This is a genomic window from Streptomyces sp. CNT360 (genome assembly GCF_000424785.1).
Map to the genome: position 1 here is coordinate 229056 of NZ_AUKO01000002.1, position 57059 is coordinate 286114.

Sequence of the window (57059 nt, forward strand, 5' to 3'; positions counted from 1 at the left end):
GATATCGCCAACACGGCTCTGTCACCGGCATCTTACGCACTCGTCCGGTCCTGGTGCCCTAACCGCGACCCCCTCTTGGCATCGATAACATCCTCTGCCATAGTTTCGGCCAGCAGCGGCCGACCGTGCACGGGCCCGGCCGGCGCTCGTGTCGAGCGTTCTTCCCGCGGAGGTTCCTTCTCCGCTCTGCCCTGGCGCCCAGGAGGATCCGTGAAGCGGCCCACTGCCCGATACGCCGTTCTGGCGGGGGCTCTCGCCCTGGTACTCGCCGGCGCCGGATGCTCCGGTTCCGGCACTGGTAAGGCATCGATAACATTCTGGGGCTGGGCACCCGGCTACGCGGACGCCGTGAAGACGTACAACAAGAGCCATCCGAACGCCCGGGTCGCGTACCAGGCGGTGCAGCCGGGCGCCAAGGGCGGGTATCAGAAGATGCTGAACGCCGTGAAGGCCGGTAACGCACCCTGTCTGGCCCAGGTCGGTTACGAGACGATACCCAGCTTCGCGACGCAGGGCGCCCTGGAGAACGTGGCCGAGTACGCCTCCGCCGACAAGGGCGACTATGTCGAAGCGGCCTGGAAGTCGGTGACGTTGGCCGACAACGTCTACGGCGCCCCCGTCGACACCGGTCCCATGGCCCTGTTCTACAACAAGAAGGTCTTCGACTCGCTCGGCCTGGAAGCCCCCACGACCTGGTCCGCGTACGCAGCCGCGGCCGAGAAGATCCACGCCTCGGACCCGAAGCGGTACATCTCCGCCCCCTACATGGACTACGACTACGCGGGACTCGCCTGGCAGGCCGGCGCCCGGTGGTTCGGCACCGCGCACGACTCCTGGCAGACGACCATGGACTCGGCCGCGAACAAGAAGGTCGCCGACTACTGGCAGTCCCTCGCCGACGACGGCCTGATCAGCAGCGCCCCGATGTACGACCAGGCCTGGTACACGGGGCTGGGCAACGGCGACATCGCCACCGTCGTGGGCGCCGTCTGGCAGGCCGGCACCATCAAGGGCGGGGCGCAGCAGGCGTCCGGTGACTGGGCCGTGGCACCGATGCCGCAGTGGACCAAGGGCGAGCAGCGGACCGGGAACTCGGGCGGGTCCGCAACCGCCGTCCTCAAGGGCTGTGCGGATCCCGAGGCGGCGTGGGAGTTCGCGCACTGGTTGAGCACAGACGAGAAGGCGTTCGGCGACCTCGTCGAGAAGGCGTCGCTGTACCCGGCCGCACCCGGGCTGCTCGACCTGCCGCAGCTTCGGGCGGACCCGTACTTCGGCGGTCAGGACATCTACCAGGTGTTCGCCGACGCGACCCCGCACCTCGACCCGGACTGGACGTGGGGCCCGCTGATGACCAAGACCTCGGCCGACCTCGACGACGGTCTCGGCAAGGCGTGGGCGGGCAAGGGCACCCTCGCCGGGGCGCTGCGCACCGCCCAGGACAAGACCCGCACGGAGATGAAGAAACAGGGCCTCTCCGTCTCGGACTAGTCGCCCTCCCCCGCCGGCTCCCGGGCACTCCGCCCCGTTCTTGGCCGCCGGCAGCCCCGCGTCCTCCAGGTAAGGAAGGCCGACGTGACCCACCTCGCCGACCCGGTCCGGGCCAGCGTCCACCAGCACACCGGCAGCGCCCCGCCGCCCGGCCGCAACCGCACGGCACGGGCCCGGCCCTCGGTCTCACGTGCGCGCCGCCTCGGACCGCTGCTGTTCTGCGCCCCGTTCCTCGTGCTGTTCGCCGGCATGTACCTCGCGCCCATCGGTTACGCGGCCGTCAGCAGCCTGTTCGCCCTCCACCGCACCGGCCTCGGACTCACCGCGCCCACCGCGAGGTTCGATCCACTGAGCAACTACACGCAGGCCCTTCGAGACGACGCGTTCACCTCCTCGCTGGGCCGGGTCGCGCTGTTCGGAGTGGTCCAGGTGCCGGTGATGCTGGGCCTCGCCCTGGTGCTGGCTCTGCTGTTCGACGCCAAGTCGGCACGCGGCAAGAGCCTCTTCCGGCTCTCCAGCTTCCTCCCGTACGCCCTCCCCGGGGTGAGCGCCGCACTCGTGTGGTCGTTCATGTACGCGTCGCAGTCGAGCCCCATCAACCGGCTGCTGGAGCCTCTCGGCGCTGCCGTCCCGTTCTTCGACGACGACCTGGCCCTGTGGTCGGTGGCCAACATCGTCACCTGGAGCTGGGCCGGCTACAACGCCCTGATCATCTACTCCTCGTTGCAGGCGATCCCGGCCGAGGTGCTGGAGGCCGCCCGCATGGACGGGGCGTCGGCCGCCCGTATCGCCTGGCACATCAAGATCCCCGCCGTCCGCGGAGCGCTGGTGCTCACCACCGTGTTCTCCATCATCGGTTCGGCCCAGCTCTTCAACGAGCCGACGGTGCTGCAACCGGTCTCCGGAGGCTCCATCTCCTCGGTCTTCACTCCCCTGATGTCCGCGCAGAGCGCCGTCGCGGCGGGCAACCAGCACTACGCGGCAGCCCAGTCGGTGCTGCTCGCGGTGCTGGTGGGCGTGGTGTCCCTCGTGTTCTTCAAGGTGACCGACCGGAAGGGAACGGCATGAGCACGGTGACCGGAACCCGGAAGCCGATCGCACCACGGCGGGAGAGCACCCTTGCCGGCCGCGGCGTCACCATGGGTCTGCTCGGACTGTCCGCCCTCTACTTCCTCTTTCCGCTGTGGTGGCTGCTGGTGTCGGTCACCAAGCCGTTCGGCGAGCAGTTCAGCGGAACCGGCCTGTGGTTCGACGGATTCGGCCTGTTCGACAACCTCGCGCGGCTCAGCAGCCAGAACGACGGCATCTTCTGGCGCTGGATGCTCAACAGCGTGCTGTACTGCGGTGTCGGAGCCCTGGTGGGAACCGGGCTGTCGGCGCTGACCGGATACGCACTGGCCAAGTACGACTTCCCCGGACGCGGCGCGCTGTTCGGCACGATCCTGGCGGCCGTGCTGGTGCCCAAGGTGCTGTTCACGCTGCCGCTGTACCTGATGTTCTCGGGCGTCCACCTGATCGACAACCCGCTCGCCGTGCTGCTGCCCAGCGTGGTCAGCCCGTTCGGGGTCTACCTGGCGCGGGTGTTCGCCGCGCAGACCGTGCCGGACGAGGTGCTGGAATCAGGGCGGCTGGACGGTGCGGGCGAGTTCCGTATCTTCCGTAGCATCGGTCTGCGGATGATGCTGCCCGCGCTCGTGACGATCTTCCTGTTCCAGCTCGTGGAGATCTGGAACAACTACCTCCTGCCCTCGATGGTGCTCGGCGACGACCGGCTGCAGCCGGTCACGGTCGGCCTGGTCGGCTGGAACGCCAGCCATGTCGCAGTGCCCCAGTCCCTGGTGGTCATCGGGTCGCTGGTGTCCGTCGTCCCCCTTGTGATCGCCTTCCTCGCGCTCCAGCGGTTCTGGCGCGCGGGCATGACCGCCGGAGCCCTCAAGTGACCCACCCGACCACCACGTCCGACCCCGCACCCGGCAGGCGGGCCGCCGCGACTCTGACCCACGCCGACGGCGCCTTCCTGCGCGACGGCCGACCGCACCGTGTGCTGTCGGGCTCGCTGCACTACTTCCGCGTCCACCCCGAGCAGTGGGCGGACCGCCTCGACCGGGTGGCGGCCCTCGGGCTCAACACGGTGGACACCTACGTCCCGTGGAACTTCCACGAGCGCCGCCCCGGAGACATCCGCCTCGACGGCTGGCGCGACCTGCCCCGCTTCGTCCAACTGGCCCAGCAGGCCGGGCTGGACGTGATCGTCCGGCCCGGACCCTACATCTGCGCCGAGTGGGACAACGGCGGACTGCCCGCGTGGCTCACCGGCACTCCGGGGATGCGGTTGCGCACCGGGCATCAGCCGTTCCTGGACGCGGTCGCCCGCTGGTTCGACACGCTCGTCCCCGAAGTGGCCGCGCTCCAGGCCGCGCACGGCGGCCCGGTCGTGGCCGTACAGGTCGAGAACGAGTACGGCAGCTACGGGGACGACCACGCCTATGTCCGCTGGGTCCGCGACGCCCTCGTCGAGCGGGGCATCACCGAACTGCTCTACACCGCCGACGGGCCGACCCCGCTGATGCTCGACGGCGGCACCGTGCCCGGCGAGCTGGCCGCCTCGACCCTCGGCTCACGTCCCGCCGCAGCCGCGGCGCTGCTGCACTCGCGCCGTCCCGGGGAGCCCTTCTTCTGCGCGGAGTTCTGGAACGGCTGGTTCGACCACTGGGGCGAGAAGCACCATGTCCGCTCTCCCGACAGCGCTGCCCGCACCGTGCGCGACATCCTGGACGCGGGCGGCTCGGTCAGCCTCTACATGGCGCACGGCGGCAGCAACTTCGGGCTGTGGTCCGGCGCCAACCACGACGGGCACAGGCTCCAGCCGACCGTCACAAGCTACGACTCGGACGCGCCGGTGGCCGAACACGGCGCGCTCACCGCGAAGTTCCACGCGCTGCGCGCGGTCTTGAGTCCGGTGACCGGTGACGGACCGGCACAGCGGCCGCTCCCCGGGGATCCGCCTGTGCTGCCGCCGCGCACCGTGCCGGTGACCCGGCAGGGAGCGCTGCTGGACACCTTGCGGGCCGCCGCGGCACCGGTGCGAGCACCGATGCCGCTCAGCTTCGAGGAACTGGGGCAGTCCGCCGGCCTGGTGCTCTACGCGGCCCGGCCCCTGCTGCCGCCCGGCGCGCAGGAGGTGACCGTGACGGGCCTGCACGACCGTGCCCAGGTCTTCCTCGACGGGGAACCCCTGTGCGTGCTCGACCGGGAGACCTCCGCCTTCACGGTGCACGGCACCGGAACGCGGGTCCGGCTGGAGCTGCTGGTGGAGAACCAGGGGCGGATCAACTACGGGCCACTGCTGGGGCAGGGCAAAGGCATCCTCGGCGGCGTACGCGTCGAGCGCCGGCTGGTGCACGGGTGGACCATGCGCCGACTGCCGCTGGACGAGTGGACGCCGCAGGAGATCGCCGGCGCCGCCACGTCTGCCGCGCCCGGCGGCACGGCGGGCTTCGCCACCGCCCGTCTGCCCCTGTCCGAGCCCGCGGACTCCTTCCTCGCGCTGCCGGGTTTCGCCAAGGGCTTCGTCTGGGTCAACGACGCACTGCTCGGACGCTACTGGGAGGTGGGCCCGCAAACGACGCTCTACCTCCCTCGGCCCCTGCTCCGTGCCGGCGCCAACACCCTCACCGTGCTGGAGCTCGAACGCTTCGGCGACCACCTCGCCCTCCTCGGCCGGCCCGGCCTCGGGCCGGCCGAGGAGTACATCGAAACCTTCGACTGACGACGTCCGGCGGCCTCGTCCGCAACCGGCTTCCAGCAGCTGACCGCCCGGTGTTCAGGCCGACTCGACGAGGCGTTGCAGTGCGGCGTGGGCGGGCGGTCCCCAGGTGGCCTTGCCGCCGGGGCGGCCGTGGACACCGGCGTCTCCGATGTGCATACCGGCAAGGGCGCGCAGCACTGCCCAGCCGCGGGCGCGGCGCAGAGTCGCGGCGTCCGGGCTCGGCCGGTAGCTCTCGTGGAAGCGGTCGCGCGCGCCGTCCGGCAGCAGGATCCACGCGGCGGCAAGGTCGCAGGCCGGGTCGCCGGCGAAGAGATCACCGAAGTCGACCACTCCGCAGAAGGTGCCGTTCCGGGTCAGGATGTTGGCGGGGTGCAGGTCGCCGTGCAGCCACAGGCGTGCGCCCTCCCACTCGGGCGCGGCGGCGGCGTCCTGCCAGACCGCGCGGACGGCGTCCGGATCGCGCACCAGCCCCCGTTCGGTGGCCGAGGCGAGCCCTTGGGCGAAGCCTTCGGCCGTGTCGGCCAGCGGGCCGCCGCGGCCCCGGCCCGTCGGCGCCCCGTCGGGGGCGGGACGGTGCAGGGCGGTCAGGAAGCCGGCCAGGGTGACGGCCGCTTCCGCGGGGCGCGTGGCGGGAGCGCGATCGGCGGGCTCACCCGGCACCCAGGTGGTCACGAGCCAGAGGCGCGGGAACCGTTCGGAGGGCTCGCCGAGGCGCTGCGGGACGGGAACCCGCAGCGGAAGGTGCGGAGCGAGGAGAGGCAGCCAGGCGTACTCCTTGCGCAGCAGCGCATCCGCGCTCTCCGTCGCCCAGGGCAGCCGGACGGCGAGGTCGTCGCCGAGCCGCCACACCTGGTTGTCCCAGCCGAGCGCTCCCAGCTTCACAGGCCGATCCGCGAGGTCGGGGTGCTGCTCGCGCAGCAGGGCCCGGATCAGGTCCTCGGAGATGTCCGTCCCGGTGGCTGCCATCCGAGCAACGGTAGCCGGGCAGCGGCCTGCCCGGCCTCCGAACCCCCCGTCGGGTCCGGGCGTCGACACGTCCCGGACCCGCTCCGTTTCAGGACGGCACCTTGGTGGCGGTCGTCACCTGGCAGGAGAAGGCCATGCGCTGATTGGTGCTGTGCGTCACCTGGAGGGTGACGGTGCGGTCGCTGCCTGGGCCGACCGTCACCGTCTTGAAGTCCGAGCCGATGACATCGGTCGCGACGGACGAGTCGGGCGAGCTGCCGATCTTGAACTGGACCGAGAGGCTGTAGCTGAACGACGTCTCGGTGGAGGAGTTCTGCACGTCCACGTCGAACTTGATCTGCGAAGTGGGGCGGTCGTAGCGGCAGTTCTTCCCCACTGCCTCACCGATTGCGCTCGGGTTGTACGTGGGCGCCGCCGGGCTCGTCGGCGAGGACGGGAGGGAGGGGCTCCCACCGGAGCCGCCGCCGGACGTACCCGGGTCGAGGCTCGGCGATGTGGACGGAACCCCGGAGGGCGGCGAGCCCCCGCCGTCGAGATCCCCCAGCCCGCCGAACGCCTTGTCCCGTGGATCGTCGGCACACCCCGAGAGAGCGCCGGTCACGGCCAGGACGAGAACGGCAGCGCCGATGGCACGGCGTGCATGCATGTGATCCCCCGTTGTTGTGCTGAGCTGCGTTCGGGATGGTCCCGGACAGCGGTCCGCGAAGGAAGCGCCCGGTCCGAGGTATCGAACGCTGGTACGTGTCACAGAGCAGTGGCAGAGTACCGGATACGCGCGACGCACTTGGTACCTTGATTTTTCGTCGCGCAGTTTCACCTCGGGGGACACACATGACTCAGCCCTGGCCGCCGCCGCAGCAGCCCATGCAGCCGCCTCAGCCGATGCAGCCTTTCCAGCCGATGCAGCAGATGCAGCAGATGCAGCCGCCGGGCTACTCACCGTACGGACAGGGTTTCCCGCCGGTCCGCCGCGGCAGCGGGGCCAAGGCCTTCCTCTTCGGATGGCTCATCTCCGGCTTCGGGGCCAGTGTGTTCGCCGGGCTTCTCCTTGCCAGCTACGAGGACCTGTCGAAGGTCGGCCTGCGGGTGATGTACGTCGTCTTCGCACTGGTGCTCGCGCTGGCCGTCGGCTCGGTGGCGGGCAAGGTGGGCGGGCCCAGCCCCGGCGCCTACGTCGCGCCCGCGCTCCTGGCCATGCTCGCCGTCTTCCTGGGCACGACCAACGGCTACGTGCTCGTGCTGCTCAACGCGGGCGGAAGCGACCTTCTGGAGGCCATGTTCGAGCACGAGCCGGGTGCCCCCGCCGAGTTCTGGTGGAAGGTGCTGAAGGGCGGCTTCGCGCTGCTGGGTCTCGCCGTGGCCGGGGGCGGCGTCTTCGGCATGGCCGCCCTCGTCGGCAAGCGACGGGTATAGCGCGCACATCGGCCGCCGCTGTCCGTGCCGATCCGGCCGCGGGCTTTCGGGAAGCCCGCAGCGACGCCTACCGCGAGGCCGGGTTCGTCGAGGACGCGGAAGGCAGCGGCATCGGGCTCCGTCGGTATCCGTGACCTGAGCACGCACGGTCTGCGGCCTGCTTGTGCGCGCAGGCCGCAGACCGGTGCGTGCCGGTCGGCATCACGACGGAGCAGCAGAACACTCAGGCCACTCGCACCTCTCCCGCCCCTTGGCTCACCCCACTGCCGCCCCAACACTGGATCGAAGCGGTCGGGCAACACCAGGGCAGGAGGACAGCAGCATGACATCGTCGGCTCGGGCCGAGGATCCCGTCGGCAACCGCGGTTTCTTCGGCCATCCTCGCGGGCTGGCAACGCTCTTCTTCACGGAAGCGTGGGAGCGCTTCTCCTATTACGGCATGAAGGCCATCCTCCTGTTCTACATGTACGACAAGGTGCAGGAGGGCGGCCTCGGGATGGACGCGGGAACGGCCAGTTCCCTGCTCGCGGTGTACGGAGCGGCCATCTACATGACGGCCATCGCCGGCGGGTGGCTGAGCGACCGCCTGCTGGGCGCCCGGCGCGCCACCGTCTGGGGCGGTGCACTCATCATGTGCGGGCATATGGCCCTCGCGCTGCCTGCGGGGAAGGCGGCGCTCTACGCCTCGATGCTTCTCATCGTCGCCGGAACCGGGCTGCTCAAGCCGAACGTGTCGATCTCCGTCGGAAGGCTGTACTCTCCGGGCGACACCCGCCGCGATGCCGGTTTCTCGCTCTACTACATGGGCATCAGCGTCGGGGCCGTGCTGGCTCCCGTCGTGGTGGGTTCACTCGGCCAGAAGTACAACTACCATCTCGGCTTCGCACTCGCTGCCGTGGGAATGGCCGCCGGTCTGTTCGTCTACGTACGTGGCCGAGGGCGCCTCAGCGAGGCCGACCTGGTTCCGCCGCACCCCCTGCGGAAGCGCGACGGGGGGCGGACGTCGCGTGCCGTGCAGGTCGCGGCCGGCTCGCTCGCAGTCCTTCTCGTACTGATCGTCGTGGCGGCGGTGACCGGGACACTCACCGTCGAGCGGGTCGTCGATGCTTTCAGCGTGCTGGCCGTGGCGCTGCCGGTCGGCTACTTCACGACGATGCTCGCCGGCAGGCGCACCACCCCCGCGGAAAGGCGCCGCGTACGCGGCTACATACCCCTGTTCGTCGGAGCGGTCTTCTTCTGGCTGATCCAGGAGCAGGGGGCCACCGTGCTCGCCCAGTACGCCGACCGCAGCACCGACCTCGACGCTCTCGGTGTCGGCATACCGTCGTCCTGGTTCCAGTCCACCGGTTCGCTCGTCCTCATCGCCCTCACCCCGCTCTTCGCCCTCCTGTGGGTCCGGCTGGGACCGCGAGCCCCTTCGGCGCCGGTCAAGTTCGGCCTCGGACTGGTGCTGGCCGGCATGTCCTACGTGCTTCTTGTCCTGCCGGCCCTGCAGTCCTCGAAGAGCAATCCACTGTGGCTGCTCGCCAGTTTCACGGTGATCACGGTGGGAGAGATCCTGCTCTCCCCCATCGGCATGTCGGTGACGACACAGATCGCCCCCGCCGCGTGCGCCACCCAGATGGTGGGACTGTGGCTGGCCTCCAACGCCGCCGCGCAGGGCATTTCGGCCCAAGTCGTCCAGCTCTACGACCGTGAGCACGCTGCCGGTTACTTCTCGGTGGTGGGCGGAGCCGGGGTACTGGCGGGCCTGTTGCTGCTTGCCGCCGCGCCGCTTGTCCGACGGAAACTGGCCTGAGCAGGGCAGCATTCGGAGCGTTGCTTCCCGTCGGGACGGGGCAGGCGTCGCCCCCTGGGGACACGGCGGCACCGCGGCCCGCACCGTGCGGCCTCGCCGGGACGGGACGGGAGCGGGCGGTGTGCGCCACCTGCCCGCCCCCTGACACGCTGCTCAGTGGGCCCGTCGTCCGGTGAGAAGGCGGTAGACCAACAGCACGATCACCGAGCCCACGATCGCGGCGATCCAGGTCGACAGATGGAAGAAGCCGTTGATCGAGTCGACTCCGAAGATCACCTTGCCGAGCCAGCCGCCCAGCAGCCCGCCCACGATGCCGATCAGCATGGTCACGAGGCAGCCGCCGGGGTCTTTCCCCGGCATGATTGCCTTCGCGATGGCCCCAGCGAGCAGTCCGATCAGGATCCAGGCGATGATGCCCACGTGAATTACCCTTTCTTCGCCTCGAGAAGCGGCACCGCGCCAACACGGTGCCGGAATGTCCGGTGTATCCACTGACGCACTCTGTAAACCGGATCTCAACCACAACGACCGTCAGCGCCGGTGCCTTCTTCTGCCCGTACCCACCGGGACGGAAACGGTGCTCCGCAGGCGGTCGCGTATCGGCGCGAGCGAGGCCGTGGATGCCTCGCATCCGGGGGCGGCGCCTTGACGGCCCCTCGGCGCCCAGTTGCCCTAGGCTCGCCACATGAGCGCGGCGTGGCGGTGGGCAGTGGGCGGGGCCGCCGTCCTGGCCTGGGGCGAGTGGATGAACCGACGCTGGTCGCGCACGCTCGTCGGTGACCGGGGCGGCGCTTTCGAGGCCGTGGTCGTGCCGGGCTACCGCAACCCGCACGCGGCGATCAACGTCGTCAACCGGTGGCGCGTCCGCGCCGGCCTCCGGTCCGTCGACCCCGGCAGCGGGCGCGACACCCGCGTGATCTTCAGCGGCGGTGGGACCGGCGGCGCCCCCGCGGAGGCCCGGCTGATGGCCGACTACGCACGAACAGCCCTGGGCTTCGAGGGCCGCGTGCTCGTCGAGGACCGGTCCACGACGACGTGGGAGAACGTCGCCAACGTGATCCCGCTGCTGGAGGATGTGGACCGCATCAAGGTCGTCTCCCAGCCGGCGCACGCCCTCAAGGCCCGGGCGTACCTGCGCCGACAGCGCCCCGACCTCGCTGCGAAGCTCGTCCCCGCAGCCGATTACCGCCCCGGCGAAGGGACGGTCCACAAACCGCTGCTGGCCCTGTACGGGCTCTGGACGCTTCGCGGGCTGACCGCGGAGGAGCGCAGGCCCTCGCGTCGGAGGCCGCCACACCGGACTTGAAAGGCAAGTAGACAGTTGCCTATCGTGTGGCCGTGGCCGACGACCTGTTCAAAGCCCTCGCCGACCCCACCCGCCGCCTCATCATCGACGAGCTCACGGAGAAGTCCGGACAGACGCTGTTCGAGATCTGTGCACGGCTGAGCACGAAGCACCAGCTCGGCCTCTCACGCCAGGGGATCTCCCAGCACCTCGCCGTGCTGGAGGCCGCCGGGCTCGTGGAGACCAGGCGCGAGGGCCGCTGCAAATTCCATGACCTGAACACGGCGCCGCTGCGGCAGATCACCGAGCGCTGGCTCGCACCCGCCCCACCCGAACCGCCCGGACCTCCCGCAGCAGAGGAGCACGCACCATGAGGATCCATCTGACCAGCGTCTTCGTCGACGACCAGGCGAAGGCTCTGCACTTCTACACGGAGATCCTCGGCTTCGTGACGAAGCACGACGTGCCGGTGGGCGGGACGGCCCGGTGGCTGACGGTCGTCTCGCCCGAGGAGCCCGGCGGTGCCGAACTCCTCCTGGAGCCACTCGGCCATCCCGCCGCCAGGACCTACCGCGACGCGCTCGTCGGGGACGGCATCCCCCTCGCGCAGTTCGCCGTCGAGGACGTGCAGGCCGAGTACGAGCGGCTGAGCGGCCTCGGCGTCCGCTTCACCCAGGAGCCCCTGGAGACGGGCCCGGTCACCACGGCCGTCCTCGACGACACCTGCGGCAACCTGATCCAGATCGCGACGGCGCCGCGGTAGACGACGCCGAACGCCGCCCGGACACCCTCCCTCCCCGCGCCGGGAGGGACGGTCACCGGTGCACGCCTCACACCACGGAAGCGAGACAGATGTGACCGACGCATGGCAGACCGTCAGCCGGCTTGTCGAGCACCTGGAGGGCCACTCCACTCTCCCTGCCCGGCAACGCGTCCTTCTCCAGCTCCTCAAGATCCAGGAGGAGGCGGGCGAGGTGGCCGAAGCAGCGATCGGGGCCCTGGGGCAGAACCCGCGCAAGGGCCACTCCCACACCTGGCAGGACGTGGAGTCCGAGGTCTGCGACGTCATCGTCACCGGCATGGTCGCGCTCGCCCGGATGAACCCCGACGCCCCCGAGGTGTTCGCCCGGCATCTGGAGCGGATCGCCGCCCGGGACCTCGGCTCCGGCGACGTAGCTGCCTCCTGAGTCCCCGTACCGCACCGCGGAACCGCCCGCAACCGGAGGTCGCCCGGTGCGCGGATGCGGGGCGGGTCGATCCGTGCTGTTCTGGGTCGTATGTCCGAACCGCGGGTGCAGGCGAGTGACAGCAGGGCGCGCGATGTCGCGGACCCGCACCGGTGGTGGGCGCTGGTCGTCATCGCGCTCGCACAGCTCATGGTGGTACTCGACGCGACGATCGTGAACGTCGCGCTGCCCTCGGCGCAACACGCGTTGGGGATGTCCGACAACAACCGCCAGTGGGTCATCACGGCCTACACCCTCGCCTTCGGCGGGCTGCTGCTCCTCGGCGGGCGGGTGGCGGACCTGGTGGGGCGCAAACGCACCTTCGTCCTCGGGCTGATCGGCTTCGCAGTCGCCTCCGGCATCGGCGGCGCCGCGGGCAGTTCGGGGATGCTCTTCGGTGCCCGTGCGCTGCAGGGCGCCTTCGCCGCGCTGCTGGCGCCGTCCGCGCTCTCCCTGCTCTCGACGACGTTCACGGTCCCCGAGGAGCGGAGCAAGGCGTTCGGTGTGTACGGCGCCATCGCGGGCGCGGGCGCGGCCATCGGACTGCTGCTGGGCGGAGTTCTCACCGAGTATCTGGACTGGCGCTGGTGCCTGTACGTCAACATCTTCTTCGCGGGCCTCGCCGTCCTCGGCGCGCTGACACTGCTGCACGACAGGCCGGGGCACGAGGAGGCGCGGCTCGACATCCCCGGGGTGGTCCTGGGCTGCGGAGGACTGATCGCCCTGGTCTACGGGGTCAGCGAGGCCGAACCGCGGGGCTGGAGCGACTCGTTCGTACTGGGACTGCTGGGTGGCAGCGTGGCGCTGCTGGCGCTTTTCGTGCTGTGGCAGCGCCGGGCCGGCGGTCCGCTGCTGCCGCTGCACATCGTCAAGGACCGCAACCGTGCGGGCAGCTTCCTCACAATGGGGCTGGCCACTCTCGGCATGTTCGGGGTCTTCCTGTTCCTGACGTACTACATGCAGGGCATTCTGGGGTACTCACCGCTGCGCACCGGACTGGCCTACCTGCCGATCAGCGGCGCCATCATCCTCGGCTCCACCCAGATCGCTGCGCGCCTGCTGCCGCTGGTACCGCCCCGGCTGCTGATGGCACCCGGCATGCTGACGGCGGCGGGCGGCATGGCGGTGCTGACCCAGCTCGGAACCGACTCCTCGTATGTGAGTCACCTGCTCCCGGCGGAGTTGCTGTTGGGCCTCGGGCTCGGTTGCGCCTTCATGCCGGTCATCTCGACGGCCACCCAGGGAGTGGCCGCCCACGACTCCGGTGTCACCTCGGCGACTGTCAACACCGCGCAGCAGGTGGGCGGGTCCATCGGCACCGCCCTGCTCAACACGGTGGCGACGAGCATCACCAACACCTACGTCCACGACCATCTGAAGAATCCGCGGATGCGCCGGACGGTGGTCCGTGAGGGTGTGGTGCACGGTTTCACCTCCGCGACATGGGTGGCGGTGGCCGTGATGGTGCTGGGCGCGGTGCTGGCCGCGGTGCTCGTCACCATGAAGCCCATCCGGTCAGGCCCGGCCGGCACCCCCGTCCCCGACCCCGGCAACGCCGCGAGCTGAGGACACACCTCGGCCCGCGCCTGACCCCCGGCCCGCACCAGGCCGGGGGCCGGGCCGGAGCCAGGCAGGCCGGATCAGGGCAGGATCGAGTCCACGTATCCTCCGTCGACACGCAGCGCTCCGCCGGTCGTGGCCGCGGCCTGCTCGGAGCTCAGGTAGACGGCCATGTTGGCGATCTCCTCCGGCTCGATGAGCCGTTGCAGCAGTGACTGCGGCCGGTGCTCCTTCATGAACCGGCGCTGCGCCTCGTCCCAGGGCAGGTCGCGGTCGACCAGTTCGTAGACGAAGTCCTCCACGCCGCCCGTGTGCGTGGGCCCGGCGATGACCGAGTTGACCGTGACGCCGCTGCCCGCGGCCTGCTTGGCGAATCCCCGGCTCACCGAGAGCAGCGCTGTCTTGGACATGCCGTAGTGAATCATCTCGGCGGGCACCACGACCGCGGAGTCGCTGGCGATGTACTGGATCCGCCCCCAGCCGCGGTCGGTCATCCCGGGGAGGAACAGCCGGGTCAGCCGCACCGCGGCCAGTACGTTCACCTCGAAGTAGCGCCGCCATTCGTCGTCGGTGATCTCCAACGGGTCCTGCGCCCCGAAGATGCCGAGGTTGTTGATGAGGACGTCCACCTCCGGCAGGGCCTCCACAGCCTGGCGGGCGCCCTCCTCGGTGGTCACGTCGGCTGCCACCGGCACCACGTCGGCCTCGGGCACCTGCGCCCGCAGCGCCTCGATGCTCTGTTGCACCCGGCCCACCGAGCGGCCGTTGACACCCACCCGGGCACCGGAGCGGGCCAGTCCCGCGGCGATGGCGGCGCCGATTCCCTGGGTGGAGCCGGTGACCAGTGCCGTACGGCCCCGAAGATCGATCTGCATGATGCGCCAGTCCTCTCATGTGCCTGTGCTGCCCTGCATGCCCTGCATGCCCTGCATGCCCTGCTGAGACAGGTGCCTCAGCGGGCCCGCGCCGTGCCGGAATCAGCCCTGAAAGGCCCGGACGGCCGCCTGGGCGAAGGAGTGGTCCTGCTCCGGGGCGCCGCCGCCCACGCCGGCGGCGCCGACCACGCGCCCCTCCCGGTGGAGCGGCACTCCCCCGGCGGTGAACAGCAGTGGCCGGTCAACCACCCCGTCAGGACTTGCAGTCCGGGGTCGCCTGCGTACCGCACACGGAGTCGGCGACCTCAAACTAATTGCACGCGCATGTAATTGCAAACGCCCTATAGCGGCCTACGCGCCACACCTCTCGGCCTTCGAGTGAGCGCATACGGCCGCTGCAGCGGCGACGCACACGCGGGCCCCACGCGCATCGCTGCCGTCCCGCTCCTCTCCCTCCCCCTCGGAACGCATCCGCCCGTGCCCGCGACAGGGCGGGCACGGGCGGATGCGGGAACGGCGAGGGCCTACCGCGTCACGGCAGCCGCGGTGTCGGCCTCCTGTGGCGTCTCCTCGCTCATGTCCTCCAGCTCCCGGCGCGTGGTCTCGGGCAGCCGCCCCCGGACGAAGAAGAACGACAGCAGCGCAAAGAGGGCGAAGGCACCGTACAGCCAGGTCAGTCCGACCTTCCGGGTCATCGGCTCGAAGGAGAAGGTGACGATGAAGTTGAAGATCCAGTTGGAGGCGGTGCCGATGGCCAGCGCCATGGACCGCATCCGGTTGGGGAACATCTCCGCCAGCATGATCCACAGGATCGGGCCCCAGGACAGGGCGAAGAAAACCACGAAGGCGTTGGCGCCGACCAGCGCCAGCGGCCCGTACGGGTCGGGCAGCTTGACGTCGGTGCCGCTGCCCTTCTGCTGGGAGAACGCGACCGCGGTCAGCAGCAGGGACAGGAACATGCCGATGGAACCGATCGACAGCAGCCGGCGGCGGCCGACGCGGTCCACGAACAGCATCGCGACCACGGTCATGACCACGTTGATGCCCGCGGTGATGACGGAGGTCGTGAACGACTGGGACTCACTGAAGCCGACCGACTTCCACAGCGTCGTCGAGTAGTAGAAGATCGCGTTGATGCCGACCAGTTGCTGGAAGGCGGCCATGATGATGCCCGCCCACACCAGGGGGTGCAGCCCGAACCGCGGCCCGCGGATGTCCTTGAAGCTGCTCTTGTGCTCCTTGCGCAGGGTCTTCTTGATCTCCTCGACCTTCGCCCGCGGGTCACTTTCTCCGGTGACCCGGCCGAGCACGCCGGCCGCCCGCTCGTACTCCCCCTGGAGCACGAGGTACCGAGGGGACTCGGGGATCATCAGCGCCAGCGCCCCGTAGACCACGGCTGGCACCACCCCGACGAGGAACATCCACCGCCAGGCCTGCATACCCAGCCACAGGTCCTGCGAGGCGCCGCCGGCCGCGCCGGCCAGGCCCTTGTTGGAGCTGAGGACGACGAGCTGGCCGATGGTGATGGCAAGTTGCTGGAGGGAGCCGAGGGCGCCGCGGCCGGAGGCGGGGGCGACCTCGGAGATGTAGGCGGGTGCGATCACCGAGGCGATGCCGATGCCCAGTCCGCCGATGACGCGCCACAGCAGCAGGTCCGGGACGGAGAAGGCGAAGGCCGAGCCCGCGGAGCTGATGACGAACATGCCCGAGCCCAGCAGCATCACGTTGCGGCGGCCCCAGCCGTCGGCCAGCCGGCCGGCGTACCAGGCGCCGACCGCACAGCCCAGCAGAGCGATCGAGACGACGAACCCGGACAGGAACGAGCCGAGCTGGAAGTGGGATCCCAGCGCGTCGACCGCACCGTTGATCACCGAGGAGTCGAAGCCGAAGAGAAAGCCGCCCACTGCGGCGGCGATGGATATGCCCACGGCTTTGCCGTGGTGGCCGGAGGGCTGCGAAGTCGTAGCCGTCTCGGTCATGGGGGTGTCACCTGACCAGGTCGTTCGTTGTGTGTCAGTTGTCTTCGGCGCGGCAGGGAGGGTACGCAGCGTCACCCGGGCAGGCGTCGGGACTGTCCGGCACCGGCGGTGTGGGTGTTGTCGACGCTCGGACTCCGGGCGCAGAAGACGCACGCGACTGACATCGTTATCTGCGCACCATTTGACAACGATGTCGGCTCCGCTGTCGAGGGTTTCCGGACAGGCAGTCACCGTGTCACCGTCCGTGATCGGCGGAACGGTCACGACGGGTGCGAAGGCGCGTCGCTTCGGTGGGCACCGAAGCGTCCACGCCCTACCGTCGCCCCATGAGCGCACACTCCTACGCCGCCCGCCTCCACTGGGACGGCTCCACCGCCACGGGCCCACGTTCCTACTCCCGCGATCATCTCGCCGTCGCGCCCCCCGCTGCCGCGGAGGTCCCGCTGAGTGCGGATCCGGCCTTCCGGGGCAGCCCCGAGCGGCTCAACCCTGAGCAGCTCGTCGTCATGGCCGCCTCCTCCTGCCAGATGCTGTCCTTCCTCGGCGCCGCGGCCCGCGCGGGCGTCGACGTACTGGCCTACGACGACGAAGCGACCAGCCATCTCGACCTGACGGCCGCACCGGCCCGGCTCGGCACCATTCGCCTGGCCGTCACGGTGCGGGTCGCGGCGGGCACCGACGAGGAGCGGGTCCTCGGGCTGGCCGAAGCGGCGCACCGCGAGTGCTACGTCGCCAACTCGCTGTCCGTCCCCGTCGATGTGACCACCACGGTGGTGCAGGGGTGACCGATCCCGGCGGCCGGGAGTCCGCCGGTCCGCCACCGAGCCCACGTTCGGCCCGGCCCGGCAGGTGTCACCGTAGCCGTCCGGGACGTGCACCCCGGTGGCACGGAGGCGGCATCGTTGCCGCGCCGAGGGAGGGGCCGCGTGCCAAGACCGCGTGGTCGGCGGAACCGGCGCCGCAACCGTGGGTGTCAGTCCGGTGAGGTGGTCGGCCGGGCGAAGAAGCGGACCGCGCTGTCGGCCTCGAACCGGGACAGTTCCGTGCGCTTGCCCGCGTTGGCGTGCAGGGTCTTCTCCTTCGGGGCGAAGGCGTCGAACAGCGCCAGACCGGCCCCACGCGGGATGTGCTCGTCGTGCCACTGCATGCCGTACTCGATCGGCACGGTGATCTGCTGTGCCTTCACCGCCAGCACTTCGGGCCAGTGCCGGCCGAAGACGGCCGCCGTGACCCGGGGCTCGACGGCCGCGAACCGTACGCCGATCGCGGTGCCCATGTTGATGCCCCGGAAGCCGACCGGCCCGTCGCTGCCGATCTCGGGAAGCTCCTGGAGGGCGTCCAGGGTCGCCCGGTACTCGGGCACGGCGCTCCGCCAGGTGGGCGTTGTAGCGCACGACGACGGGGCCTTCCGGCTCACCCGCCGCCCGCACCCGAAGCGGCTGGGCGCTCACCGCCTTGTCGTGTGCCGTGCGCGGACGGTCGCCGTGGCCCGGGGCGTCGATCACGGCGACCCGCAGCGCTGGCACGGCAAGGGCGTCGACCGGGCGGTGGCCCACGTGACGGGTGAGATCGCGGATGCCGTCACGGGGTGCGACGCCGCCGACCAAGCCGGTCTCGACGCAGCGCCCGTCGCCCTCGACGGGACTCCCACCAGGGCGCGGCTCGGCGCCGACGTCCTGCTCGGGGTCTCTCTCGCCGCCGCGAAGGCCGCCGCTCTCTCGCACCGGCAGCCGCTGTACCGCTGCCTCGGCGGGGCCGACGCGCGCGTGCCGCCGGTGCCGATGATGAACATCGTCAACGGCGGGGCTCATGCCGACAATCCGCTGGACTTCCAAAAGTTCATGATCGCGCCGGTGGGCGCCGAGTCCTTCGCGGAGGCCGTCCGGATGGGCTCGGAGGTCTTCCACACCCTGCGCCGCGGCCTGCTGCACGTCGGCCACTCCACGGGCGTCGGCGACGAGGGCAGTTTCGCGCCCGCCCTGCGTACGGCCGAGGAGGCGCTCGGCTTCGTCATGGCCGCGATCGAGTGCGCCGGGTACCGCCCGGGCGCGGACATCGGCCTCGTCACGGATCCGGCGTCGTCGGAGTTCCACCGGGACGGCGTGTACGAGTACGCCGGGGAGGGCGTCCGGCGGACATCCGCCGAACAGGCCGACCATCTGGCCGCGTTGATCGACGCGTACCCGGTCGTCTCGGTGGAGGAGCCGATGGCCGAGGACGACCACGACGGGTGGCGCGAGTTGACGGCACGGGTCGGCGACAGGTGCCAGCTGACCGGGGACGACGTGTTCTGCACGGGCGAGACGCTGGTACGGGAAGGCATCCGTACGGGCGTGGGGAACGCGGTCCTCGTCAAGGTCGACCAGGTCGGGACGCTGACCGAGGCGCTCGGCACCGTAAGCGCTGCGCGGCGGGCCGGATGGGCGGCGGTCGTCTCGCACCGGTCCGGCGAGACGGAGGACACGACCATCGCGGACCTGGTCGTGGCCACGGGGTGCGGACAGATCAAGACCGGGTCCTTGTCCCGGTCGGACCGCACCGCCAAGTACAACCGACTCATCCGGATCGAGGAGGAGTTGGGGGCTTCCGCCGGGTACGGATGCGCTGCCGCGCCCACCCCGTGAGGGCTTCGGCGGGCGCGGCTCCGTCCCGGGCGGCCCGCGAGGACCGCGAGGACCGCGAGGACCGCGAGGACCGCGAGGACCGCGAGGACCGCACGAGCTCCATGGGGCCCGGTTCAGGGACCGGTCAGACGACGGGGCTGCTCATCCGAACTGGCCGGGCTGGTAGTCACCGGCCGGCATCCGCAGCGCGACGTTGCCGCGGTTGAAGGCGTTGATGACGGTGATGACGCCCACCAGAGCACCGAGCTGTTCCTCGTCGTAGTGCTGGGCGGCGTTCGCCCACACCTCGTCGGAGACGCCCCCGTCCGCGTCGGCGATGCGGGTCGCCTCCTCCGTCAGTTCCAGCGCCGCACGCTCGGCCTCGCTGAACACCGTGGCCTCCCGCCAGGCCGCGACCAGGTTGAGGCGCTCCGCGGCCTCGCCGGCGTGCACGGCGTCCTTGAAGTGCATGTCGGTGCAGAAACCGCAGCCGTTGATCTGGCTGGCGCGGAGCTTCACCAGTTCCTGCGTCGCGGCGGGCAGGGTCGAGTCCTCCAGCGCCTTGCCCGCCGCGATGATGTGCTTGAAGACCTTGCCCAATACCGGGTTGGTGAAGGGGTTCAGCCGTGCTTCCATGATGCGCTCCCTGGCTGGTGTGACGGTTGCGCATGTACGACGGAGCGGCCCGGCCGTTCGTGACACGCCCTCCTGTGACGTACGTCTCCCCGCTGCGCCCCGCGTCACCCCACGCGCCGGCTCCAGGACCCTTCGTTGTCCCAGTAGCCACGGATCTCCTCCAGGGAACGGCCCCTGGTCTCCGGCGCCATCCGGTACAGGAAGAACAGGGCGACCGCGGAGAGCACGGCGAAGGCACCGAACGCGGTCGACCCGCCGAAGGCGTCCAGGACGTTGGGGAAGGCGAAGGTGGCGATCAGGTTGGCGACGAAGTCGGACAGCAGGAGCGCGCCGGCTCCGACGCTGCGCAGGCGGGCCGGGAACGCCTCACCTGTGTAGACCCAGATCAGGGAGCCGATTCCGAAGTAGAAGCCGAGGTAGAACAGGCCGATGGCGGCGGTGGCGACGTACCCGGTGCCGGTGGAGATGCGGTCCTGGCCGAAGACGAACGCCATCACGGTGTGCCCCACCACCATGGCGGCCGTCCCCAGGATCAGCGGCGGGCGCCTGCCCCACCGGTCCACCACCGCCATCGAGAGCACCACACCTACGGCGGCGACGACCTGCACCAGCGTGGAGGCGAGGATGCTGTCCGCGGCATCGCCGAAGCCGGCCTTGGCGAAGATGGTCGGGCTGAAGTAGAGGATGGTGTTGTTGCCGGTGATCTGCACGGCGAAGCCGAAGGCGATGACGAAGAAGGTGGGGCGCGCGTAGCGCCTGGTGAAGATCTCCCGGTAGCGGCCGTGTTCGCTCTCCGCCAGGTCCGCCTCGATGGCGGTGAGCCGGCTCGCGGCGTCCGCGTCGGGGTCGAGCCGCCGCAGCGTCTCCAAGGCACGCTCCCGCATGCCCCGCATGGCGTACCACCGGGGGCTGTCGGGGAAGCGCAGCAGGGCGAGGAAGACCACTCCGGCCGGGGCGGCGGCGAGGCCGAGTACCGCCTCCCAGGACTCCGTTCCCGAGAGCATCCAGGCGGTGAGCAGGGAGATGATCACCCCCGCGCAGGTGAAGAACTGGAAGGCGGTGCCCAACTTGCCGCGGTTCTCCTCGGAGGCGAACTCGGAGATGAAGACGGGCGCCACCACGGTGGCCAGTCCCACGGTGACACCGAGCAGCAGTCGCACCACCGTCAGCCACCACACGCCCAGCGGCACCGCGCTCAACCCCGCGAAGGCCATGAAGCCGAAGGCCACGGCGAGCATCGCCCGGCGCCGGCCCAGTTCGTTGGCGATCCGGGGGCCGACCGCCGCGCCCACCAGGCTGCCGACCACGACGACGGAGGTGATGATCGACGTCCACAGCGTCGTCAGGTGGTAGTCGTTCTCCAGGAAGACCAGCGCGCCCGAGATGGATCCGGTGTCGTAGCCGTAGATGAGGCCGACGGCCGAGGCGACGACGGCGACCTTGGTGCCGAGGCTGCGCCGCGCCGGTGCCGGCGCGGGCCCCCCTGCTGCGGACGCGTGCTGTTCCGGCAGGCGCGGCGACCGCGGTCGTTGCGTCGCCCTCTCCTCCTCGCCCTCGTGCCCGTCGCCGGTGTTCTGGCCGTGCCGCCCCGGGGAGCCGCCCGCCGCTGTGGTGCCCGCCATGTCCGCTTCTCCCTGTGCCGCGTAGGTGCTGTGCTGTTCAGGCGGGGTCCGGGGCCGGCCGCACGGTACGGCCGGTCTCCAGCGACTCGTGCACCGCCAGGACGACGTCGGTGACCGCCCGTCCCGTCCGCGGACCCGGGCCGACGGGGCGCCCCTCGTTCAGGCAGGTGACGAAGTGCTGCACCATCCAGGTGGGTGGCCCCTGGAGCCGTCCGTCGATCTCGTCCCCGAGCAGTCCGGGGAAGCGCAGGCCCTCGGGCGCCGCGTGCCGGACGCTCTGCTCGTGGAGGTCGACCTGGACGGCGGAGCGGTCGCCGACGGCCTGCAACTGGAAGTCGACGATGGAGGGCATGCTGTCGGGCAGCACCCAGGTGGACGTCAGATTGGCCGTGGTGCCGTCGTCGAAGGTGAGGAGCGCGTGGACGACGTCCCAGGTGTCGACACCCCGGGCTGCGAGCTGCCCGCGGGAGCCGCGCGCGTCCACCGAGGCGACCGTGCGGCCGTTCACCCACGTCGCCACGTCCACGGTGTGGCTCATCAGGAACCAGGCCGGTGAGGAGCGTGCAGCCCAGGAGAGCATCCGGGTCGGGACGTACCAGGTGTTGCTGAGCAGGATGTTCTGGGTGAGGACCTGGCCCAGCTCCCCGGCGGCTGCCACTTCGCGGATCCGGCGGACGGCCGGGTTCCAGCGGTTCTCGAAGCCCACCATGCACTCCACCCCCGCCTGCCGGACGGCAGCCTCGATGGCGGCGGCGTCCTCGGCGGTGGTGGCGAGCGGCTTCTCGATCAGCAGGTGGAGGCCCCGCTCGGCCGCGTCCACCGCCGGGCCCCGGTGGGCGAAGTCGGGTGTCGCGACGACGACGGCGTCCAGGTCGGTCTCTTCCAGCATCCGCCGGTGGTCGGTGTAGGCGGCGAGGCCGAAGGTGTCGGCCGTCTTCCGGGCCGTCGCCTCCGACAGGTCGCTGACCGCGCGGACGTCGGCGCCGGGAAAGCCCTGGAGCGACTTCGCGTACATGTGGCCGCGTATGCCGCCGCCGATGATGCCGATCTTCTGCATGGGGTCCTCGCCGTCAACGTGGGCCCGCGGCCGACTCTCCGAGAGGTGTCGGTGGCCGTGCGCCCGGCCGATCAAGTTAGTTCACCTTGCGTACTAACCTGGGAAACCGTCAAGGGGTGTGGAAGAACGAATTCCACGAGGGCGTGCACGCCCTCTTCGAGAGATGGACGTCCGGGCCTCCCGGCACACCGGGCATCTGTGGCACAGTAGGCGAGCTGGCCACGAGCAGTTAGTACGCAAGCCGTCGTAACCCGACGTAGAGGATGAGCGCTTCGCACGCGTTCCGGTCCTCGGGAAAGGCAGACCGTGAACCGGGTCCGGATACTCCAGTCGCTCTACGACTTCGGCCCGCTCTCCCGCGCCGAACTGGCCCGCGTCACCGGTCTGTCCCGCAGCGCCCTGACCGTCATCGTCGAGGACCTCGTCCGTCAGGGGCTGCTGCGGGAGGAGGCGGCGCGGCCCAGCAGCCCGGCCGGCGGCAAGCCCGCCCGCCCCCTGTGGTTCGCACCCGACTCGCCCCCGCTGGTGGGGGCGCATCTGCTGCCCGGCCGCGTGGAGGCGGCTCTGGTCAGCGCCGGCGGGACGGTGCTCGCCAGGACCGAGCGCCTCGTCGAGTCGGAGCCGGACGGGCAGCCGACTGTCGAGGCGCTCGTGGCGGCGACGGCGGAGGTCGTCGAGGCCGCGTCGACCACGCCCTTGGGCGTCGGTGTCGCGGTGGGCGGCATGGTCGACTCGGACACGGGCACGGTGGTCAAGGTCGCCCTCGCGCCCCGGCTCGACGGCCTGCCGGTCGGACAGACGCTACGGGACCGACTGGACCTGCCCATGGTCTGCGTCGACATGCACCCGCGCGCCCAGGCGTTGGGCGACCGGTGGTTCGGCCAGGGGCGCGGGCGCAGCCATTTCGCATCCGTCTACACCGGAGAGGCCCTGGGCGTCGGCCTCGTGGTGGGCGGCGACGTGCACCGTGGGCCGGCCGGCGCGGGCGGCGAGATCGGGCACAGCATCGTCCAGGTGGACGGGGCGCGCTGCCACTGCGGACAGCGGGGCTGTTGGGAGACGCTTGCCAGCCTCGCCTGGCTCCGCGCCCGGGCAACACGCCGGGGACTGCCCGGGGCCACCACGCTCGGAGCCGGTGCACTCTCCCGCCTCGCCGCCGCGGGTGTACCGCATGCGGCGGAACTTCTGGACGAGTGGGCGGACAACCTCGCCGTGGGGCTGGTCAACCTTCACCAGATCTTCGCGCCCGGGCTGTTCATTCTGCACGGGGACACCGTCGCCGGCGGCGAGGCGCTGCGCAGTCGCATCGAGCGCGCCCTGCACGCACGCATCCCGCCCCACCCCGGCGGACCACCCCAGGTGGCCTTCACCGCGCTGGAGGACAACGCCACGCTGCTGGGAGCGGCCGGGCTCGTCCTCTCCCGCCACTTCAACCCCGCCCCTGGGCCGCCTCCGCCGCGGCGCACCACGTCCACGGAGCACGCACCGGCCTGACCCGCCGCGACAACGTCCCCTGCGCGGATCCGGTCGCCGCGGAGGGCGTCACCCCCGAACGTGTGGTGCTGCAACGGGGTCTCGCGGTTCGTCGGCGGCCCGGCGTCCCCACGCGTCAGACTGGCAGCGCCCGACGTCCACTCCTCACCGGAGCTCGCACATGTCGCGTCCTACGTCCGGTCCCGAGCGCCTGTTCCCCGCCGTGTGTGCCCACACACATCTGTTCCCGGGAGGCCGTTTGCGGATCCAGGAGCTGCCGGACCCCGAGGGCTTCGTCTCTGCTCCGCTGCCACTCGGCCTCGGCCTCGGGTTCGCCGACGGGGTGGTCACCGACGCCGAGCTCCTCGTCGACGACGCGGGGAGCGCCGTGCTCGACGTCTCGGCCCACACCACACGCGCCGGCACCCACACCGCCGAACGCGTCTGGCTCGTACGGGGGTTCACGCAGGAGGGCGACGAGGTGGAGGTGACGGTCGGCAACCGCACCGGCCCGAACACCCGTCCCCCGGACTGACGGACACGCGGCGAACCCGACGCCGGAACCGAGGAGTTCATCGCCGCCCACCGTCAGGCCCAGGACCGTGCCGCCCGCTGCGGGCACGAACTGATCTACAGCGCGGCCCGGGGTCGGCACCCTGACCAACCACTTGGGGCCCTAGTCCTCTGAGTCAGGAATTCTGTTCAAATGTTTGGACTTGGTTCGTGGCACGTACTGGACGGCCGAAGGTCGAGTTGGTTCTCTCGGACGAGGAATGGTCTGCGCTTGAGGGGTGGGTGCGGCGCCGTTCCACGCCGCAGGCGTGGGCCTTACGCTGGCGGATCATCCTGGCCTGCGCGGAGGGTGCGTCCAACAAGGGCGTCGCTGCCCGGCTCGGCTCGACACCGCATGCGGTGGGCCGCTGGCGGGCAAGGTTTGTCGAGCATCGGATCGCCGGTCTGGGAGACATGCCGCGCTCGGGCGGCCCCCGGACGGTGACCGACGAGCAGGTGGCCGCGCTGGTCACCAGGACGCTGGAGTCGGCTTTCGAAGAACGCGACGCACTGGTCGACGCGCTCGATGGCGAGGCAGACGGGCCTGTCGCAGTCGACGGTCTCGCGGGTCTGGCGGGCGTTCGGTCTGCAGCCGCACCGGTCGCAGACGTTCACGCTGTCGAGGGACCCGTACTTCGTCGACAGGGTCCACGATGTCGTCGGCCTCTATCTGGACCCACCTGAGCGGGCTCTGGTCTTCTGCGTGGACGAGAAATCGCAGATCCGGGCCCTCGACCGCTCGCAGCCGGTGCTGCCGATGATGCCCGGGGTGCCGCGACGTGTCACGCACGACTAGGTCCGCGTCGGCACCCTGTTCGCCGCCCTGGAGGTCGCCACAGGCAAGGTCATCGGTTCCTTGCACCGCCGCCACCGCGCCGAGGAGTTCGAGAAGTTCCTCATCCAACTCGACCGGGAAGTACCCGACGGCCTCGACATCCACCTCGTGCTGGACAACTACGCCACCCACAAGACCCCGGCCATCAAGACCTGCCTACTGGTCCACCCGCGGTTCCATCTGCACTTCACACCGACTGGATCGTCCTGGCTCAACCTCGTCGAGCGATGGTTCGCCGAGTTGACGAACAAACAGAGACGGCGAGGCGTCCACAAGACCGTCCAGACCCTGGAGCAGGACATCCGGACATGGATCGCAGCCTGGAACACCGACCCCAGGTCCTACATCTGGACCAAGACTGCGGACGAGATCCTCGAACGCCTCGCCTCATATCTGAACAGAACTCCTGACTCAGAAGACCAGGCCGTGAGTTGTTTCCAACCTGGCTCCGCAGGTGGGTAGTTGGGATGGAGGGCGTTGTCTGTGCGTGGAGAAGCTCCTGGTAGACGGGTTCACGACCAAGATCGCCTGGCCCACCAGGAGCTTCTGCGTGCTTGTCCACCCATCCGGTGCCGATCTGTCCAGCTCGGCCCTGCGCTTCCTCGCTCGTGAACTGGCCGCACACCGCCGTAGCCAGGGCACGCGATGGCATGGGCTGACTGCCGGACGTCAGGCGCTGCTGGTTGTGGCCCACCTTCGGTGCGGCCACAGCTACGTCCAGCTCGCCGCCGGGTTCGGCATCGGCACCACCACCGCCTACCGCCACGTCACCGAGGCAGTCGACCTTCTGGCCACCCTCGCGCCGACCCTCGCCGATGCGAGGAAGACCGCCTCCACCAAGGCGTTCGTCCTCCTCGACGGCACCCTGCTGCCCATCGACCGCATCGCCGCCGGCCGGCCCTTCCACTCCGGCAAGCACAAGAAGCACGGCATGAACGTGCAGGTCATCGCGGGCCCTCATGGCCGACTGTTGTGGGCATCGCCTGCACTGCCGGGCCCCGTCCACGACATCAGGGCCGCCCCCACCCACGGCATCATCGATGCCCTCACGAAGGCGGGCGTGCAGTGCTGGGCCGACAAGGACTACCAGGGCGCCAGCGACACCGTCCGCGCCCCCTTCCGCGGACAGTGGGAGAACCTCTTTGCAGGTCAGCAAGCCGTCAACCGCTCTTACGCGAAGATCCGCGCACGCGTCGAGCAGGCCACGGCCACCCTCAAGACCTGGCGACTCCTGCGCACGCTGCGATGCTCCACCACCCGCATCACCCACCCCGTCCAGGCCGTCCTCACCCTCCACCTGACCCGCTCAAACCGAGGTTGAAAACAGCTCACTGTGCGGACCAGATGAAGTGGCCCGTGAGGTGTGGTTCCGCCAAGTAGAGGTGGCGACTTCTTCGTAGTAGGTAGCCGGTCCGAGCTACCGGTTGAGCTTGTTGATGCACCACTCGGCGGTATTGCGCTGTTGGTAGGGCAATACCGCGGTCCCTCACATCGAGTGTGAACCACAGCATGTCTCTGACCCGTGGCAGGCTCCCCACCCCGGAACCTGCCACCGCACCAACCTCCGGCTTAGTCAGCTGGCCTTGTCAGGCTGCTCGGCCTTCGCCCGGGTCGAAGCTCGGCGGAGACGGCCTCGGTGTTCCCGGCGTCTTCTGGTGGCGCGGCGGTGATGAGGGAGTCGAGGATCGCGCGCGACGCCAGGAGATCTTCGATGGTGCGGGTGATGCGCTTGCTCTCCCGGCGGAGATCGGCGAGCAGATCCGGGCAAGTGGGCACGAGGCGCTCGGCGTCCGCCCGGATACACGGCAGGACCTGGGCGATCAGAGCGGTCGGAAGGCCTGCCGCCAGCAGACAGCGAATGCGGCGCACCGTCTCGACGTCCGACTCGCCGTAGATGCGATAGCCGCTGGGCAGCCTGTCGGGGGTCAGGAGTCCTTGCTGTTCGTAGTAGCGCAGCAGCCGCTCGTGCACCCCTGTACGCCGCACCATCTCTTTCATGCGCATGCCGCCCGCTTCCTTCCTGTGCCCTGGCACACCGCACCTTGACTCTGACACTGATGTCGGAGTTTAGCGTCGGCGCCATGACCGCTGATCACACACTGCCCACCTGCCACCTCGACGTTCTGGTGCAGGGGCGCGGCCCCGCACTTCTGCTCGCGCACGGCGCTGGCGGCGGCATCGAGGGGAACTTCGGCCTCGTCCTCGACGACCTCGCCCAAGACCACACCCTCGTCGGCCCGCACTACCCCGGGGCGGGCGGCTCTCCCGTGCCCGACGAACCCCTGGACCTGGACGACCTCGCCGACCGCCTGGTTGCGGCCGCCATCGCGGCCGGCCAGGACTCCTTCGCCGTCCTCGGGGAGTCCCTCGGCAGCGCCGTGGCCGTCCGGATCGCCACACGGCACCCCCACCGTGTCCGAGCCCTCGTCCTCACCGCCGGCTTTGCTGCCGCCGACCCCGTCCTGGCGCTCGCCGCTCAACTGATCAAGTCCTTGGCAGCCGCGGGCCAGTGGCAGGACGTGGCGCGGCTCGCCCACCTGTCCTGCATGTCTCCGTCGGACCTGGCCCACATCGAACCGGCAGCCCTCGAGGAACCGGTCGCCCAGACTCTGACCGGGATGCCGCCGGGCATGCTGGACCACTTCGACCTGGTCTCCCGCGTGGACGTCCGGGCCGACCTGCCGATGGTGGCCGCCCCCACCCTGGTGATGGCGCCAACCGGCGACCGACTGGTGCTGCCCGAAAGCTCCTACCGCCTGGCAGCCGGCATCCCCGGCGCCCGGCTGATCGAACTGCCCGGCGCCGCCCACATCCTGAACCCGGCAGACCGGGCAACCTGGCTCCGCCACGTACGCGCGTTCCTCGCCGCACTCCCCGCCACGCCGTCGTGAGCGCGCCGCTCCTCACCGGCCAGGCCGACCCGCCCACGACGTCCTCGGCCCGGCGCCGGGCCGGCCTGCTCGTGCTCGCCACCATGACCTTCGTCGTCGTCACCACAGAACTGCTGCCGGTCGGGCTGCTGCCACCGATCAGCGACGATCTGGGCGTCGCACGATCACAGGTGGGGCTGCTGGTCACCGTGTACGCATTCACCGTCGGCCTGACGGCAGCACCGCTCACCCACTGGACCGGCGGCTGGCCGCGCAAGCGCCTCTACATGACCGTGAGTGCGGTCTTCTCCCTCGGCACCGTGCTCTCCGCCGTCGCGGACAGCTATCCGATACTGGCGACCGGCAGGTTTCTGTGCGGAATGGCGCACGGGGTCTTCTGGTCGATCGTCGTCGGATACGCAGCCGCCCTCGCCAGGCCCGGACGCCCGGGCCGCACAACCGCCGCCGTCTTCGCCGGAAACTCGACGGCCCTGGTCCTGGGCGTCCCCCTGGGTACCTTCCTCGGAGGCGTCGTCGGCTGGCGTGGCGCCTTCTGCGCCACGGCGGCCCTCGGCCTGGGCGTGCTCGCCGCCGCCCACCGCCTCCTGCCCCACATCCCCAACCGCTCCGCCCCACCGCAGTCGACAGGGCTCGGCGACGCGCTACGCCTGCCCGGCCTACGCCGCATGGTGACAGCAACCGCGCTGCTCATCCTTGGACATTTCACTGTCTATACCTATGTGAACCCCTTCCTGCACGAGGCCGCCGCCTTCAGTGCGGCAGCCATCAGCATGCTCCTGGCCGAGTATGGGCTGGCGGGCTTCCTGGGGACATGGCTCGGCGGCGTCCTGGTGGACCGTCGCCCGCACGCCGCCCTGCTCGGCACCATCTCCCTGATGGCCGGCTCACTGGCGCTGCTCGGCGCGAGCATCCGATGGCAGCCACTTGCCGTGGCAGCCGTGGCCCTCTGGGGCGTTGCCTTCGCCGCGCTGCCGGTAACACTGCAAACAAGCGTTCTCCGTTTGGGAGCCGCCGCACCCGATGCCGCGTCCTCTTGGTACGTCTCCGCGTTCAACCTGGGCATCGGAGGAGGAGCCCTGACCGGCGGGCTGCTGAACAGCTTCCCGGCCGGAATGCTCCCGTGGATGGCACTGATCCCCGTGGCTGCGGGCTTCCTCTTTGCCGCGACCACACGGGCAGCCTTCTCACATACACCGCGGTAACTGCCTGCGGCCCCGGGCGCAGGTTCTCGTAGTGCTTGGTCGGGTTGGTGCGGGGTCTGGCATGTCGCGGTGACAGGTGGGGCAGGCGCCGGTCCAGAGTGCGAGGAGTGCCTGCGGTTCGCGGACGACTCGGTAGAGGCTCAGGCCGACGCCGTCTCTTTTGGGGAGTGCGTCAGCCGTTGCAGGGTGCAGAAGGCGTGGGCGGCGGAGACGAGGGTGACGTGGCGGTGCCAGCCGGGCCAGGTGCGGCCCTCGAAGTGGGCCGGGCCCAGGGTCTGTTTCCTCTCGCGGTAGTCGTGCTCGATGTGCCAGCGGAGCTTGGCGGTGCGGACCAGGACAGGCAGCGGGGTGTTCCCCGGCAGGTTGGACAGCCAGAACCGCACGGGTTCGTCCTGGACGGCCGGCCATTCGGCCAGCAGTCAGCGCACCGGCAGCTCGGGCCCGGAGGCGGCGCTGCGGATCTCGCGGCCTGCGGGCCTGATCTGCAGGGTGACGAAGCGGGAGTACATGCGCTTGTGGCCGCTGCGGCCGGTGCCGGGCCGGGAGCCCTCGCGCCACTGCACCGGCCGCGCAGAAGCTTTGCCTGCCGCAGTGACCAGGCTTTTCACGGTCCTGGCCGCCTCCGGGTAGGCCGGAAGCGGGCGGCGGCCCCGGCCGGTGTAGTGCGGGGTGCACGGCCGGGCCGGTTCCGGCTGGGCGGTGGTCGTGGTGGAGATGCCCACCACATACTCCAGTCCCCGTTCTTCCAGACCGAGCCGGAAGGCGGCGGTGTCCCCGTAGCCGCCGTCGGCGATGACCTGGGGTACCTCGACGCCCCAGGACCACGTCTCGTCGACCATGCCGAGGGCCACCTGCCACTTCTCGACATGGCCCAGACCGTCGGGCGCACCTGTTGCGACGGCTCACCTTGGCCGCATCGGCCTTCGGGGCAGCGGGATCCCAGCTCTCAGGCAGGAAACAGACACCAGTTCACCGCTGCCGACGCACGGTGGGGTGCCAGATGCAGCGAGACTCCGGCCTGGCAGTCGGTGACCTTGCCCGCAGTGCCGGTGTACTGCCGGGCCACACACGCCGACGCCTCCCCGTCCTTGAGGAATCCGGTGTCGTCCACGAGCAGCGCCGTCGGCTCGATGACCGGCTGCATACGCCACGCGAGACGAGCCCGGACATGCGCCGGATCCCACGGGCTGGAGGTGAGGAAGTGCGCCCTGGAACTCTGCGTCCGACTGCACTCGGACGGGAGGCAGGACGAGGCACGGGCCGCATACCTGATCGTCCATCGGGCCGGAGGCCCCGCCCTCCTCGCGGAGGCCCGGCAGCGAGCCGGCATGGTGACACCGGCCGAACACGGCTATCGCCTCGTGCAGGAAGGCAACCGTGTCGCAGCGGCGGCGGAGTTGCGGCGGGCCTACGAACCCGACTCCCTCGTGGTCGAATTCGGCCTTGCCCTGTACGTCGGGGACTTCGGCACTGCGGAGGCGGCTCCGGAGCGGATCGGCGGCGACCTCGAAGAAAGTCAGCTCGCAGAGGTGGCCGTCGACCTGGCCTTCTTGTATGCCCGCGAGGGAGACGATGCGGCGATGGAAGCCGTCGTGGGCTTGCTAAGCCAGAACGAATTCGCGGCCGGTGCGTGGCACTACGCCCTTGGTAACGGTTCCGCCCACCCCCTTGAGGCCGTCGCCACCATCGGGAGGAGGCTGACCGAGTCGCTCCACCCGTCCGACTACGAGGTCTACAACACCCGGCCATACACCTGGTGCCGCGAGGCGTACTGGACATCCGTCCGCGAGCTCCGCAGCATCGAGGCGGCCGACGCGGCCGTCCTCAAGCTCGGCCACCTGCTCCACGAGATCGGTGACACCGAGGCGGCACGCGCAGCCTATGTGCGTGCCCGCGAACTCGGTCGCGCCGGGGCAAAGGGCACGGCTCTCGTCAGGCTGGCCCGGCTGCCCGACGAGATCGGGGACGACGAGGCAGCCAGCGAGGTGCACGAAGCGGTGGCCGACCACGTCCGGGCAGCACGGGAGGCATGTGAGGGGGTGGCCCAGCGGTGTCGAAGACCGGGTGACCGAAGCCATCGCCCGGATGCTCGACGAAGAGGGGACACCAGACGACCTCGACATCCTCGAAGGCGAGCTGGCCAGGCTGCACGGGCCCAGGCCCGAAGCAGACTCCTACACGGCCGCCCAGTACGCGCAGTGGCTGGAGGCCGAGGGAGACGAACAGTCGGCGCGAGAACTCTCACTGAAGATCACTGATCAGGGCTGATCAATTTGGCCGCCATGGCGGAGCCCGAACGCGACTGCATCCGCGGCAAGACTTTGGAGGACCAGGAGACTGCCCGCGCCGATCGCAAGGCCAACGGCGGCGTGCCGGTCTCCGACGACGACATGCTCGCCACCGCCGTACGCCTGCGCGACGCCGAACAGCTGTCGCTGCGAGATCGCCTCCCGTCTGGTCATCCGCACCGGCAAGGTGTGCGGCCAGCGCCCCTCGCACGCCACCGTCATGCGGATGCTGCGCGAGCATGACGAGCAGCAGACGGACATGGCCACGGTGACGGAGGGCGCGTGACCACGTACCGCACCGTCCTCCCCTTCTCCGCGAACGGCCCGGCGGCAACCGGGGAACAGGCCGAGGACGCCACCGCCCGTCGGACCTGGCGGGACTGGGTCGGCATGTACGGGAGCGACGAGAACACCGTCATCTGCCTCATCGAGGAGAGGGACGGCCGCGAGCTCGTGCTCACCGCCTGGGAGCACAGGCGAGTCGTCGAGCCGCCACCGGCCGCTCCCGAATCAACGGCCTGCGCATCTCCTAGAAACAGGTACACCCAGGCCAGGGGCTACTACGGCGTTTTTCGGCTAGTTACTATTGGATCCCCTTCTGCGGCGTCACCCGTAACAACTTCTGCCTGAGCCCATCGGGGAACGTCTCAGCGTGCTTCGACCTCCCCACAGAGAAATCCAGCCCCCGGTCGGCAGATGAATACCGGATACGAATTCGGAACAGGAAGAAAAGAGAGAAGTTTGCCGTAATCAGCTCCGGGAACCCGCTCTCGGCACTGCAATTCCGCAGTTCCGCGAGAGAGAGGGAAGAACCGTGTTCAAGGCAATCGCAGACGTGCTCCGCGCCATCGGCGGCGCCATCGCCACCGTCGTCACCCTTCCTTTCCGCGCCGTGGCCCGGCTCTTCGGAGGCGTCTCCGACAGCGCCCACGGCCGCCACTGAGAAGCAGCACGCAACGGATACGGAGAACGGCGACGCGTCCGAAAGGCGGAACGCCGCCACCTCACCCAGGGCGCGAAGCCTCCGGCCAGCCGCGCAGGACTTCCCTTGCCCGCTTTCCACGGTGGTCCCGGCGCGTCCGCATCACTCCAGGGCACGCGCACGGCAGGCTGTTTTCCCTGAAGGGGCGGGTGCAGCACGACACCCGCCACGCCACTGGACAGTCCCTTCGGGGCCGACAGCGGGGAAGGAGCCACGATGCCGGAGATGCCGGAGATGCCGTGGGAAGAACTTGCGACGAAGCTGGCGCAGATGTCACGCACCCTGCTGGCACAGACGACGGTGCAACAGACCCTGGACCAGGTCGTCCACCACGCCGTGGGCCTGGTGGACAACTGCGACAACGCCGGTGTTCTGGTACTCAGCGACCGTTCACGCGTCAGCACGCTGGCGGCGAGCAGCGCATTGGTGCACCACTCGGACCAGGCCCAGGACAATGCCGGTGAGGGGCCGTGCTTCGACGCGGCGCGGGAAACGGAACAGGTTTACCGTATCGCCGACATGAACGATACCGAGAACCGGTGGCCGACGTATGCCCCTAAAGCTCGTGAGCTGGGTATCGGCAGCATGATGGGTTTTCTGTTGTTCACCGAGGAAGGGACGCTGGGAGCCCTCAACATGTACTCGGACCGTGCTCGTGCTTTCACCGATCGCTCCGAGCAGGTGGGCTGGATTCTGGCCTCCCACGCCGCAGTCGCCTTTTCCAGCGCCCGCAGCAGCGCACAGTTGCACACCGCCATGGAGACGCGCAACGAGATCGGCGAGGCGCTCGGCATCGTCATGGAGCGCTACAAGGTCACTGAAGACGACGCCTTCACCGTGTTGAAGAAGACCTCGCAGGATCGCAACATCAAGCTCCGTGACATCGCACGCGCCATCGTGCAGACCGGGGAGATCCCCGGAGCGCGGTGATGCGGCAATGGCAGCGGCGTGCCGGCGGGTCTTCGTCCGCAGGGGCCGCAGGGCGACAACGAGAGCGGGGCGCAGGCGGACCGGTCCGCCTGCGCCCCGCTCTCGTTGTCGCATCGCCCTCCGCCTGCCGGGCGTGGCCGGGTCCGTCAGCGGACCACGCGCGCGGCGACCACCCGGAGGGACACCCAGGGCCTGCGCAGCCAGCCGCGCCTCACGAGGCGACCGGAGCGGGCTGCGCGGAGGCGCCGTCCGCCTCTGCGATCCCGCCCGGCCGGCCGAGGAGGGAGTCGTCCTGCGGGCGGGCGCCGGGGAGCCGGTGGCGGGCGGCGACCAGGGCCGCGTCGATGTCCCGGGTTCCGGTGGAGACGCACAGGGTGTAGACGACGTCGTTCATCCGCTGTCGGACCTCGGGTGAACCGTCCTCGGCGCGCAGGAGGCTGAGGGCCTCGTACTGTTCGATCAGGTCGCGGAGGACGGCAGGGTGGGCCAGCAGCATGGGAGGACGCTCCTTCTGGTGCAGTGCAAGGGATGGGCAAGCCGACCGACGCCGGCAGGTGACGCTGCCGCGTGTCACGCAGCCCGGTGGTGGGCGGCGGTGGGACGTCCGCGCTCGACCTGGCGGCGGACGCGGTCGCAGCTCCGGGACAGCAGGCGGGAGACGTGCATCTGGGAGATGCCGAGTTCCTTGCCGATGTTCGACTGGGTCATGTCGCGGAAGAACCGCAGGTAGAGGACCTTGCGTTCCCGCTCGGGCAGGGCGCGCAGGCACGGCTTGACGGCTTCCCTGGCCACGACCGTGTCGAAGCCGGCCTCGGCGGTGCCGAGAGTGTCCATGAGGGAGAAGCCGTCGTCCGCGTCCGCTGTCGCCGCGTCCAGGGACAGGCTGCGGAAGCTGTCCATGGCCTCCAGACCGGCAGCCACCTCGTCCTCGGTGAGGCCGGTGTGCTCGGCGATCCGGGCGGCGGACGGGGTGCGGTCGTCGGCCGCGGTGGTCAGCTCCTGGACCGCGGCCCGCACCTTGTTGCGGACCTCCTGGATGCGGCGCGGCACATGGACGTCCCAGGTGCGGTCGCGGAAGTGACGGCGGATCTCACCGGTGACGGTGGGCACCGCGTACGGCACGAACGGCGTGCCCTGCGTGGGGTCGTAGCGGTTGACGGCCTTGACCAGGCCGAGGGCGGCCACCTGCTCCAGGTCCTCGAGGTTCTCGCCGCGGTTGCGGTACTTGGCGGCCAGCCTGTGCGCCATGGGCAGCCACGCCTCGACCAGTCGTCCGCACAGTTCCTCCCGTTCGGGTCCGTCGGGGAGGGCGGCCAGGCGCTGGAAGTCCGCAGTGGTGTCGGGGGCGTCGTTGTGGCTGTGACGGGCTCGCTGGGACCGGTACCGGACGGCAGACATCAGAACTGTCTCCTTGCGGTGTCGTGACACGGGGATCAACCGCGGGAGAAGCGGCTCGGGTTGCACACCCGGGGCCACCGTGAACGGTCGCCTCCCGCGGATGTGCCTGTCCTCCCAAGCACGTGATCCACCTTGTAACCGGCACCCCGGCCGGTAAACCTCACAGGCTCACAGCCCGCCCGGTTTCCTTGTCAGGACCGGTTCCCTCGGCAGACGAAGAAGCCGGCCAGCGAGGAGGCGAGCGCTTCCGGAGCCTCCTCGGCCATGTGGTGTCCGGAGTCGATGGCGTGACCGCGTACGTCCGCCGGCGCCGCCAGATCCGCACCGGGTCGCCGTGCAGGTCCTCCAGGTCGTCCCGGCTCGACCACAGGGCCGGCGCCGGGCAGGTGACCCGTACCCCGGCGGCGTAGTCGTCCTCCTCGTGCTGCCTGTCGACGGTCAGACCGGCCCGGTGATCCTCCAGCATCGCCCTGACCACGTCGGGGTTCCTCATCGCGGCACGCCACTCGTCGTGGCTGTCCTGACCCATGCGGTGCGGATCGCCGCGGTACCAGCTGTCGGGCGCGCTGTTGATGACCCGTTCGGGGATGTCCGGCTGCGCGAAGAAGAACCAGTGCCACCACTGCGTGGCGAAGTCGGCAGTGATGCGCGCCAGGTGCTCGCTGATCGGCAGGCAGTCGAGGAAAGCGACTTGGGAGACCGCATCGGGGTGGTCGAGGGCGAGACGCAGCGCGACGGCGCCCCCGCGGTCGTGTCCGGCGAGTGCGGAGCGACGGTGGCCGAGAGAGCGCATCACCTCGACCAGGTCTTTGGCGACGGTCCGCTTGGAGTACCCGGCATGGTCCCCGCTGGGTACCGGGCCGGTGGAGCGACCGTACCCGCGCAGATCCGGGCAGACCACGGTGAAGCCGCGCCGGGCCAGGAGCCGGGCCACGCGGTGCCACGTCGCGGAGGTCCGGGGATGGCCGTGCAGCAGCGCCAGCGGCGGTCCCTCCCCGCCGTGCCGCACGAAGACCGATGCCCCCGCGGTGTCGATCCGCCTGGTGCCGAAGCCTTCGAACACGGTCCGCATCTCCCGCCGGTGCCGCTCCGGCTAGATACCGCTCCAGCACCTGCCGTGGTCTCGCGGTGGCTCCAGCGAGTGCCCGGCAGCTTTGTCCGAGAAGGGTCCGGGAGCCCGCGGTTGCGGCCCGCGGGCTCGCCCGTCGGCGCGAGCCGCGCCGGCACCCGCCCTCACCGTCCGCTCTTCCCGAGGCGGCCCGGCACGCACGCGTCCACCCGCCCCTGCCGGGCCGCTCCGTCGTCCTGTCCCTCCCGGCCCCGGGCTCCGTGGGCCCGGCGCCTGGCGGCTCTCCGCGGGGGACGCCGCCTCCCGGCCCGGAACCGGCCCGGCCGTGGGCTCCGAGGGAGCGGTTCCCTCGTCCACGTCGACGGGAGGGGTCCTGGCCGGCTCGGGCTGCGCGGGCGCCGGTGTCTGTCCGCGAGGAGGGGCGGGGGCGGCCGGCGGGTCGGCGGAGGCCGCGGCACGTGGCCGGCGGGCCGCCCAGTGCTGCACCGCGTCGAGGTCGTAGAGGTACTGGTTGCCGCGCTTGCCCGCTGCAGCCGGGAAGGCCGGGTCGTTGGCGCGGGCCCAGCGCAGCGCCGCCAGCGTGATGTCCGGCAGGTGCTGGAGTGCCTCGCGCAGCCCGAGCAGGTGAGAGCCGTGTCGGTCGGTGCCGGTGGACGCGGCGGTACCGGTGGCGCGGGCGGACGGGGCCGGGAGGCGCGGACCGGCAGTCGTCGGCGAGGACTTCGCCGCTTCGGCCGTGTCCGCCTCGGAGGGCGTCATGCCGAGCCGGAGTCGGCCGAGGAGCCGGCTCAGGAGGCGGGAGACGTGCATCTGGGAGACGCCGAGTTCCTCCGCGATCTCGCCCTGGGTGAGTTCCTCGACGAACCGGTAGTGCAGCAGCTTGCGGTCGCGCTCGCCCAGGGCCGAGATCAGCGGCGCGAGGCTCTGGAAGTCGTCCACCAGCTCCAGCGCCGGGTCGGGGGCGCCGACGAAGTGGGCCAGCGTGCAGTCGTCGTCCTCGGACCAAGCGGTGTCCAACGAGGCGGTCGTGTAGCCGTTGGACGCCTTCCTCGCCTCGATGACCTCCTCCTCGGGGAGGGACATCAAGGCGGCCAGCTCCGCGACGGTCGGCTCGCGGCCGAGCCGGGAGCGCAGCTCCTCGCCGGCGCGGGCCAGCTGGACCCGTGCCTCCTGCAGGCGGCGTGGGACGTGCACGGCCCAGGTGGTGTCGCGGAAGAACCGCTTGATCTCTCCGACGATGTAGGGCACGGCGAAGGTGGTGAAGGCCAGCTCGCGGGAGACCTGGAAGCGGTCGATGGCCTTGATCAGACCGATGGTGCCGACCTGGACGATGTCGTCCATGTCCTCGCTGTCCTCGCTGCGGGAGCTGAAGCGGGAGGCGGCATACCGCACCAGGGACAGATTCATCTCGATCAGCGTGTTGCGCACGTACTGGTACTCGTGGGTGCCCTCCTCCAGCGAGTCCAGGCGTGCGAGCAGGTCCCGCGTCAGCGCCCGTGCGTCCTGGGGCGAGACGTGCGGCGAGCCCTCGAAGCTCTGCCCGGTCTCCTCGGCTTCGGCGACCTCGCCTGCTGCCGCGGCGGTGACCATCACGATCGTCTCACCCCATACGCTGTCCGAACCGGCCGCGGGCGCGGCCGCATCCTTCTCTTTCCCCGAATCAATTGTTGCATGACAACAATCCTGTGCGACATGTACCACACCGGGCGGCGGATCCGGCGGTACCGGTGCTTCAGTGCGGTTGCGCCGCCAAGGCCGGCCAGCGGGCGGTGACTGTCTTGCCGCCGGCTTCCAGGCGCGTCTCCACGTGACCCGCCAGCCGGTGGACGAGGTGCATCCCCCAGCCGCCCGACCCGTCCAGCGCACCGTCCCGCAGCGTCGGCGCGGTGCGGCTGGTGTCATGGACGGCGGCCGCCAGCACCCCGTTCCCCAGGCGGACGGTCAACGACCACCAACCGGTGGTGTGGCGGACCGCGTTGGTGACCAGTTCACTGACGACGGTTTCCACCGCGCTCCTGTCGACGGAGGACGCATGTTCCGCGACGAAACACCCCACGAGGTCACGCGCGTCCGCGACCGACACCTCGTCTGACCGCACTGACAACACGAAAAGCCTCCCTAGCTCACTCGTCTCTCGTGTGCCCGCCTGTGCGCGACCTACGCACGGCCTGTGAGGGAGCGGCGGCCCGTTCCCCCGGCCCGCGGAGGATTTCCCTCTCACGGGTGAGGCCTGCGCAGGGCGAGGGCGAGCGTGTCGTCCGGGTGGAGGACGACGGTGTGCAGTTCCTGCGCGATGGCCTCGGGGATCCGGGCCGTGGGACGTGCCGCGTGCCGGGCGGCGGCAGCGGCCAGGCGGCGTTCCCCCTCCAGCGGGTCCCGGCGGCTCTCGGTCAGTCCGTCCGTGTAGAGGATCAGGAGATCGCCGGGATCGAGGCGGGTGCGGAGCACGTCCTCGCTGCCGGGCAGCGGGAAGCCCACACCACGGCCCGGCACTTGCAGATACGTGGTGGTGCCGTCCTCCCTGACGACGAGGGCCGGAGGGTGGCTGCCGTTGGCCAGCAGCACCTCGCCCGTACCGGGGTCGACGCGCGCCAGGAGGAGCGTCGCCATCAGCCGGGGGTCGATGCCGGCCAGGATCTCGCTCGCCCGCTCCACGATGTCGTGGGGACGGTGCCCCTCCAGCGCGAGGGTCCGCACGGTGTGGGTCACGTTGAGCGCGGCCCCTGTGCTGCGTACGCCGTGCCCCAGAGCGTCCACCACGGTGATGTGCACGGTGCCGTCGGGGAGACGGAACCAGTCGTAGAGGTCCCCGCCGGTGGGGGCGTCCGTGTCGGCGGGCGCGTAGTGGACAGCCAGTTCCAGGCCCGGGACGCTCAGGGGCGCCGGCCGCAGCGCGTCCTCCAGCTCGCGCAGCATCTGACCGTGCGCGCGCCGCAGTTGTTCGTCGCGCTCTTCGAGCTGCACGTAGAGGGCCAGCACTCCGCTGTTGGTCTCCTCCAGTTCGTCCTGGAGCCGCCGGTGCTCGACGTCGAGCGCGTCCAGCCGCTCCACCACCGCATGCAGTTCCTCTTCCGCCGCCTCGCCGTCCGTGCGGTACCCGGCGGCGGATCGCGCCGGAGCGGACGGGAGGTGCCATACAGCGGCGCCGTCCGCGTCGGTCGTGGCGGGAAGGGCCAGCCGGTCGAGATCCTGCCGGCTGGTCTCGCACTCGCCTGTCGAGACCAGCGCGAGGGTCACGCCGTCGGCCTCTTGGTGCCCGTCCCGTTCCGCCGTGCCGGCCACGCGGGTCCGGTGCGCTGTCGTGACGTGCACACTGCGGCCCTTGTCCAGCTCCGTGCGGGCGACCGCCGTGACGGAGAGCGTCAGCCGGGCGCGCGTCCCGGCCGGCAGTCCGTGTCTGCGGGCGAGACGCCGTACGGCGCGCCGTACGGCGGACAAGGTGGTCAGTGGTCGGCTCTCTCGCATCAGTGGATTCCCGTCAGCGCCAACGCGGTGGCGTCGTCTCTCAGGCGGCGGTGCCGGTGCGCCAGGGCGGCCGGCAGCAGCGGGGCGGGGAGCCGTGCCAGGAACGAGGAAGGGTTGTGCGACCAGCGGGTCTCGATCCCGTCGGAGTGCACCAGGGCGGTCTGGCCGGCCTCCAGCGGGGCGGTACGGGTCTGCGGGGTGGGCAGGTTGAGGCCCACGATCCCCGGGCGGCTCTCGATCCGCCGCGTCGGCAGGAGGGGATGGAGGGCGACCACGCGCACGTTGCCGACCCCGCAGAAGTGCATCCCGCCCGGCTCGATGCGGATCAGACCGACGGCGGCGCCGCGGGTGTGCCGCAGGGCACGGTGCAGCTCCTGCATGAGTGCGGGCAGCGGACTTTCCGGGTCGGTGTGGAAAGCGCGCAGGGCCACCCGGGTGGCCCGCGCGGCGTCCTGCCCGTGCCCCAGCCCGTCGACCACGACCGCTGTCTGCCCTTGGGAGGTAACGCGTACGGCCGCGCCGTCCCCGCACTCCTCCTCGCCCTCCGCCGGCAGGCACACCCAGCCGCTCTTCCGTCCGAACGCCGGGGGCGGGGTGTGCTGCGCGGAGGCCGACCGTGCCGTGGGCTCGCGAGGAGCGAGCAGCCGGGCACAGGCGACGGTGCCGAACGGGACCTGCGTGCGGATGACGAACTCGTCGGCGACCCGGTCGACCGCACCGAGGCCCGTCCCGAGGGTGTTGGTCGTGGTGTAGCCGTCGGACAGACAGCGCTGCAGATGGCTCATCCCTGGCCCCCGGTCGACGGCGAGTACCTCCAGCCCCTGGCCGAGCGCGAGGGGCTGGAGGTAGACGATGCCGTCAGTGGCGTGCTTGTCCAGGTTGCTGGCGAGTTCGCTGGCCACAGCGGCGGCCTGGTCCGGCAAGGCGCCCCGCAGACCGCAGCGTTGTGCGGTCCGCCGGGCCAGGTCGGCCGCCAGGTGGACGGCACTGAAGTGATCGATGCGCACCTGTGCGGTCGCCCGCGGCGCGGGCTCGGGCCGCGTCATCGCTCGATCCAGCGCACCGCGGTGACCACGGCGCCAGAACCCGGCCGGGAACGCACGTCGAACTCGTGCATCAGGCGCCGCGCTCCTCCCAGGCCGTGGCCCAGGCCGGTCCCGGTGGTGAAACCGTCCACGAGGGCGCTCTGCAGATCCTGGATGCCCGGGCCCTCGTCGCGCACCGTCAGCCGCACGCCCCTCCTGCCGGCGCGGTGCAGCAGTTCGATGCTCAGGACACCGCCGCCTCCGTGGATGTAGGCGTTGCGGGCGAGTTCACTGGCGGCGGTGACGACCCGCGTCTGATCCACCAGACCGAAACCGGCCTGCTGTGTGGCAGCACGCACGGCGTGCCGCACGGACAGCAGGTCCTCCTCGGTGTGCACCGGGTGGGCCGTCACGCCGTCCGCCTCTCCACCCTGCGCCGGCAGTCCCCTGCCGTCCCGCGCGCCCTCCGGTGTTTCCGGGCGCCCCTGCGGGACCGGCAGTCCGGCCTGCCTCTCACCGGATGCCCTCACTGCGGCGGCTCCTGCGACTCGGGGGACAGCTGGTGCCAGCCGAGCACTCCCATCCCCTGCTCCGTGTTCAACGCCGTCTCCACGCCCTTCAGCTCGATCCCCAGCTCCACCAGCGTGATCGCCACAGCCGGCCGCATACCGGCCACGATCACGCGAGCGCCCAGAAGCTGCGCCATCGTGGACAGCTCCATCAACGTCCGTGCCACGAAGGAGTCGATGATCTCCACCCGGGAGATGTCGATCAACACGCCTCGGGCCCTGTCGGAGACGATGCGCGCCGTCAGCTCCTCCGCCAGCGCGACGGCCGAGGTGTCGTCCAGTTCGCTGAGCAGCCCGGTGACCAGGGTGTCGCCCAGTCGCAGGATCGGTACGGACCCCGTCATCGCGGCGCCGCCTGCTCGCCCGGCGCCGTCTGCGGCACACCGGCGGGGTGCCCCTTCTCGGTCTCCTGGCCGGTGAGCCGCATCGCGGTGGCCAGTGCGTCGGCGAGGTTCGCACGGGTGAGGATGTCCGAGAGGTCGATGCCCAGTTGGACGATGGTCTGCGCGATGGCGGGACGGATGCCGCTGATGACGCAGTCGGCACCCATCATCCGCACCGCCTGCACCGTCTGCATCAGATGCTGGGCGACGGAGGTGTCCACCGTCGGCACCCCGGTGATGTCGATGATGGCCACCTGGGCCTCGTGCTGCTGGATGGCCTCCAGCAGGGCCTCCATCACCACCTGGCTGCGGGCGGTGTCCAGGGTGCCGATCAGCGGGACGGCCAGCACGTGCCGCCACAGCTGCACCACCGGCGTGGAGACTTCGAGGAGCTGACGGCTCTGCCGCCTGATGATCTCCTCCCGGCCCTCGACGAAGGTGTCGAAGGACAGCGCACCGGCAGCGTCCAGCAGCCGGTTGAGCAGCAGCGCGGCTGCCAACGTCTCCTGGGACGAGAGCGCTTCTTGCTGCACCGTCTCCAAGAGCGCCTCCTTCAGCGCCAGCACCGACAGCGACGTCGCCGTGGGCGACGCGCCTGCCCGCGCGCGGCGCATCGACATGTCCATCACCGTCTCGCGCAGTTCACCGCGGGTGGAGATCACTTGCTCGACCGGGAGGTCGCTGCCCATGCCGGTGCGCAGCGCGGCGACCAGAGCGTCTGCTTCCTCGTGCAGCTCCTCCTGCACGAGCCCCTCGCTCAGGGACGTCCGCTCCATCTGCAACTGCACCCAGCGGTCGGCGATCTCGTCCCTGCGCTGCGCCAGCACCGTGCACAGGCGCTCGCGCACGGCGGACTCGGTCATGTTCATCGACAATCCTTCGCGTTCGTAAGTCTGTTGGGCCTGCCCCCGGCTTGCCCGTCACGTGTCCTGGCGGCCCCTGGGCAGGTGGCTCGAAGGGTGGGGAGGCGCCGCGGGCGCATGGTGACGGCATGCGGGGGCGGCTGGCAGCACGCGACGGCCGGCACCAGACGCCGTCGGCCGTGCGAGCAGCACCGGAAAGACCGTGCACCGGTGGGGCCCGGGGTCGGCTCAGAAGGACTCGGCGATCAGCCCGCCACCCCTGCTGGAACGACGTGCCCACCGGCACACAGGCGCGCGCGTGGGCCCGCCCACGTGGGGCAGTACGGGCAGGAGCGCACCCCGGCCACCGCCTGTCCGGCCTCCCCCACCGGCTCCTTCACCGCAGAAACCGGCTTCCTCAGCCGGACAGTGGCCCGGCGCAGCGGCCCCGGTCGGCGGTGCCCTCGGAGGGCACCTTCATGACGGCGCGCGTACGCGGAGCTCGGAAACATGCGCTCCTCCCGGGTGCGGTGCTGAGGATCACGGGAGGGCGGCAAAGCACACATCAAGAGCGACGACAACCGGTCTGCTCCCGTGAGTGTGCCTATGGCCTAAGCACTCGATTCTGCGTTTATCCAGAGTAGGCGATACCAAACCCGACCCGGTATGCGCGCGGGCCGGTCACACCGCGCACGCCTTTATAACAGAGCCCGCAGCGCCACGCCTGGGCGAGGCCCTCGCCGCCTGCACCCGCTCGAAGCGCTCAGGCACTCCCCCGTCCGGCGCCCTCGGCACGCTCGGCATCGGCGTGGTCGACGCCGTGTTTGAGCACGTCACAGGTGTGCTGGAACTCGTCCATCAGCCGGGTGGCCTCGGCCAGGAGGATCCCGTACGGCTCGGCGGGATCGCTGAGCGGAAGTGCGCCGTCGCGGGCGTCCTCCTCCAGCTGGTCGCGGGCCCGCTGTGCCTCGGTGGCGGCTTCGCACAGCTCCTGGGACTGGTTGTGCAGGTGGTCCTCGTCGATCCCGCCGAGCAGCTCGGTGATGCGGGCCAAAGAGGCCAGGAAGTCGCCGTAGGCGCGGACGAAACCGGCGGACTGCCCCTCTCCCTCGGCGCTGCTCCACTGGTCGAGGCTGCGGGCCATCGAGGCCGCCTGGTGGGTGACGCGTTCCAGGGCGTCGACGACGGCCTGGTATCCGGAGAAGGAGGTGCGGCGCCGGGAGCGGCGCCACAGCAGGCGAGGGTTGTAGAAGGTGCTCTCCCAGGCCGTGTGCAGCGAGGCCTGCGCCTGCTGGGCGATCGGACCGAGCTGTGCGGCCCGCTGCCGCCACTGCTGGGTGTCCTCCTCGTCCACCCTCCCCTCCCGCAGCGCCACGTACATGTCGCTGATCAGGTCGCACAGGGAGTGAGCCAGCGTATGGATGCCGTACTCGGCGTTGCGGTAGCGCATCGGCGGCAGCACCAGCATGTTCACCAGCACCCCGATGCCGCAGCCGATGAAGACGAGCTCGATGATCTGTCCCAGCTGTGACCACCGCTGGGAACTGCCGGCCGCGGCGACGTAGGTGGAGAACGCGAAGAACGCCGCGGTCGCCACCTGGGAGCCCTGCGAGCCGAGGGGCCGCCACCGCCCGATGACCAGCGCGACCAGGGTCACCAGCACGAAGGTCAGCAGGTAGGGACCCGCCAGGAAGCCCAGCGCTCCCTGCACCACCACTCCGGCGGACACCGCGCCGACATAGCGCAGCGCCTGCCACAGGGAGCGGTAGACGGTGACCTGCATGATCAGTACCGCCGAGAAGGGCGCGAAGGCCGGGGACACCGCAGCGAGCAGGTCGTGCGCCACCCACCACGACAGGCCGGCGGCCACCGTGCTCTTGCCGATCAGGACAAGGGTGTGCCGCTCGTGCCCGTCCGACCCGGCGGCCCGTCCAAGCCACTGCCGGGCGCGGCCGCTCCGGCTCTGGTCGGCGGCCTGCGTGCGCTGCCCCTCGCCAGCGGCTTCCTTCATGGTCTCTCCTCGAAGCTCTCTCGATGCTTGCCGTGCCGAGAAGAAGTACCCGCTGCCACGGGATGCAGCCGAGGCGGTTTCCGGTTTCCGGTTTCCGGTTTCCACGGGCCGGGTTGCCGACGCCGCAGCCCGGGACTCCCGCCGGGCGGGGCCGCGCCCGACCCGCGCCCCGGTCCCGTCGCCCGAACGGGTTAGCCTCCAGTGTGATCAGACAAGCCCTTGTGACGGTTCTCGTGTGCCTGGCCTCGGCACTCACGGCGGCGGCGCTCGTCGTCTCCCCGTGGTGGTGGCCCGGGGCCGTCCTCTGCCTGGCGACCGCCGCCACCGGGGTGTACGACCTGGTGCAGCGCGAGCACGCGGTGTTGCGGAACTACCCCGTACTGGGGCACCTGCGTTTCGCGCTGGAGAGCCTGCGGCCCGAGCTCCAGCAGTACTTCATCGAGCGCAACTACGACGGCCGTCCCTTCGACCGGGACGTGCGCAGCATCGTCTACGAGCGGGCCAAGGGCACCGCCGCGGAGGAGGCGTTCGGCACCGAACGGGACGTCTACGCGGGCGGCTACGAGTTCCTCCTCCCCTCGATCGCCCCGCGCCCGGTTCCCCGGACGCCGCCGACCGTCCGTATCGGCGGCCCCGACTGCACGCAGCCGTACGACATGTCCCTGCTGAACGTCTCAGCGATGAGCTTCGGATCGCTGTCCGCCAATGCCGTGCTGGCCCTCAACCGGGGCGCGGCGATGGGCGGGTTCGCACACGACACCGGAGAGGGAGGGCTGTCGGACCACCACCTGCGGCACGGTGGCGATCTGGTGTGGGAGATCGGCACCGGGTACTTCGGCTGCCGTACGGACGAGGGGGACTTCGACCCGGACACCTTCGCCGCCAAGGCTGCTCACCCCCAGGTCCGATGCGTGTCACTGAAGCTCTCGCAGGGCGCCAAGCCCGGGATCGGCGGGGTTCTGCCCGGCAGCAAGGTGAATGCGGAGATAGCCCGGGTGCGCGGCGTCCCCCAGGGGGAGACGGTGGTCTCGCCGCCCTACCACCGCGTCTTCTCCACACCACGCGAACTGGTGCGCTTCCTGGCCCGGATGCGCCGCCTGGCAGACGGCAAGCCCACCGGCTTCAAGCTGTGTGTGGGCTCACGGCGCGAGGTGCTGGCCGTCTGCAAGGCGATGGTGGAGGAGGACGTCACACCCGATTTCGTGATCGTCGACGGCGCCGAGGGCGGCACGGGCGCCGCGCCCTTGGAGTTCGCCGACCACCTCGGCGAGCCCCTGGCGGAGGGGCTGCTGACGGTGCACAACGCGCTGGTCGGCACCGGGCTGCGCGACCGCGTCCGGATCGGGGCGAGCGGCAAGATCGCCACCGGTTCCGACATCGTCAAGTGCCTGGTCCAGGGCGCGGACTACACGAACGCGGCCCGGGCCATGATGTTCGCCGTGGGCTGCATCCAGGCCCAGCGCTGCCACACCAACACCTGCCCCACCGGCGTCACCACCCAGGATCCGCGCCGGGCCCGCGCCCTCGTCGTCGACGACAAGGCGCACCGCGTGCACCGCTACCAGGCCGCCACCGTGGACAGCGCCTTGAAGATCATGGCCGCGATGGGGGTGCCGGGGCCCGGTGGTCTGCGCCCGCACATGCTCCGCCGCCGCGTCGACCCCGTCACCGTCCGCGGCAGCGACGAACTCCATCCCCGGCTCGCTCCCGGGCAGTTGCTGAGGGATCCGCCACCGGACTGGTCGGCCGACTGGCAGGCGGCCGATCCGGACCGCTTCTGAAGCCTGAGCCCGTCTTCGCGCGCGGGATCGTCGGGGGCGTCGGGCCACCCGCGCAGAAGGGCGCGCCGCCGTCCGGGCCGGCCGGTGTACGGGCCGGCCCGGACGTGCGCAACGGGGCGGACAGTGACCAGGCGAGGATCAGGCGAGGTCGAACCTGTCGAGGTTCATCACCTTGTCCCATGCCGCGACGAAGTCGTGCACGAACTTCTCCGCCGCGTCGTCGCTGGCGTATACCTCTGCCAGCGCACGCAGCTCCGAGTTCGAGCCGAAGACCAGGTCGGCCCGGCTGCCGGTCCACCTGACCTCACCCGTGGTGCCGTCCCGGCCCTCGAAGGTGTGCTGGTCCTCCGTCGTCGCCTGCCATGTCGTCCCCAGGTCGAGCAGGTTGACGAAGAAGTCGTTGCTCAGCCTGCCGGGGTCGTCGGTGAAGACGCCGAGCTTCGAGTGGTCGTACGTGGCGCCGAGTACGCGGAGGCCACCGACGAGCACGGTCGTCTCCGGCGCGCTCAGCGTGAGCAGGTTGGCCTTGTCCAGCAGCAGGTACTCGGCCGCCAGACGGTTGCCCTTCCCGACGTAGTTGCGAAACCCGTCGGCGCTCGGCTCCAGCGCGGCGAACGACTCCGCGTCGGTGTGCTCCTGTGTCGCGTCCACCCGGCCAGGGCTGAACGGCACCTGGATGTCGTGCCCGGCCTCCTTGGCCGCCTTCTCGACGGCCGCGCAGCCGCCGAGCACGATCAGGTCGGCCAGGGACACCTGCTTGCCGGAGGGGTTGCCGTCGCCCGCGTTGAACTCCCGCTGGACGGACTCCAGGGTGCTCAGCACGGCGGCGAGCTCGTCCGGGTCGTTGACCTCCCAGTCCCGCTGCGGCTGCAGGCGGATACGCGCGCCGTTGGCGCCGCCGCGCTTGTCGCTGCCGCGGTAGGTCGAGGCGGACGCCCAGGCGGTGGTGACCAGTTGCGCGACGGACAGCCCCGAGCCGAGGAGCTTGGCCTTGAGCGTGGCGATGTCTCCCTCGCCGATCACCTCACCCGGGGCCTCGGGCAGCGGGTCCTGCCACAGCAGGGTCTCCTGGGGGACCTCCGGACCGAGGTACAGCGACTTCGGCCCCATGTCACGGTGGGTGAGCTTGTACCAGGCGCGGGCGAAGGCGTCGGCGAACTCCGCGGGGTTCTCGTGGAAGCGGCGGGAGATGGGCTCGTAGACGGGGTCGAAGCGCAGGGACAGGTCGGTGGTCAGCATCGACGGGGCGATCCTGCGCGAGGCGTCGTGGGCGTGCGGGACGGTGCCCTCGCCCGCTCCGTCCTTCGGCTTCCACTGCTTGGCGCCGGCCGGGCTCTCGGTCAGCTCCCACTCGTAGCCGAAGAGGTTGTCGAAGAAGCTGTTGTCCCACTGGATGGGCGTGCCCGTCCAGGTGACCTCCGGCCCCGCGGTGATGGCGTCCGCGCCCTTGCCGGTGCCGTAGGTGCTGCGCCAGCCGAGACCCTGGTCCGCCATCGGCGCTGCCTCGGGGTCGGGACCGACGCTGTCGGCAGGTCCGGCGCCGTGGGTCTTGCCGAAGGTGTGGCCGCCCGCGATCAGGGCGACCGTCTCCTCGTCGTTCATCGCCATACGGCGGAAGGTCTCGCGGATGTCGCGCGCGGCGGCGAGCGGGTCCGGATTCCCGTTCGGGCCCTCGGGGTTGACGTAGATGAGGCCCATCTGCACGGCGCCGAGAGGGTTTTCCAGCTCCCGGTCGCCCGAGTAGCGCTCATCACCGAGCCAGATGGTCTCCGGGCCCCAGTAGACGTCCTCCTCGGGCTCCCAGACGTCCTCGCGGCCTCCCGCGAAGCCGAAGGTCTGCAAGCCCATCGACTCCAGGGCGACGTTGCCGGAGAGGACCAGCAGGTCGGCCCAGGACAGGTTCCGGCCGTACTTCTTCTTGACGGGCCACAGGAGCCGGCGGGCCTTGTCGAGGTTGGCGTTGTCGGGCCAGCTGTTGAGCGGTGCGAAGCGCTGCTGCCCGGCTCCGGCGCCGCCCCGGCCGTCGCTGATCCGGTAGGTGCCGGCACTGTGCCACGCCATCCGGATGACGAGCGGCCCGTAGTGCCCGAAGTCGGCAGGCCACCAGTCCTGAGAGGTCGTCAGCACCTCCTCGATGTCCCGCTTCACGGCGGGCAGGTCGAGGGAGGTGAACGCTTCGGCGTAGTCGAACTCCTCACCCAGGGGGTTGGCCACGGCGGGGTTCTTGGCGAGGATCTTCAGATTCAGTCGCTCGGGCCACCACTGGCTGTTGCCACCACCCTGGGTCGGGTGCAAGGCGCGGCCGTGCGCGACCGGGCAGCCGCCCGAGTCCTCCGTCTTCGCGTCTACGACGATCGCCTCGTGGTTCTCGGAGATGTTCTCGGACATGGGGATCCTTCCGGACTCGGCGGACCACGGCGCGGGAACTGCCCACCGAACGTCCCGGACGGAGGTTTCTCCTCCTGGTGTCCTGCCCGTGTCCTGCCCCTTGGCTGACGCTGGACCCGATCCTACGATGGACGAAATCCAAGTCAATACGGCAACCATCGTCGATTCTCCTGCCGCCGGACGGTTGTCGGACGGATGCCGGACGACGATGGGGCTGGTGGCCATGAGCGACCTGGTGGAGCGGCTTCGCGGACGCGGCTGGCGCATGACCGCCCAGCGCCGCGTCGTCGCCGAGGTGCTCGACGGCGAGCACGTCCACCTCACCGCGGACGAGGTGCTCGCACGCGCGGGCGACCGGCTGCCGGAGATATCGCGTGCGACCGTCTACAACACCCTCGGCGAACTCGTGCTGCTCGGCGAGGTGACGGAAGTGGCCACCGACGGCCGCGCCAAGCGCTACGACCCGAACGCCCACCGACCCCATCACCACCTGGTGTGCTCCCGCTGCGGCACCATCCGCGACGTCCACCCTGACGGTGACCCGCTGGCCGACCTGCCCGCCTCCGAGCGGTTCGGGTTCACCGTCTCCGGAGTCGAGATGACCTACCGGGGCCTGTGCCCGGGCTGCGCCGGCTGACACGGCCGGCCCTCGCCTCCCTCCGGGCGCGCCCGCAACGGGTGCCGGCGGGGCTCCCTCACTCTCCGCGCAGTGGGAGTAACAGCACACTCGGCAACATCGCCGCAGGTCACGGCATTGCACGGACCCCTCAAGGCCGCACCGCGACAGGCACCTCAACCCGTTTTACGGTGGAGAGAGCGGAATGTCCGTGTCCAGGAGCAGCGAGGCCGTCCATGGGTGAACCAGAGCGTGACGACGACGGATTCGTCGACGAGGAAGCACCGGACGAGGAGGCATTCGACGACGGAGCGCGGGGCGAGGAGACGCCGGAGACGGGGGAACTCCTCCCGGCGGACGAGGCGGGCGGCCAGGGCCCCGATGTCCTGCTCGACGTCCCACAGCTCGGCGTCGACGAGATCAACCTCGACGTGGAGAACCTCCGCGCCCGCGTCTCCCTCCAGGCGGAGGTCCTGGACCTGCTCAAGCTCAACGTCGGCGCCGACGTGGATCTGGGCCGCGTCAGCCTGGAGATCAAAGGCGTGGAAGCGCGTGCCTTGCTGAAGGTGCGGCTCGACAACGTGGCGCGGATCATCGACCGGGTACTGCACACCATCGACACCAACCCGCAGATCCTGGAGCAGATCACCAAGGGCGCGGGTGCCGCGGTGCAGGAGGTCGGCAGCGGGGCCGGTGGCGCGGCCGACGAACTGGGACGTGGAGCGGGCGAGGCGGCGAAGGGTCTCGGCAAGGGTGCCCAGGACGCCGTGGGCGAGGTCGGGAAGGGTGCAGGCGAGGCCACGGAGGCTGTGGGCAAGGGCGCGGAGAAGGCAACCGGCACGGTGGCCGACACCGCGCAGAGCACGGCCCGGAGATCGGCCGACGCCGCGGAGAGCACGGTGCGGAGATCGGCCGACGCCGTGGGGTCGGCCGCCGAGGAGACCGGGGAAGCCGCCGAACCGGCGGCCGACGCCGCCGAGTCGAGCACGCGGCGGGCACGGCACGGGGCGGAGCACCGGGGCAGGAAGCGCCGGCACGAGCCGCCTTGAACAGCGGACGGGCAGACACCGGTCGGGCACACGCCTGACATCTCCTTCGCGTCGTCGGTGCGGGCGACCGACCTCCGCTTCCGGGATGAGCCGCAGACCCGGGTGACCTTCCACGGCTCCCCCGGCCGCAGGTCGCTCTCCCGCAGCGTGCGGGAGAACCTGCCGGAGCACGTACGCCCCGGGATCGCCTATCAGGACGTCGACATCGACTACACGCTCGCCACGAAGTTCACCGGCGACGACGGGCGACCGGTGCGGTAGCGTGCGGTAAGGCAGGCGTCAACTCACCTGCGAGCGACCATGGTTGACCTACTGGGGAGGGGCCCGTATGTCCTTGAGCGCGACCGTCACAGGTGGGGAACTGACGTACGAGGTGGCCGGTGCGGGTGTTCCGGCCGTGCTGTGCCACCAGTACCGCTCGGTCTCCGCCGACAGCAGCCTGGGGCGCGCGCTCGCCCCGCACCTTCGGGTGCACGCGGTCAATCCGAGGGGGCTGGCGGGCTCGGGCCCCGTACGCGGGGAGGACGACCTGTCCATGGACGGGTTCGCACAGGACCTGTCCGAGCTGCGGACGACGCTCGGCCTCGACCCGTGGGTGGCAGTCGGTTCCTCGACCGGTGGCATGGTCGCCCTGCTGCACGCGCTGGCCGACTCCCAGTCCGTACGGGCGTTGGTCCTGGTCTCGACCGCCGCGTCGCAGCGGTTCGTCCAGGGCTCTCTCGCCGACCCCACGCATCCCCGGGCGGCCGAGGCCCAGGAGGCGGCGGCTCTGGCGAAGACGGACCCGGCCGCCTCGGTGCAGCGGATGTTCGAGCTGAGCGTCGCCGACCCGAAGGTCACACCGAGCCTGCCCGCGGGGGACGACGCGAACAACTCGCAGGAGCGCATGGGCAACTTCATGAGGACGCTGCCCGGCTTCGACCTGGAACCGCGGCTCGCCGAGCTCCGGATCCCGGCCCTGGTGATCGCGGGCCGTCACGACCCGCAGATCCCGGTCGCCAACGGGGAACGGATGGCAGAAGCCCTGCCGCAGGCCCGGCTGCACATCTGTGAGAAGAGCGGACACTATCCGCACATCGAGCAGCCCGACGAGTTCCGCGCCGTGGTGTCCGACTGGATCGGCGACGTACTGGACTGACCGCGCTGTCCGAGCCCCTCGGCGTCAGGGAACGGCCGGCGCGTCAGGGAACGGAGCGCGTCGAGGGCTCGGAAGACGCCGAGGGCGCCGCGGGCGCGGCAGGTGCCGTCACCGCCGCCCCGCCCGGCGCACCCGCCGCTCCCGGACCGCCGGCGCCGCGCACTGCGGCCACCTGGCCGCGCAGGGCCCGGCGGTCCGGTTTCCCCGCCGCCCCGTGCGGGAGGGTCGCGAAGAACTCCACAAGCTCCGGCAGCTTCCGCTTGTCCAGGCCGTGGCGGTCATGGAGCCAGGAGGTCAGCTCGGCGAGTCCGGGCGGGCGGGCAGGGTCGGCCGGCACCACGCAGGCGCAGACGCGCTCCCCCATCAGCGCGTCGGGCACGGCGACACAGCACACCTGGCGGACGGCGGGGTGCCCCGACAGCAGCAGCTCCGTCTCCACCGGGCTGATGTTCTGGCCCCCACGGATGATCAGGTCGTCCATGCGACCGGCGATGTGCAGCCGGCCCTCGGCATCGCACCAGCCCAGGTCGCCCGTACGCACCCAGCCGCCCTCGACCCGGTTGCGGAGGTTGCGTTCGGGGTCGCCGACGTAGCCGAGCGGCGAGAGGGGACCCAGACCCCACACCTCGCCCTGCCGGCCCGGCCCCACGTCCTGCCCGTCCTCGCCCACGAGGCGGATGGCGATCGCGTCGGGGTCGGGCCGTCCCACGCAACTGGGCTCGGCCGTCTCCGGGTCGCCGGGCACGGTCATGCAGCTCACCCCGTCCGCGGACCCGTAGCAGTTGATCACGGCGGCACCGAACCGGCGCCCCGCACGCTCCCGGGTGGTGGCGTCCAGCCGGGCCCCACCGGAGACGCACACGCGCACGAAGGAGAGGTCGGCGTCCCGCAGCGCCACGGTGTCCAGCAGCATCTGGAACATGGTGGGCACACCCAGCACGTGTGTCGGCCGGTGGGCGACGAGGGCCGCTGCCGCACGCTCGGCCTGGAACCGCGCGGTGACCAGCAGCGTCCCGCCGTGCCGGGCGAGCGTGACGGGCACCGCGAGGATGCCGAAGGAACTGGCGGTCGGCACGAGGAAGAACGACACGGGTGGTTCGCCGTCCCGAACGAGCGCGCCCAGCGGACCGCGTCGGCCCCCCGTCAGTGCCTCATGGGAGTAGGCGACCAGCTTGGGCAGCCCCTCGGAGCCGGAGGTGACCACGATCCGGGCGGGCGCGTGGGGCGCGGGGCGCACCGTACGGGACAGTCGCGGACCGGTGGCCACCAGCGCGCCCAGATCCACGCAGTCGCCGGGTGCGGGGGCGCCTTCCGCCGCGCCGGAGACGACGACGGTGCGCAGGCCGCACCCGGTGGCCCGCAGTTCGCGCAGCGTTCCGGCCGCCTGGGGTGTGCACACCGCCACGGCGGCACGGGAGGCGCGCAGGATGTGCGCGGTGTCGTGCCGGTCACGTCCGGCCGGTACGGGCAGCACGACGGAGCCCAGCGCGGCGGCGGCGAGCTCCACGGCGGCGGCGTACCGCCCCGACGGGAGCTGGCACATGAGCACCTCTCCGGCACGCAGTCCGGCCCGGCGCAGCCCGCCGGCGAGCCGCAGCGTCAGATGGTGCAGTTCGCTGTAGGTGGTCACCCCGTCGTCGTCGATCACCGCGGCGCGCCGGGGGTGTTCCCGGACGTGGCGGGCGAAGAGGGTGAACACGTCGGGTTGCTGGTAGCACCCGGCCGCGCGCCACCATGCGCGCAGCGCGGGCGCGACCGTGTCGGGCACGCGCAGGCGGGTCAACGGAACCTCCAGGGCGCGTCGAGGAAGGCGGCGCCCCTCTGGTGGAAGAGCTCGGCCAGGCCCTGGTCCGCGGGGAGCGCGGCGAGGTCGGAGCAGACCTCCACCGCGGGGATCCCCGCGGCGTCGAGCAGGGGCACCCAGGCGGAGGCCGGGCGGTCCGCCAGCCGGCCGTACCGTACGGGCAGCCCGCCGGCGCCCTCGCCCTCCCCGGAGCTCCCGGCGGCGCCCTGCGCGGTGGCGACCGCGGCGAACAGGTCGGCCTCGCGCGTGCCCTTCGGCAGCATCAGGTGGCCCGCGCCGGTGGGCAGGGGACGGTCGAGCGGCCCCCAGTGCGCTGCGCCCCCGCCGCTTTCCAGGACGTCGGTCTGGAGCACGGCGGCGGCCGAGAGCAGGCTGGAGTCAACCCGCTGGCCCCTGCCGGTGCGCTGTCGCGCCAGCAGCGCGGCGAGTACGCCCTCGGCGGCGACCAGGCCACCGAGCACGTCGAGCAGCGTCACGAGGGAGACCGCCGGCTGCTCTCCCGCCGGGTGCAATGCCTCGGCCAGACCGGAGTGCGCCTGGGCGAGGAAGTCGGTGCCGGGCAGGTCGCCCGGCACGGGTACGTCGGCCCATCCGGAGGCCCAGGCGTACACCAGGCCCGGGTTGACCGCGGCCAGGTCACCGGTTTCCAGACGCAGTTGGGCGGCCTTGCCGGGTGCCCAGTTGTGGAGGAGGACGTCGGCGTCGGCGACCAGTTCCAGCGCGAGGTCGCGGCCGGCGGGGGTGGACAGGTCCGCCTCGACGACGCGCTTGTCCCGGTTGATGGCCAGGAACCCGGCCGAGCAGTCGACGGCGATCGGCGGCATACCCCGCAGCAGGTCGCCGCCGACCGGTTCCAGGCGCACCACCTCCGCTCCCAGCAGGCGCAGCATGTTGCCGGCGAGCGGTCCCTGGATACGGCGGCCGGCCTCGACCACCCGCAGGCCCGCCAGCGGCAGTTCGCGCTCCAGCGGCAGGGCCGCGGCACCGCGGCCGAGCGGGGTGATCCGCCAGGGGGCGCCGATCCTGGTGTCGCCCTGAAGCCCCAGTTCCGCCCGTCGCTCCGCACTGCCGCGCAGCGGACACAGACCCGCGCCGGTCTCCCGTGCGGTCTCGGCCAGTTCGCTCAGGGGCCGGGCACGGGTCGCCTCGTGCAGTTCCGCGGGGAGCGGTGCGGTGGCGTCGGCGTACCGCCGTACGTAGGGCAGCCAGCCACGCCCGGCCGTCCCGGCGGACACTCCCAGCAGTTCCCACCAGCGTTTCCACACCCGCGGGTCGAGGCACTCCAGTTCGAAGGCGGTCCCCTCGCGGCTGTGGAAGGGGGGCGGGGTGCCCTGGACCGGCGGCGGCGTCTCGTAGGACTCGTCCTCGGCCGTGTCCATCGCCAGGTAGTGGGAGACGGTCAGCAGCGCCGACTCCAGCACGCTGGTGGAGACGGTGGTGACCCGCCGGCCGCGAGCACGGGCCAGCAGACCGGCGAGCATGCCCTGCGTGGCGACGACACCCGCGGCGACGGAGGCGTAGTCGACACCGAGCCGCCGCGGGCCGTCCTCCGTACGGCGTCCGTGCAGCAGCATCAGCCCGGCGGCCGCCTGCACGGTGACCTCGTCCCGGGGCCGGCCCGGCCCCGGAGGCCCCCAGGACAGATCCAGGGTGAGGGGATCGTCGGGGCCGGTGCGCAACGGTCCGGCGTCCGGGTTCTCCAGCGCGGCCCCCAGATCGAGCAGGTGGCGTCGGCACACGGCTTCGGGCAGGGTCGCCGCTGTGCCCTCCACGGTGACCCCGGAGAGGACGTCGCCGGTGCGGTCCTCCGTACGTGGTGGCCCGAGCGGCGACACGGTGTGCCGTGCCGCGCGGCCGAGCGCGGCACGCTCCTGGTGCGGAACCATCTCCCCCGTACTCACAGCTGTCCCCCTTCGGCGCTCGACTGCTTCCCGCCCGCACGTGACCGCTTGTCCGCCACCCCTGAACGCTTTTCTCCGGTGCTCGGCCGTTTCCCCTCGGCGGCGAAGCGGCGGGCGAGCAGGGCCGCGTCGTGGCCGATGCCCGCGAGCAGCGCGGAAGCGCGGTGCGTCTGCCACGGCAGGCCGAGGAAGTGGAGGCCCGGCACCCGGGTCGCGCCCTCCTGGTGCACCGGCGCCCCGTGACCGTCGAGCACCGGGAGCCGCTCCAGCCAGGGAAGGTCGGGCCGGTAGCCGGTGGCCCACACCACCGCGTCGGGGCGCAGTACGGTGCCGTCCTCGATGCGGACGGCCTCCCCGTCGCAGTCGGTCACCTTCCCTTCCCGCCGGTCCAGCACGCCCGCGGCGACCAACTGCCGCAGGTCCGTGCCGACGACGGTCTCCCGTGTGCGGGCCTTGCGGCCGATCCGGCTGTCCGTCCGCACCCTCAGCATGCCCAGCTTGTCGAACCACCAGTAGACGTCACGGCCGGCCAGCCGCTGCGGCACCTGCGGGAGCGGCCGGCCGGCGAGGGTGACCCGGCGGCCGTCGGCGGCGAGTTCGGCTGCGATCTGCGCACCGGAGTTGCCCGCGCCCACGACCAGGACGTGTCCGCCCGGCAGCGCCTCGGGGCGGGTGTAGCGCGAGCTGTGCACCGCGGGCGCGGTGAGCCGTTCGGCCGCGGCGGGCAGCGCCGGCGCCTGGTAGGGGCCGGTGGCGGCGACCACCCTGCGGGCGCGGAGGGTCTCCTTCTCGGTGGCGAGCGTGAAGACCCCGTCGTCGTCGCGGCTGCAGGAGATGACGGCGGCGCCGTAGCGCACGGGCAGACGGTGCTGGTCGGCGTAGTGGGCGAGGTAGTCGGCGACGTCGTCCTTGCCGGCATGCCGGTAGGGGGCGCCCGGGAAAGGCGTGCCAGGGAGCGCGCAGTAGCGGTTGGGGGTGAAGAGGGTCAGACTCTCCCAGCGGCTGCGCCAGGAGGCACCGGCTTCGTCGGCGGCCTCCAGGATCAGGAAGTCCCGGCCCTGGCGGCTCAGGAACCAGCCCAGGGCCAGCCCTGCCTGTCCGCCGCCGATCACCACGGTGTCCAGAATCTCGGCCATCACGCGTCCCCCTCACGTACGGTGCCCGTCGGCTCTCCCCCGCGTACGGCCTCGGCCAGGTCGGCGACCGTCGCGCCGCGCAGCAGCATGGAGACCGGCAGCCTGGCCCCCGTCTCGCCCTCCAGGCGCAGCATCAGCCGGAGTGCGGGCAGCGAGCGTCCGCCCAGGTCGAAGAAGTCGTCCCGTACCCCCACCTCGATGCCGTCCAGCGCCTCGGACCACAGCTCGGCGATGCGGCGTTCGGTGTCGTCACGGGGTGCCTGGAAGGGCCGTTTGCGGTTCTGCGGGCGAGCCTGGGCGAGAGTGTGGGCGGTGAGGGCCTTGCGGTCGACCTTGCCGTTGGGGGTGAGCGGCAAGGAGTCGAGCACGCTCACCCCGGCCGGGACCATGTAAGGGGGCAGTGCGGCGGAGAGGGTGGCCAGTACCTCCTGCTCGGTGGTCTCGCCGGTCACGGCGCAGACCAGGCGGCGTCCACTGCCCTCCCCCACCACAGCCGCAACCGCAGCACGCACCCCCGCACACCGCGCCGCAACCGCCTCGATCTCCCCCAACTCGATCCGATACCCCGCAATCTTCACCTGACCATCCTCACGCCCCAAAAACTCCACCCACCCCTCCGGAACAAACCGCCCCAGATCCCCCGTCCGATACAACCGCTCCCCCGACACCGGATGCACCACAAACGCCTCATCCGACAACCCACCCGCACCCCAATACCCCCGCGCCAAACCCACACCACCAATAAACAACTGCCCCACCACAAAATCAGGACACTCCCGCAACCCCTCATCCAACACATACACCCGCTGATTCACCAACGGACACCCATACGGAATCGACCGCCACCCCCCATCAACCACCCCCACCTCAAACGCAATCGACCAGATCGACGCCTCCGTCGCACCACCCAGACCCACCACCCGCACACCCGACACCAACTCCCGCAACCGACCCGGCAACCCCACCGGAATCCAATCCCCCGACAACAACACCAACCGCAAACCCCCCGGAACCACACCCCCACGACCCCCCGCATAATCCACCAACAACTCCA

The 57059-nt window shown here is 70.9% G+C and carries 52 protein-coding genes and 5 pseudogenes (1 of these 57 only partly in view); 29 read left to right on the forward strand and 28 right to left on the reverse strand.

Going from position 1 to position 57059, the window contains the following annotated elements:
* Window positions 1–210: 210 nt before the first annotated feature.
* From H297_RS0105550 to H297_RS0105565, 4 genes are all read left to right on the forward strand, one after another.
* Complete coding sequence (locus H297_RS0105550) at window positions 211–1488, forward strand: ABC transporter substrate-binding protein (protein WP_051351557.1); 1278 nt, start codon at window positions 211–213, stop codon at window positions 1486–1488.
* 84 nt (window positions 1489–1572) lie between these two features.
* A complete protein-coding gene (locus H297_RS0105555) occupies window positions 1573–2556 on the forward strand; it encodes a carbohydrate ABC transporter permease (protein WP_027736242.1) in 984 nt (327 codons plus the stop codon).
* Complete coding sequence (locus H297_RS0105560; protein WP_027736243.1) at window positions 2553–3428, forward strand: carbohydrate ABC transporter permease; 876 nt, start codon at window positions 2553–2555, stop codon at window positions 3426–3428. The genes H297_RS0105555 and H297_RS0105560 overlap by 4 nt, the downstream gene beginning before the upstream one ends.
* The gene (locus H297_RS0105565; protein ID WP_027736244.1) at window positions 3425–5257 is read left to right on the forward strand and encodes a glycoside hydrolase family 35 protein; all 1833 of its coding nucleotides are present in this window, start codon (window positions 3425–3427) and stop codon (window positions 5255–5257) included. The genes H297_RS0105560 and H297_RS0105565 overlap by 4 nt, the downstream gene beginning before the upstream one ends.
* Before the next feature lie 54 nt (window positions 5258–5311).
* Here the strand turns inward: H297_RS0105565 and H297_RS0105570 are convergent, their stop codons facing one another.
* Entirely contained in the window at window positions 5312–6223 is a 912-nt protein-coding gene (locus H297_RS0105570; RefSeq protein ID WP_027736245.1) for an aminoglycoside phosphotransferase family protein, read from the reverse strand.
* An 88-nt stretch (window positions 6224–6311) separates the two neighbouring features.
* Window positions 6312–6869: a hypothetical protein gene (locus H297_RS43150; protein ID WP_037792981.1), complete on the reverse strand. Its 558-nt coding sequence runs from the start codon at window positions 6867–6869 to the stop codon at window positions 6312–6314.
* A 185-nt stretch (window positions 6870–7054) separates the two neighbouring features.
* Between H297_RS43150 and H297_RS0105580 the strand changes: the two genes are divergently transcribed.
* Both H297_RS0105580 and H297_RS0105585 read left to right on the forward strand, forming a co-directional pair.
* Window positions 7055–7636, forward strand: coding sequence for a hypothetical protein (locus H297_RS0105580; RefSeq protein ID WP_158693646.1), 582 nt, complete (start codon window positions 7055–7057; stop codon window positions 7634–7636).
* 322 nt (window positions 7637–7958) lie between these two features.
* The gene (locus H297_RS0105585) at window positions 7959–9434 is read left to right on the forward strand and encodes an oligopeptide:H+ symporter (protein ID WP_027736247.1); all 1476 of its coding nucleotides are present in this window, start codon (window positions 7959–7961) and stop codon (window positions 9432–9434) included.
* A 153-nt stretch (window positions 9435–9587) separates the two neighbouring features.
* On the opposite strand, the gene H297_RS0105590 is transcribed toward H297_RS0105585, so the two are convergent.
* On the reverse strand, window positions 9588–9854 hold the full coding sequence (locus H297_RS0105590; protein ID WP_027736248.1) for a GlsB/YeaQ/YmgE family stress response membrane protein: 267 nt from the start codon (window positions 9852–9854) through the stop codon (window positions 9588–9590).
* Between the two features lie 265 nt (window positions 9855–10119).
* On the opposite strand from H297_RS0105590, the gene H297_RS0105595 reads away from it, so the two are divergent.
* The 5 genes from H297_RS0105595 (at window position 10120) to H297_RS0105615 (ending at window position 13511) form a co-directional block, all read left to right on the forward strand.
* On the forward strand, window positions 10120–10740 hold the full coding sequence (locus tag H297_RS0105595; RefSeq protein WP_037792983.1) for a YdcF family protein: 621 nt from the start codon (window positions 10120–10122) through the stop codon (window positions 10738–10740).
* 32 nt (window positions 10741–10772) lie between these two features.
* Window positions 10773–11093 (forward strand): metalloregulator ArsR/SmtB family transcription factor, encoded by a 321-nt coding sequence (locus H297_RS0105600; protein WP_027736250.1) that lies wholly within the window; start codon window positions 10773–10775, stop codon window positions 11091–11093.
* On the forward strand, window positions 11090–11482 hold the full coding sequence (locus tag H297_RS0105605) for a VOC family protein (protein WP_027736251.1): 393 nt from the start codon (window positions 11090–11092) through the stop codon (window positions 11480–11482). The genes H297_RS0105600 and H297_RS0105605 overlap by 4 nt, the downstream gene beginning before the upstream one ends.
* Window positions 11483–11573: 91 nt before the next feature.
* Complete coding sequence (locus H297_RS0105610) at window positions 11574–11906, forward strand: hypothetical protein (protein WP_027736252.1); 333 nt, start codon at window positions 11574–11576, stop codon at window positions 11904–11906.
* A 90-nt stretch (window positions 11907–11996) separates the two neighbouring features.
* Window positions 11997–13511 (forward strand): DHA2 family efflux MFS transporter permease subunit, encoded by a 1515-nt coding sequence (locus tag H297_RS0105615; protein WP_027736253.1) that lies wholly within the window; start codon window positions 11997–11999, stop codon window positions 13509–13511.
* 74 nt (window positions 13512–13585) lie between these two features.
* On the opposite strand, the gene H297_RS0105620 is transcribed toward H297_RS0105615, so the two are convergent.
* The 3 genes and pseudogenes from H297_RS0105620 to H297_RS0105630 all read right to left on the reverse strand — a co-directional run bounded on the left by H297_RS0105620 (window position 13586) and on the right by H297_RS0105630 (window position 16359).
* A complete protein-coding gene (locus H297_RS0105620) occupies window positions 13586–14380 on the reverse strand; it encodes an SDR family oxidoreductase (protein WP_027736254.1) in 795 nt (264 codons plus the stop codon).
* Between the two features lie 102 nt (window positions 14381–14482).
* A pseudogene (locus H297_RS42570) lies at window positions 14483–14626 on the reverse strand (heme-binding protein); the annotation flags it as partial.
* A 278-nt stretch (window positions 14627–14904) separates the two neighbouring features.
* The gene (locus H297_RS0105630; protein WP_027736255.1) at window positions 14905–16359 is read right to left on the reverse strand and encodes a sugar porter family MFS transporter; all 1455 of its coding nucleotides are present in this window, start codon (window positions 16357–16359) and stop codon (window positions 14905–14907) included.
* Window positions 16360–16685: 326 nt separating this feature from the next.
* Here H297_RS0105630 and H297_RS0105635 point away from each other — a divergent pair, with 326 nt between their 5' ends.
* Window positions 16686–17144 carry an OsmC family protein gene (locus H297_RS0105635; protein WP_027736256.1) on the forward strand — a complete coding sequence of 153 codons (459 nt, stop codon included), beginning with the start codon at window positions 16686–16688 and terminating at the stop codon, window positions 17142–17144.
* 188 nt (window positions 17145–17332) lie between these two features.
* On the opposite strand, the gene H297_RS34650 is transcribed toward H297_RS0105635, so the two are convergent.
* Window positions 17333–17722, reverse strand: coding sequence for a hypothetical protein (locus H297_RS34650; protein ID WP_078513770.1), 390 nt, complete (start codon window positions 17720–17722; stop codon window positions 17333–17335).
* A gap of 13 nt (window positions 17723–17735) precedes the next feature.
* Here H297_RS34650 and eno point away from each other — a divergent pair, with 13 nt between their 5' ends.
* On the forward strand, window positions 17736–18983 hold the full coding sequence (gene eno, locus H297_RS34655) for a phosphopyruvate hydratase (RefSeq protein ID WP_078513771.1): 1248 nt from the start codon (window positions 17736–17738) through the stop codon (window positions 18981–18983).
* 141 nt (window positions 18984–19124) lie between these two features.
* Here the strand turns inward: eno and H297_RS0105650 are convergent, their stop codons facing one another.
* From H297_RS0105650 to H297_RS0105660, 3 genes are all read right to left on the reverse strand, one after another.
* Window positions 19125–19598, reverse strand: a complete 474-nt coding sequence (locus tag H297_RS0105650; RefSeq protein WP_027736257.1) for a carboxymuconolactone decarboxylase family protein — start codon at window positions 19596–19598, stop codon at window positions 19125–19127.
* 104 nt (window positions 19599–19702) lie between these two features.
* Window positions 19703–21220 carry a sugar porter family MFS transporter gene (locus tag H297_RS0105655; RefSeq protein ID WP_051351559.1) on the reverse strand — a complete coding sequence of 506 codons (1518 nt, stop codon included), beginning with the start codon at window positions 21218–21220 and terminating at the stop codon, window positions 19703–19705.
* Window positions 21221–21257: 37 nt separating this feature from the next.
* The gene (locus H297_RS0105660) at window positions 21258–22277 is read right to left on the reverse strand and encodes a Gfo/Idh/MocA family protein (protein WP_078513772.1); all 1020 of its coding nucleotides are present in this window, start codon (window positions 22275–22277) and stop codon (window positions 21258–21260) included.
* A gap of 306 nt (window positions 22278–22583) precedes the next feature.
* Between H297_RS0105660 and H297_RS34660 the strand changes: the two genes are divergently transcribed.
* The 4 genes and pseudogenes from H297_RS34660 to H297_RS0105690 all read left to right on the forward strand — a co-directional run bounded on the left by H297_RS34660 (window position 22584) and on the right by H297_RS0105690 (window position 26458).
* Window positions 22584–23771, forward strand: coding sequence for an ROK family transcriptional regulator (locus H297_RS34660; RefSeq protein WP_051351560.1), 1188 nt, complete (start codon window positions 22584–22586; stop codon window positions 23769–23771).
* A 238-nt stretch (window positions 23772–24009) separates the two neighbouring features.
* Window positions 24010–24285: a hypothetical protein gene (locus H297_RS0105670; protein ID WP_486589415.1), complete on the forward strand. Its 276-nt coding sequence runs from the start codon at window positions 24010–24012 to the stop codon at window positions 24283–24285.
* Window positions 24286–24473: 188 nt separating this feature from the next.
* Window positions 24474–25599: pseudogene (locus H297_RS34665) on the forward strand (IS630 family transposase).
* 88 nt (window positions 25600–25687) lie between these two features.
* Window positions 25688–26458: an IS5/IS1182 family transposase gene (locus tag H297_RS0105690; RefSeq protein WP_027736262.1), complete on the forward strand. Its 771-nt coding sequence runs from the start codon at window positions 25688–25690 to the stop codon at window positions 26456–26458.
* A 248-nt stretch (window positions 26459–26706) separates the two neighbouring features.
* On the opposite strand, the gene H297_RS0105695 is transcribed toward H297_RS0105690, so the two are convergent.
* On the reverse strand, window positions 26707–27141 hold the full coding sequence (locus tag H297_RS0105695) for a MerR family transcriptional regulator (RefSeq protein ID WP_027736263.1): 435 nt from the start codon (window positions 27139–27141) through the stop codon (window positions 26707–26709).
* A gap of 77 nt (window positions 27142–27218) precedes the next feature.
* Between H297_RS0105695 and H297_RS0105700 the strand changes: the two genes are divergently transcribed.
* Both H297_RS0105700 and H297_RS34670 read left to right on the forward strand, forming a co-directional pair.
* Entirely contained in the window at window positions 27219–28028 is an 810-nt protein-coding gene (locus H297_RS0105700) for an alpha/beta fold hydrolase (protein ID WP_051351561.1), read from the forward strand.
* The gene (locus tag H297_RS34670) at window positions 28025–29230 is read left to right on the forward strand and encodes an MFS transporter (protein ID WP_051351562.1); all 1206 of its coding nucleotides are present in this window, start codon (window positions 28025–28027) and stop codon (window positions 29228–29230) included. Before H297_RS0105700 ends, H297_RS34670 begins: the two co-directional genes overlap by 4 nt.
* 140 nt (window positions 29231–29370) lie before the next feature.
* On the opposite strand, the pseudogene H297_RS41215 reads toward H297_RS34670, so the two are convergent.
* A pseudogene (locus tag H297_RS41215) lies at window positions 29371–30437 on the reverse strand (IS701 family transposase); the annotation flags it as partial.
* Window positions 30438–31294: 857 nt separating this feature from the next.
* Between H297_RS41215 and H297_RS0105720 the strand changes: the two are divergent.
* From H297_RS0105720 to H297_RS0105740, 5 genes are all read left to right on the forward strand, one after another.
* Entirely contained in the window at window positions 31295–31498 is a 204-nt protein-coding gene (locus H297_RS0105720) for a hypothetical protein (RefSeq protein ID WP_158693647.1), read from the forward strand.
* Between the two features lie 14 nt (window positions 31499–31512).
* The gene (locus tag H297_RS41220; protein ID WP_486589416.1) at window positions 31513–31761 is read left to right on the forward strand and encodes a hypothetical protein; all 249 of its coding nucleotides are present in this window, start codon (window positions 31513–31515) and stop codon (window positions 31759–31761) included.
* Window positions 31762–31800: 39 nt separating this feature from the next.
* A complete protein-coding gene (locus H297_RS43635) occupies window positions 31801–32148 on the forward strand; it encodes a hypothetical protein (RefSeq protein WP_199787151.1) in 348 nt (115 codons plus the stop codon).
* Between the two features lie 184 nt (window positions 32149–32332).
* Window positions 32333–32461: an LPFR motif small protein gene (locus tag H297_RS44030; RefSeq protein WP_486589417.1), complete on the forward strand. Its 129-nt coding sequence runs from the start codon at window positions 32333–32335 to the stop codon at window positions 32459–32461.
* A 255-nt stretch (window positions 32462–32716) separates the two neighbouring features.
* Window positions 32717–33430, forward strand: coding sequence for an ANTAR domain-containing protein (locus H297_RS0105740; RefSeq protein ID WP_486589418.1), 714 nt, complete (start codon window positions 32717–32719; stop codon window positions 33428–33430).
* Window positions 33431–33641: 211 nt separating this feature from the next.
* Here the strand turns inward: H297_RS0105740 and H297_RS34695 are convergent, their stop codons facing one another.
* From H297_RS34695 to H297_RS34710, 11 genes and pseudogenes are all read right to left on the reverse strand, one after another.
* Window positions 33642–33926, reverse strand: a complete 285-nt coding sequence (locus tag H297_RS34695; protein ID WP_078513773.1) for a DUF5133 domain-containing protein — start codon at window positions 33924–33926, stop codon at window positions 33642–33644.
* A gap of 74 nt (window positions 33927–34000) precedes the next feature.
* Window positions 34001–34828, reverse strand: a complete 828-nt coding sequence (locus H297_RS0105750) for a SigB/SigF/SigG family RNA polymerase sigma factor (RefSeq protein ID WP_027736268.1) — start codon at window positions 34826–34828, stop codon at window positions 34001–34003.
* Window positions 34829–35019: 191 nt separating this feature from the next.
* A pseudogene (locus tag H297_RS34700) lies at window positions 35020–35891 on the reverse strand (alpha/beta fold hydrolase).
* Between the two features lie 762 nt (window positions 35892–36653).
* Window positions 36654–37487, reverse strand: a pseudogene (locus H297_RS44035) (SigB/SigF/SigG family RNA polymerase sigma factor); the annotation flags it as partial.
* Window positions 37488–37629: 142 nt separating this feature from the next.
* Entirely contained in the window at window positions 37630–38118 is a 489-nt protein-coding gene (locus H297_RS0105765) for an ATP-binding protein (protein WP_106959562.1), read from the reverse strand.
* Entirely contained in the window at window positions 38115–39362 is a 1248-nt protein-coding gene (locus tag H297_RS0105770) for a PP2C family protein-serine/threonine phosphatase (protein WP_027736270.1), read from the reverse strand. Before H297_RS0105770 ends, H297_RS0105765 begins: the two co-directional genes overlap by 4 nt.
* Entirely contained in the window at window positions 39362–40408 is a 1047-nt protein-coding gene (locus H297_RS0105775; RefSeq protein ID WP_027736271.1) for a SpoIIE family protein phosphatase, read from the reverse strand. Before H297_RS0105775 ends, H297_RS0105770 begins: the two co-directional genes overlap by 1 nt.
* Window positions 40405–40917 (reverse strand): ATP-binding protein, encoded by a 513-nt coding sequence (locus tag H297_RS0105780; RefSeq protein WP_486589419.1) that lies wholly within the window; start codon window positions 40915–40917, stop codon window positions 40405–40407. The genes H297_RS0105775 and H297_RS0105780 overlap by 4 nt, the downstream gene beginning before the upstream one ends.
* Window positions 40914–41300: an STAS domain-containing protein gene (locus tag H297_RS0105785; protein ID WP_027736273.1), complete on the reverse strand. Its 387-nt coding sequence runs from the start codon at window positions 41298–41300 to the stop codon at window positions 40914–40916. Before H297_RS0105785 ends, H297_RS0105780 begins: the two co-directional genes overlap by 4 nt.
* A complete protein-coding gene (locus H297_RS0105790; protein WP_027736274.1) occupies window positions 41297–42208 on the reverse strand; it encodes an STAS domain-containing protein in 912 nt (303 codons plus the stop codon). The genes H297_RS0105785 and H297_RS0105790 overlap by 4 nt, the downstream gene beginning before the upstream one ends.
* Before the next feature lie 736 nt (window positions 42209–42944).
* Complete coding sequence (locus H297_RS34710; protein ID WP_051351564.1) at window positions 42945–44192, reverse strand: aromatic acid exporter family protein; 1248 nt, start codon at window positions 44190–44192, stop codon at window positions 42945–42947.
* Between the two features lie 203 nt (window positions 44193–44395).
* Here H297_RS34710 and H297_RS0105800 point away from each other — a divergent pair, with 203 nt between their 5' ends.
* Window positions 44396–45973 (forward strand): FMN-binding glutamate synthase family protein, encoded by a 1578-nt coding sequence (locus tag H297_RS0105800; RefSeq protein ID WP_027736275.1) that lies wholly within the window; start codon window positions 44396–44398, stop codon window positions 45971–45973.
* Between the two features lie 138 nt (window positions 45974–46111).
* Here the strand turns inward: H297_RS0105800 and katG are convergent, their stop codons facing one another.
* Window positions 46112–48349, reverse strand: coding sequence for a catalase/peroxidase HPI (gene katG, locus H297_RS0105805; protein WP_027736276.1), 2238 nt, complete (start codon window positions 48347–48349; stop codon window positions 46112–46114).
* 235 nt (window positions 48350–48584) lie between these two features.
* On the opposite strand from katG, the gene H297_RS0105810 reads away from it, so the two are divergent.
* The 4 genes from H297_RS0105810 (at window position 48585) to H297_RS0105825 (ending at window position 51164) form a co-directional block, all read left to right on the forward strand.
* Window positions 48585–48998 carry a Fur family transcriptional regulator gene (locus H297_RS0105810; RefSeq protein WP_027736277.1) on the forward strand — a complete coding sequence of 138 codons (414 nt, stop codon included), beginning with the start codon at window positions 48585–48587 and terminating at the stop codon, window positions 48996–48998.
* 215 nt (window positions 48999–49213) lie between these two features.
* Window positions 49214–50026: a TrbL/VirB6 family protein gene (locus H297_RS44040; RefSeq protein WP_051351565.1), complete on the forward strand. Its 813-nt coding sequence runs from the start codon at window positions 49214–49216 to the stop codon at window positions 50024–50026.
* A 57-nt stretch (window positions 50027–50083) separates the two neighbouring features.
* Entirely contained in the window at window positions 50084–50287 is a 204-nt protein-coding gene (locus tag H297_RS34720) for a hypothetical protein (protein ID WP_486589420.1), read from the forward strand.
* Window positions 50288–50354: 67 nt separating this feature from the next.
* Window positions 50355–51164 (forward strand): alpha/beta fold hydrolase, encoded by an 810-nt coding sequence (locus H297_RS0105825; protein WP_027736278.1) that lies wholly within the window; start codon window positions 50355–50357, stop codon window positions 51162–51164.
* Between the two features lie 43 nt (window positions 51165–51207).
* Here the strand turns inward: H297_RS0105825 and H297_RS34725 are convergent, their stop codons facing one another.
* The 4 genes in view from H297_RS34725 to H297_RS34740 are tightly spaced (each overlapping or abutting the next) and all read right to left on the reverse strand, a layout consistent with a single transcriptional unit that may run on beyond the window.
* Window positions 51208–52947: a class I adenylate-forming enzyme family protein gene (locus tag H297_RS34725; RefSeq protein WP_051351566.1), complete on the reverse strand. Its 1740-nt coding sequence runs from the start codon at window positions 52945–52947 to the stop codon at window positions 51208–51210.
* The gene (locus H297_RS34730) at window positions 52944–54869 is read right to left on the reverse strand and encodes a CoA transferase (RefSeq protein WP_158693649.1); all 1926 of its coding nucleotides are present in this window, start codon (window positions 54867–54869) and stop codon (window positions 52944–52946) included. Before H297_RS34730 ends, H297_RS34725 begins: the two co-directional genes overlap by 4 nt.
* The gene (locus H297_RS34735; protein WP_064744780.1) at window positions 54866–56005 is read right to left on the reverse strand and encodes a flavin-containing monooxygenase; all 1140 of its coding nucleotides are present in this window, start codon (window positions 56003–56005) and stop codon (window positions 54866–54868) included. Before H297_RS34735 ends, H297_RS34730 begins: the two co-directional genes overlap by 4 nt.
* Window positions 56005–57059 carry the end of a non-ribosomal peptide synthetase gene (locus H297_RS34740; protein WP_051351568.1) on the reverse strand. Its footprint extends 2290 nt past the window's final position, so 1055 of the gene's 3345 nt are visible here — the last part of the coding sequence; the start codon falls outside the window, past its right edge; its stop codon occupies window positions 56005–56007. The genes H297_RS34735 and H297_RS34740 overlap by 1 nt, the downstream gene beginning before the upstream one ends.

Excerpts from the sequence above, each read along its gene's own strand:
- H297_RS0105560 (WP_027736243.1), top strand. The coding sequence starts at position 2,553 with ATGAGCACGGTGACCGGAACCCGGAAGCCGATCGCACCACGGCGGGAG.
- H297_RS0105570 (WP_027736245.1), bottom strand. The coding sequence starts at position 6,223 with ATGGCAGCCACCGGGACGGACATCTCCGAGGACCTGATCCGGGCCCTG.
- H297_RS43150 (WP_037792981.1), bottom strand. The coding sequence starts at position 6,869 with ATGCATGCACGCCGTGCCATCGGCGCTGCCGTTCTCGTCCTGGCCGTG.
- H297_RS0105580 (WP_158693646.1), top strand. The coding sequence starts at position 7,055 with ATGACTCAGCCCTGGCCGCCGCCGCAGCAGCCCATGCAGCCGCCTCAG.
- H297_RS0105585 (WP_027736247.1), top strand. The coding sequence starts at position 7,959 with ATGACATCGTCGGCTCGGGCCGAGGATCCCGTCGGCAACCGCGGTTTC.
- H297_RS0105595 (WP_037792983.1), top strand. The coding sequence starts at position 10,120 with ATGAGCGCGGCGTGGCGGTGGGCAGTGGGCGGGGCCGCCGTCCTGGCC.
- H297_RS0105605 (WP_027736251.1), top strand. The coding sequence starts at position 11,090 with ATGAGGATCCATCTGACCAGCGTCTTCGTCGACGACCAGGCGAAGGCT.
- H297_RS0105615 (WP_027736253.1), top strand. The coding sequence starts at position 11,997 with ATGTCCGAACCGCGGGTGCAGGCGAGTGACAGCAGGGCGCGCGATGTC.
- H297_RS0105620 (WP_027736254.1), bottom strand. The coding sequence starts at position 14,380 with ATGCAGATCGATCTTCGGGGCCGTACGGCACTGGTCACCGGCTCCACC.
- H297_RS0105630 (WP_027736255.1), bottom strand. The coding sequence starts at position 16,359 with ATGACCGAGACGGCTACGACTTCGCAGCCCTCCGGCCACCACGGCAAA.
- H297_RS0105635 (WP_027736256.1), top strand. The coding sequence starts at position 16,686 with ATGAGCGCACACTCCTACGCCGCCCGCCTCCACTGGGACGGCTCCACC.
- H297_RS0105650 (WP_027736257.1), bottom strand. The coding sequence starts at position 19,598 with ATGGAAGCACGGCTGAACCCCTTCACCAACCCGGTATTGGGCAAGGTC.
- H297_RS0105655 (WP_051351559.1), bottom strand. The coding sequence starts at position 21,220 with ATGGCGGGCACCACAGCGGCGGGCGGCTCCCCGGGGCGGCACGGCCAG.
- H297_RS0105660 (WP_078513772.1), bottom strand. The coding sequence starts at position 22,277 with ATGCAGAAGATCGGCATCATCGGCGGCGGCATACGCGGCCACATGTAC.
- H297_RS0105695 (WP_027736263.1), bottom strand. The coding sequence starts at position 27,141 with ATGCGCATGAAAGAGATGGTGCGGCGTACAGGGGTGCACGAGCGGCTG.
- H297_RS0105700 (WP_051351561.1), top strand. The coding sequence starts at position 27,219 with ATGACCGCTGATCACACACTGCCCACCTGCCACCTCGACGTTCTGGTG.
- H297_RS41220 (WP_486589416.1), top strand. The coding sequence starts at position 31,513 with ATGGCGGAGCCCGAACGCGACTGCATCCGCGGCAAGACTTTGGAGGAC.
- H297_RS0105740 (WP_486589418.1), top strand. The coding sequence starts at position 32,717 with ATGCCGGAGATGCCGGAGATGCCGTGGGAAGAACTTGCGACGAAGCTG.
- H297_RS34695 (WP_078513773.1), bottom strand. The coding sequence starts at position 33,926 with ATGCTGCTGGCCCACCCTGCCGTCCTCCGCGACCTGATCGAACAGTAC.
- H297_RS0105750 (WP_027736268.1), bottom strand. The coding sequence starts at position 34,828 with ATGTCTGCCGTCCGGTACCGGTCCCAGCGAGCCCGTCACAGCCACAAC.
- H297_RS0105770 (WP_027736270.1), bottom strand. The coding sequence starts at position 39,362 with ATGCGAGAGAGCCGACCACTGACCACCTTGTCCGCCGTACGGCGCGCC.
- H297_RS0105775 (WP_027736271.1), bottom strand. The coding sequence starts at position 40,408 with ATGACGCGGCCCGAGCCCGCGCCGCGGGCGACCGCACAGGTGCGCATC.
- H297_RS0105785 (WP_027736273.1), bottom strand. The coding sequence starts at position 41,300 with ATGACGGGGTCCGTACCGATCCTGCGACTGGGCGACACCCTGGTCACC.
- H297_RS0105790 (WP_027736274.1), bottom strand. The coding sequence starts at position 42,208 with ATGAACATGACCGAGTCCGCCGTGCGCGAGCGCCTGTGCACGGTGCTG.
- H297_RS34710 (WP_051351564.1), bottom strand. The coding sequence starts at position 44,192 with ATGAAGGAAGCCGCTGGCGAGGGGCAGCGCACGCAGGCCGCCGACCAG.
- H297_RS0105810 (WP_027736277.1), top strand. The coding sequence starts at position 48,585 with ATGAGCGACCTGGTGGAGCGGCTTCGCGGACGCGGCTGGCGCATGACC.
- H297_RS44040 (WP_051351565.1), top strand. The coding sequence starts at position 49,214 with ATGGGTGAACCAGAGCGTGACGACGACGGATTCGTCGACGAGGAAGCA.
- H297_RS0105825 (WP_027736278.1), top strand. The coding sequence starts at position 50,355 with ATGTCCTTGAGCGCGACCGTCACAGGTGGGGAACTGACGTACGAGGTG.
- H297_RS34735 (WP_064744780.1), bottom strand. The coding sequence starts at position 56,005 with ATGGCCGAGATTCTGGACACCGTGGTGATCGGCGGCGGACAGGCAGGG.